Consider the following 56,768-nt stretch of genomic DNA (forward strand, 5'->3'; position numbering starts at 1 on the left):
CTGAATTCTGCATCCGCACTGCCAGAGGAACGATCTTGAGCGCGCAAAAAACCTCCCTTTCCTATCGTGATGCCGGCGTCGACATCGAGGCCGGTGACGCCCTGGTCGACCGGATCAAGCCTTTCGCCAAGCGCACCATGCGCCCCGAAGTGCTCGGCGGTATCGGCGGGTTCGGCGCGCTGTTCGAGCTGTCGAAAAAATATCGCGAGCCGGTTCTGGTGTCGGGCACCGATGGCGTCGGAACCAAACTCAAGCTGGCTTTTCACTGGAACAAGCATGACACCGTCGGCCAGGACCTGGTGGCCATGAGTGTGAACGATATTCTGGTGCAGGGGGCTGAACCACTGTTCTTTCTCGACTACTTCGCCTGCGGCAAGCTCGACGTCGATACCGCTGCCGATGTGGTCAAGGGCATCGCCCGGGGCTGTGAATTGTCGGGTTGCGCGCTGATAGGCGGCGAGACGGCCGAAATGCCCAGCATGTATCCCGACGGCGAATACGATCTGGCCGGTTTTGCCGTCGGCGCGGTCGAGAAGGCAGACATCATCGACGGCTCGAAGATCATGCCCGGCGACGTGGTGCTCGGTCTGGCATCGAGCGGGGCGCATTCCAACGGTTACTCGCTAATCCGCAAGATTATCGAGGTCGCCAAGCCCGACCTCGATGCCGACTTTCACGGTCGTCCCTTCCGCGATGTGGTGATGGAGCCCACGCGCCTGTACGTCAAGCCGCTGCTGGCGTTGATGCAGTCCATGCCGGGCGTGGTCAAGGGTATGGCCCATATTACCGGGGGCGGCATCACCGAGAACGTGCCGCGCATTCTGCGCGACGAACTGGTGGCCCGCATCGATGCCGGGAGCTGGACGCTGCCGCCGCTGTTCCAGTGGCTGCAGGCCGCGGGCAATGTCGACATGCAGGAGATGTATCGCGTGTTCAACTGCGGTATCGGCATGGCCGTGGTGGTCGCCGCCGACCGCGCGGAAGCGGTGACGGCGCAACTGCTTGCAGCCGGCGAGACGGTGCATCGTATTGGTCGTATCGATGCCCGCAAGGCGGGTGAGGCGCAGACCATCGTCGGCTGATCGCCTGACCCGGTCGCGCCCGACAACAGGCCGGAATAGTCTTCCGGCCTTTTTTGTGCCCGCACCGACATCCCCGGAGTTATTTGGCGCTGAGGAACTCGGCCGTGCCGGGAGGTTCTGAGTTCGGGGCGGATCATTCCGGTCCAGGCGATGCGGACGCAATGCAGGTGTGCCGGTCGTTCCCATCTGACAGAATCGCGTTTTCCACTTCGGCTGTCGTCGCCATGTCCATTCGCCGCCCGTTCGTCCTTGTCCTGATCAGCGTCGGCCTGGTGGCGGCGGTTGCGGTCGGCTGGCATCTGGCGCGCGGAGGCAGGGCCGGCGAGGCGGTGGTGGCCGCGGCGGTGCCGGCGCGAACTGCCCCGGTGGTGGTCGAGGCGCAGGTCGTTGCCGTTCAGCCGATGGCGGAAGATGTCACCGCGGTGGGATCACTGGTGTCGAACGAGTCGGTGGTGCTCCGGCCGGAGATTGCGGGACGCATCGCGCGGATCGGTTTTCGTGACGGCGTGGCCGTGCGCGAGGGGGCGGTGCTGATCGAACTCGACGCAGCCGTTCAGCGCGCCGAACTGCAGCAGGCGCAGGCTGCGCTCGACCTTTCCGTGGCCAATCATCGCCGCGCCGAAGACCTGTTTGCGCGCAAGTTCGTCAGCAGGAGCAGTCTCGATACCGCGCAATCCCAGCTCGAGGCTGCGCGTGCCGCGGTTGCTCTGGCCCGGGCGCGTTTCGAACGCACCCGGATTCGTGCGCCATTCGACGGCATTGCCGGGATTCGCAAGGTCAGTGTTGGCGACTACATCAAGGATGGCGAGGCGCTGGTCAATATCGAGGATATCGCCACGCTCAAGGTCGACTTCCGTCTGCCAGAGCTCTATCTGGATCGATTGCGGCCGGGGCAGGTGCTCGAGGTGAGCAGCGATGTACTGCCCGGCAAGCGTTTCGAGGCGACGCTGGATGCGATCGATCCGCTGGTGGACAGCCAGGCACGGGCGGTGCAGCTGCGCGCCCGTTTGCCCAATACCGGCGGCAGTTTGCGTCCGGGCGGCTTCGTCCGTGTGCGCTTGATCCTGCAGGACCGCCCGCAGGTGCTGGTTGTGCCGGAAGAGGCGCTGGTCATGGCGCCGGGTAATGTGCAGTTCGTGTATCGGATCGAGGCCGGCAAGGCCAGACGGGTGGATGTGCAGACCGGCGCGCGTCGTGCCGGCATGGTGGAGCTTGTCGCCGGGCTCTCGGCGGGTGATCGCATCGTCACCGCGGGTCAGCTCAAGTTGCGCGATGGCGCCGCGGTGACGGTGGCCGGCGCTGCGACCGCAAAGTCAGGCAGCTGAGCGGTCGCGCCATGGTGATCTCCGAGATCTGCATCCGCCGCCCGGTGTTTGCCACCGTGCTGTCACTGTTGTTGCTGTTGGTCGGGCTGATGTCGTGGACGCAACTGAGCGTGCGTGAATATCCGAACATCGACGAGCCGGTGGTCACGGTCGATACGACCTATGCCGGGGCGAGTGCCGAGATCGTCGAGTCGCAGGTCACCAAGCCGCTGGAGGATTCGCTGGCCGGCATCGAGGGCGTGGACGTGCTGTCGTCCATCAGCCGCCAGGAGCGCAGCCAGATTACCGTGCGTTTTCGCATCGAACGCAATGCCGACAGCGCGGCCGCGGATGTGCGTGACCGGGTGTCGCGGGTTCGCCGCCGCCTCCCCGACGATGTGGACGAACCCGTGATTTCCAAGGTCGAAGCCGATGCCAGTCCGATCATCTGGGTGGCATTTTCGTCCGATCGCCACTCGGCGCTGGAAATGAGCGACTTTGCCACCCGCATCATCAAGCCCCGGCTGCAGACCCTTCCCGGCGCGGCCGACGCACGCGTATTTGGTGAGCGACGCTACTCGATGCGAATCTGGCTCGACCGCGACCGCCTGGCTGCTCATGGTCTCACCGCACAGGATGTCGAAGATGCCATCCGGCGCCAGAACGTCGAGCTTCCCGCCGGTCGCATCGAGGGCGAGGCGCGCGAATTCGCCGTGGTGGCGCGTACCGACCTCGTCGATCCGCAGCAGTTTGCCGCGATCGTGGTACGCAAGGCGGAGACGGCCGACGCTTACGCGGTACGGATACGCGATATCGGCCGGGTCGAGGTGGCGCCTGCCAACGAGCGTACCCTGGTGCGCTTCATGGGTAAGCCGGCGATATCGCTGGGGCTGATCAAACAGTCAACGGCGAATCCGCTCGACCTGAAGAAAGGGCTGGTGGAGATGCTGCCGCGCCTGCTCGCGGAGTTGCCAGAAGGCATGTCGATGACCATCGCCAATGACACCACGGTGTTCATCGAGCGTTCGATCGCGTCGGTTTTTTCGACGATTCTTGAGGCTGTACTGCTGGTCGCCGTGGTGTGCCTGTTCTTCCTGCGCAACTGGCGGGCGATGCTGATCCCGCTGGTGACTATTCCGGTGTCGCTGGTCGGCGCGTTTGCGTTGATGTACATGCTCGGATTCTCGATCAATACCTTGACCCTGCTCGCACTGGTGCTCGCCATCGGCCTGGTGGTCGACGATGCCATCGTGGTGCTGGAGAATATCTATCGCCATATCGAGGAAGGCATGGCGCCGCTGGCGGCCGCCTTCAAGGGCGCAAAGGAGATCGGTTTCGCGGTGGTGGCAATGACCATCACTCTGGCCGCGGTCTATGCGCCGGTGGCCTTCATGACCGGTCGTACCGGCAAGCTGTTCGGCGAGTTCGCACTGACGCTGGCGGGGGCTGTGCTGGTATCTGGTTTCGTCGCGCTGACGCTGTCGCCGATGATGTGTTCGAAGCTGCTGCGCCATGAACGCAGGCATGGCGCCTTGTACCTGTGGATTGAACGCTTTCTCGAGGCGCTGGGCGCTGCCTACAGGCGCGGGCTGATACGCATGCTGGGCCTGCGCTGGGTGGTCATGCTCGCGTTTGCGCTGGTGGCTGGGCTGGCGGTGTGGCTGCTGGGACAGCTCAAGTCGGAACTGGCGCCGGTGGAGGACCGTGGCCGCGTGGTGAGCATCTTCAACGGACCGGAAGGCGCAACCATGGACTACATGGCGCGCTACGCCTCGCAGGTGGAGGACATCTTTGCCCGTACCGCCGACGTCGATCGCTATCTGGTGATCTCTGGCAGTCCGACGATTTCGCAGGGCATCGCGTTTGCCGGCTTCACCGGCTGGAACGAACGCACGCGCTCCGCCCAGGCAATCGCCAGTGAGCTGGGACCGAAGCTCAAGGCCATTCCGGGCATCAATGCCTTTCCGGTGCTGCCCGCGGCCTTTGGGCAAAGTTCGCGCTCGCGCCCGATCAACGTCGTGGTGGTGAGTTCCGCGTCGTACGAGGAGCTGGGCCGATACACCGACCGCATCGTCGATGAGATGCAGGGCAATCCCGGCTTCGTTTCCCCCGACACCGACCTCAAGCTCACCAAGCCGGAGCTCGGCGTGGAGGTCGATCGCGAACGGGCTGCCGACCTTGGGGTGTCGATCGATGTTGTCGGGCGAACGCTCGAGACCATGCTCGGCGGCCGCCAGGTCACGCGCTACAAGCGCGAAGCAGAGCAATACGACGTCGTGGTGCAGATGGACGCAGGCAGCCGCAGCGATCCGCGCGACATCCGCGATATCTTCGTGCGTGGCAAGGCTGGTGCCATGGTGCCGCTGTCCGGTCTGGTGAGCGTGAGCGCAGGCCTGAGCCCGCGCGAGCTCAACCATTTTGGCCAGCGCCGCGCCGTCGCCATCACTGCGAACCTGGCGCCGGGGTATTCGATGGGCGAGGCGCTGGCCTTCGTCGAGGCGGCGAGCGCCCGTGTGCTCCCGCCCGGCTATGCCATCGACTACGACGGACAGTCGCGCGAGTTCAAAAGCAGTTCGGCCACCCTGGCGGTCACCTTCGTCCTGGCGCTGGCCTTCATTTACCTGGTGCTGGCGGCACAGTTCGAGAGTTTCCGCGATCCGCTGATCATCATGCTGACGGTGCCGCTGTCGATGGCCGGGGCACTGGGCGCGTTGCGGATGACCGGGGGCTCGCTCAATGTCTATAGCCAGATCGGGTTGGTGACCCTGGTCGGCCTGATCACCAAGCATGGCATTCTGATCGTGGAGTTCGCCAATCAGTTGCGCGAACGCGGCGAGCCGCTCGGCGTCGCCATCATCGATGCGTCGGTGCTGCGTCTGCGCCCGATCCTGATGACCACCGGGGCGATGGTGCTCGGCGCCATCCCGCTGGCGCTGGCCACGGGCGCCGGTGCGGAGAGCCGTCAGCAGATCGGCTGGGTGATCGTGGGCGGACTGGTGCTCGGGACCTTGTTCACACTGTTCGTGGTTCCGACGGTCTATACTCTGCTTGCCCGTCGCGAACGTGAGCCGGAAACTTTGTCTTCGCCTTCGGGTCGCATGGTGTCATGAGACGCCTGATTTTGGAGAGCATCATGGATTCCGCGTTAAGGATTTCCGCCGTCGATACGTCAGCCGTGCAGTCTGCGCGACAGGCGGCGCTTCCGGGCGAGGCCCGGACCGTTTCCGATCCGCGTGCAGCGGGTGAGCAGGCGTCGGCGCAAGTGAGCATCAGTGCGGAAGGGCGTGCTGCGGAGCAGGCGGCGATTGCGGCAGCGCAGTCACCCGATGCGGCTGTTGCCGCGGCGCAGGTCGAGGTGGTGGCGCCGCCGGCCAATGCCGAGTCTTCGCGCTCGCTCGAGTCAGCCGTGGCGACGCCCGGGCCGGCGACTGGCGCGTCCCGGTCCGAGCGTGGTGAGGTCGAAGCGACAGAAGGGCGGGCCGAGACCACTGCCGAGGCGAGGTCGCGCAGCGAACCCGATGCGGCGTCTTCTGCCAACCGTCCGGCGGTTGAGTTGTATCTCGACAACGCCTCGCGCTCGAACGCGCAGCCGGCGCCATCTACGGTGCGCGTGTCGGCCTGACGGCTTCCTTCCCGGTCGCAGGATTGAAGCTGCAGCGTTCGTGGTTGCGGTCTTCCGACGCGGCATTTGTGGCGTATTGAGCACGGCGCACCGTGGGGCAAACCTGGTGTTGGCGGTTCTTGCCCGGCGATGGGCGCATGGATGACGTTGCGCTTGATCAGGCACTTCTCAGTCCGAGCCGTCTGACGATCCAGATTGCCAGTAGTGGCAGGCCGAACCCCAACGCCGTCACGCTCAGCAGCAGCATGCCCAGTTCGCTGTAGTCGGCAGCTACCTTGACCGCCCCGCTGGCTGCGTCCCTGACCTCGCGCGTGATGATGAAGATCTCGTTCATGTATTTCGTGCCGAGTTGGGACGCCGACAGCGCGAGATTGGTGAAGGAGGCCATCACGGCAAAGAAGGTCGCCTTGAGGTGTTGCGGCGCCGAGTTCGCGATCCAGGCCAGCATCGGCACCATGGCCACCTGTCCCAGGGGCGATTCCAGAGCGGTATTGGCAATGGCGATGAAGCGGGCATCGATCAGGCCGCCGGTCATGCGGGCGGTCCATTCATGAAGTCCGTGGTACATGCCGATGATCGGCAGCGTAAGGACGGTTCCGGCCAGCGTGAGGAACACCACGATCTGGGCGATCGATTTCTCGGCCATGAAGCGGCGGAATAGAAACAGGCCGGCCAGCGTCAGTGCGCTGGTGATCAGATCGAGCCGCGACAGAAAGGACTGGTCGAAGCCGAGTTCGTCGATCATCCACCAACCGGCGCCGGCACCGGTGCCGGGCATGGCACGGAAGACGAAAATGATGACGGCGGTGCCGAGCAGGGTCCGCGCCGCTTCCGGGGGCAGTTCGCGCAGCAGTCGCGCCATCATCATGGCGATGACCGCGAAAGATCCGACAAAGATGATCTCCTGGCCGAACTCGATGCCGGATAGCCCGACCGCGAGCGTCAGCGCAACGAAGGCCGCGCTTCCACCCAGGATCCACCAGTTGGCGCGGGTCTTTTCCTCCGGGTCGTGGACCAGGCGGTCGATGTCTGCCTGACTGTGGCCCAGGCCCGATAGCCGGCGCGCTTCGGCGCGCTTGAGGAAGCCGGCCAGAATCACGCCACTGACCGACAGCAGGGGGATGATCAGGGCCATCTCGTAGATACGCAGGTAGATTGCCACCTTCTCGGCTTCGGGCAGGGATTCCGCGCCCTGGAACATCACCACGTTGGCGAGCGACACCAGCACGCTGCCACCGATGATTGCGACCCGGCCGAGCATCTGCATCGTCGTGTGCATGAGGCGGATCGTGCCAACGGCGATGGGCTTGCCCACGGCGTCGATGCGCGGCACGGCCTCGACCGTCATCGCATCGGCCACCGCATCCTGCATGACGTAGCCGACCGGCGACAGCAGTACGGAGAGAACGAACCAGGCTTCCACCGGCATGATCGCGCGCATCGCATCCGGCTGGCCGATCAGGCCGCACATGATTAGCAGCCCGGCCGCGATCAGGCTGGCACCGAGATAGACCAGCCCGCTCTTGTAGCGCCACAGTAGATCGACCAGGTGGCCGATCGGCATCTTCAGCGCCCATGGGATGCCTGCCCAGAAGCCCAGAGCGGCGAGAAAGGCCGCCGAAAGGTCGAGGTAATCCTTGATGAAGAAGGTGCCGACGATGCCGGTGAGTCCGGAGACGCCGGCGGCGCAGTACACCATCAGCGGCGGCAGGTAGGACAGCCGCATTTCGCGACCGAGTTCGAGGATGTTGCGATCGATCCAGCGATATACGGCACTCAGCATTCAGGCAGCCTTTCCGGTTTGGGTGGTGTTCAGCGCGCGAACATGCGTTCGATCAGGGGCAGAATCCAAGGCAGGGACACCGCCGTCAGCAGTCCGTTCAGTCCCATTGCGAGCGCGGCAAACGCCCCTGCCTGCTCGCTGACCTGGAACGCGCGCGCGGTACCGATGCCATGCGAGGCGATCCCGATGGCAAAGCCGCGCACCGCATGATCGTCGATTCGCAGCAGGCGATAGACATAGCGCGCACCGACCGCACCGAGGATGCCGGTCATGATCACCAGCACCGCAGTCAGCGACGGCAGGCCACCCAGACGTTCGGCCACCGCCATGGCGATCGGTGTCGTGACGCTCTTGGGGGCGAGCGACATCAGCGATTCGCGACTCGCGCCCAGCACTGCGCCGATGGCGTAGGCCGACAGCGCGGCGGTGAGAGAACCGGCTGCGAGGCTGATCAGCAGTGGTCCCGCCATGGTCTTGAGGCGCGGCCACTGCGCATGGAGCGGAATGGCGAGCGCAACGGTTGCCGGTCCGAGAAGGAAATGGACGAACTGGGCCCCATCGAAATAGGTCGAGTAGGGCGTGCCGGTCAACAACAGCACCCCTGCCAGCATGGCGACGGCAAGCAGTACGGGGTTGGCAAGCGGGTGGAAGCCCACGCGCTTGTATATCTGGAAGGCTGCCTGATAGGCGATGAGGGTGAGGGTGAGTCCGAGCAGCGGGGTGGTCGAGAGGTAGACCCAGATCTCGTTCAGGTTGCTGCCCATCACTAGTGCTCCGCCTGATGGACGCGTTTGCTCAAGGCGCGCAGCACCACGGCAGTGACGGCGATGGTCAGCAAGGTGCTGCCCACCAGGGCAGCCGTCAGCGGCAGCCACTCGTCGGCGAGGCGCGCGCCGTAGAGAATGACCCCGGTACCCGCGGGCACGAAAAGCAGAGACAGATGCTGCAGCAGGGTGCCGGCGGTGCTGCGCAATGGCTCGTCGGGACCGCCGCGCAGCATCAGTGCAACAAACAACAGGGCCATGCCAATCACCGGACCCGGCACGGGTAAGGCAAAGGCGCGGGCGATGACTTCGCCAAGCAGTTGGAAAACCAGCAGGATGGTGAGGGACTGGAGCATGTGGGGTCTCCGTTCGGACAGGGAGCCAGCTTAACCGCAACTGCATTGATGCCGCATGGTATCGAGTGCGGCATCGAGTGCGGCATCGGGCGCGCAGCCTACAGCAAGGCGTGTCCCAGGGTGCGCACGGCGATACCCACCGCGGCACCGAATACAGCCGGCTTCCATACGCTGCTCACGCGCCGGCCGGCCGAGATCAGCACCGCTACGCCGGGCACGTCCAGCGGGCTGATCAGGAAACCGGCGCTGCCGTTGAGGGTGGCGATACTGGCGGTGCCATTCTTGAGCATTTCGTCCATCACCCCCATCATCGCCGTGCCACCGGCAATGAACTTTGTCAGCGTGGGCAGGATCAGTGCCGGATCGATGCCGATCAGCGTGAGACCAGGGGCCAGCAGACGGGTGAGCAGGTCTATCGAACCGGTCAGACGCAGGACCATGACCGCGACCAGTGCCAGGACGAGCATGGGAATGGCGCCGATCGCGATCTTGAAGGCCTCGGCCCCGGCGCGGTTGATGACGTCCAGCACGCCCTTGGTGTCCTCGGCGACGCGATGGTGCAAGGTCTCATCAACCGGTGCTTCGAGGGCCGACAGGCCGCGGCCGAAGCCGTGATAGGTGAAGACGGCAGCGGTCAGACCGCCGAGTATCGACAGCAGAAGGGTCTGGCCGAAGGCCAGGCCCATCGCCGCCATCGGAAAGGTGACGTTGGCCTGTGCCATGGCCATGACCATGGCAAGGGTGGCGGCAAGGTGGCGATCGGACGAACCGCGACTTTCCATCATGGTGAGTGTGGCGACCGGCGCGGCGAAGCTGACGAAGTTGATCTGCAGTGCCGCGAACACGCCCAGCCCGGTCAAGCCCGCCGGGCGCAACAGCGGTGTGACGTAGGCGACCACGCGGTCGATCAGACCTTTAGCCTCGAGCAGCCGCATCAGCGACAGCATGACGACCATGATCGGCAGCAGTACGAACAAGGCGAGTTCCACCGCCGAGCGGCCGGCGCGCAGAATGATGTCGGTGAGCAGGTCCATTGCGCGTGAAGGGTTTGTGCAGTGCGGCGATCGTAGCGTGAAACGGGTGCGATGGGGGACAGCAATGCGGCAAACGCCTGCTGCCGGGTGATGCTGGCGGGCGTAGAATTCGCCCATGAGACCGATCTTCTGCCCCAGCTCAATGCGTCGCCTCGCATGGTTGGCGCTCGTTGCCGCGAGTGCACCGGCATGCGCGGACGCCACTTTTTCCGATTGTCTTGCGCGCATGCGCGCCGAATCCGTTCAGCGCGGGGTGTCACTGGCGAGTTTTGACGCCTATGCCGCGCCGATCGAGCCCGACATGAGTGTGCTGGGCTTTCTGGATGCCCAGCCCGAGTTCGTGACGCCGATCTGGGACTATCTCGCCGCGTTGGTGGACGACGAACGGGTTGCCGATGGTCGCGCCATGCTCGTGCAATGGGATGAGGTGCTGCGCAAGGTCGAGGCCGAATATGGCGTCGACCCGGCGACGGTCGTTGCCGTGTGGGGCGTCGAGAGCAATTTCGGGCGCAATTTCGGCACCCGGCCGCTGCTCACTTCGCTGGCCACGCTGTCCTGCTTTGGCCGTCGGCAAGGTTTTTTCAGCGGGGAGTTCTTCACCGCGCTGAAGATTGTCCAGGAAGGCAGCATTGCGCCCGAACGGCTGAACGGGTCGTGGGCGGGGGCGTTCGGACATACCCAGTTCATGCCCTCGACCTTCATGCGTCTCGCCGTGGATTTCGATGGTGATGGACGCCGTGATTTAGTCGACAGCGTGCCCGATGCCTTGGCGTCGACTGCCAATTTTCTTCGCCGCAGCGGGTGGCGCAGTCAAGAGCGCTGGGGCGTCGAGGTGAGACTGCCAGCCGGCTTCGATGCCGCCCTCGCAGGCAGGCGCAACCGGCATGCCGTCGCGTTCTGGGCCGGGCGCGGGGTGAGTCTGGCTGCGGGCGGTGCGCTGCCGGCAGACATGCCCGACAGCGGCCTGTTGCTGCCGACGGGCAGCGCCGGCCCTGCATTTCTTGTCGGGCGCAATTTCGATGCGCTGTATGCGTATAACGCGGCTGAAAGCTACGCCTTGGCCATTGCCCACCTGTCCGACCGCATGCGGGGCAAGGGCGCCTTCGTGCAGCCATGGCCAACCGACGATCCGGGGCTCTCGCGTCGCGAGCGACGTGAGCTTCAGACGCTCCTGTTGGCGCGCGGACACGATATCGGCGAGGCCGATGGCATGATCGGCAGCAAGACCCGCGAGGCGCTCAAGCGCGAACAGGCAGCGCTGGGCATGGCAGCCGACGGCCGCGCCGGGCAGCGTGTGCTGAAGGCCCTGCGCGAGGCGACGGGTGGCAAACCCTGAGTATCCGCGTCAGCCGCGCCGAAGGTCGCGCAAGGTCTGCGCATTGTCCTGCATCCAGCGCTCGAATTCGTCCGCCGGCATCGGCCGGCCCAGCAGATAGCCCTGGTATTCGGTACACCCTGCCGCGACCAGATGTCGCAGTTGCCCTTCGTTCTCGACGCCTTCGGCGATGACGCCGAGATCGAGGTTGCTGGCCATGGACAGGATGGTGGCGACGATGGCGACGTCGTCACCATCCTGTGGAATTCCCTCGACAAAACTGCGGTCGATCTTGAGGCGGTCGATCGGAAGGCGTTTCAGGTAACTGAGCGAGGAGTAGCCGGTACCGAAGTCGTCGATCGCGAGGGTGACGCCGAGTGTCTTGATCTGTTCCAGTTCGGCAATGCATTCCTCCACCCGCGCCAGAACGTGGCCTTCGGTGATCTCCAGTTCGAGCTGGGCCGGAGACAGGCCGGAGCGCGCAAGCGCGGCACCGACGATGTCATGCAGTTTGCCCCGCGAAACCTGTTGGCCCGACAGATTCACCGCGATACGAAGCGGAAAGCCGGCCCGGGTCCATATCTGGGCTTGTGCGCATGCCGTGTTGAGCACCCATTCGCCGATCTGCGCGATCAGGCCGATCTCTTCCGCGAGCGGAATGAAACGGTCAGGTCCCACCAGCCCGCGCTCGGGATGTTGCCAGCGGACCAGAGCCTCCGCCCCGCACAGGCGCCCGTCGGCACAGGATGCCTGGGGTTGATAGTGCAGGCGCAGTTCCCCGCGCTCGATCGCCCGTCGCAGCCCCCCTTCGAGTTCGAAGCGCTCACGACTGATGCGAGTCTGTTCTGCAGTGTAGAAGCGATAAGTGCTTCGTCCCTGGGCTTTGGCCTCGTACATGGCGGAGTCCGCGCAGCGCAGGAGCGCATCGCTGCTGTCCCCGTCGTTGGGGAAGAGGCTGATGCCGATACTCCCGCCGACGTAGATCTCGTGGCCGTCCAGGGCGATCGGGACTTCGAGTGCGCCGAGCAGCTTGACCGCTACGCGAGCTGCATCCTCCGCTTCGGCGACATCCTCGATGACGACCACGAACTCATCGCCCCCCTGTCGTGCCAGTGTGTCCTGATCCCGCACTGTTGCTTCGAGGCGGCGTGCCACCTCCTGCAGCAGGCGGTCGCCCACGGGATGGCCGAGGCTGTCGTTTACATGCTTGAATCGATCCAGATCGATGAACAGCAGTGCAAGCTTCCGCTCCCCGCGGCGCGCGCGATCGAGCGCGTGTTCGAGCCGGTCGGCGAGCAGGCTGCGGTTGGGCAGTCCGGTCAGGGCGTCATGGTGGGCAAGGTGGCGGATTCTGTCCTCGGCTTGCCGCTTGTCGCTGATATCGGTGAACATGGTGATGTAGTGGCGTGGCGCACCTGCCGCATCGCGTACGGCACTGACGCTATGCCATGCAGGAAAAGTGCCGCCGTCCTTGCGCGTCAGGATGGTCTCGCCATGCCAGGTGCCCGTATCCGCGACCTGCCGCCACAATACGTCGCAATGGTTGCCGTCGAGGTCACTCAGGCAGAGCGCTTCGCACAGTGTCTTGCCGCGTAGCTCGATGAGGCCGAACCCGGTGATCGCGTAACACGCTTCATTGACCTCCAGAATCCGACGCTGGCCATCGAGGATGAGCACCGCCTGCGGGCTGCCCTCGAACACTGAGGCGGCCAGCGCCAGGCTCGCACTGAGTTCGCTCAGCTGTTTTGACTGCTCGAGCACCTTGGCGGCGATGGGACGGATGGCGCGTGATGTCAGCAATGCGCCGACGAGCACGAGCAGCGTGATCATCAGCAACGGACTCGCAATCCGTGACAGGATGGGACTGTCGAAGGTCGAGGCCGGGGTGACGAGTGCAAAGCTCCAGCCCGGCACCTCGGGCAGTGGCGAGAAAGCGATGAGGCTCTTGGTGCCGCCCTCGTGCTCGAGTGGCTCGATGCCGGTCCTTCCGCCGGTGGTGCGGGCGAGAAAGTCCTGTTCGGGGCGTTGCGAGACCCGGGTGACGCCATCCCGGGCGTCGTGACCGATCTCCATCAGCGCGCCCGAAACGCTGTTGTACAGTAGCTGCAGCGTGTCAGGTCGGGCACGCCCGGCGTCCTTCAATACCTGTTCCAGCGCGATCAGCTCGAACGCAAGGATGTCGGTGCCCACGCGCTGCCCATCCCGTGAAAGGATGGGCGCGCTGACGAGCAGCACGCTCGCATCACCAATGATCAGCGGGCCGACGATTGCAGGGGTGGTCGCGGCGGAAACCAGCGGCAGCGAGGAGGGAATGGGCAGACCCAGTTCGAGGATGCGGTGGCCATTGCGGTCGAGGCAGGTCAGCGCGACGATATGGTCGCTTTGCTTGAGCGCATCAAGCAGGCGAGGCGTGAGGTAGTTGACGACCGCTGCGAGGTCGATCTTTCCCCGGTTGTAGGCATCGATCTCGTCGCGTATGCCGCTTCTGCTCGCGATCTGTCCGGCAATGTCGGTAGCTTTGCCAATGTACTGGCTGGCCGAACGTGCCTGCGCGCGGGCATCGTCGATGAAGGCCGAGGTCGCGAGTTCGCGCGCATCGCGATAGATGGGAAAAGCGGTGGCAATGGCAACGAGCAGGCCCGTGATCAGAATGCCCGCCATCGAGAAGGTCTGGATCCGGCGCTGGAGTTGCGCACTGTTTGCCATGGTCACGGCGTGTCTTGGTGTCTTCGTGTCTGCGTGATAGAGGCTGCCATTCTGCGGTCAGCGTCCTCACTACGTGTTGACGCGGGACAAACCCGCCGCCCCTGCAGTCAGGTGCCGGACCGGACGCCAGCCCGGTGGCCGGCAGCGGCGTCAGCGTCCTGCCACTTTCATCTGCTCGATCAGAATCGAGCCGCAATGTTTGGCGCCGCGCGGCAGGGCATCGTTGCCGATCGCCACGATATTGCGGAACATGTCGCGAAGATTGCCGGCGATGGTGATTTCCTCGACGGCATGCTTGATCTTGCCCTTCTCGACCCAGAAGCCGGCAGCGCCACGCGAATAGTCGCCGGTGACGTAATTGACACCGTGGCCGAGCAATTCGGTGACGAGGAGGCCCTTGTCCATTCGGCGGATCAGCGCGTCGAGGTCGTCCTGCCCCGCACTGACACGCAGGTTGTGCGAGCCGCCGGCGTTGCCCGTGGTCTGCATGCCCAGTTTGCGGGCAGAGTAGGTGGACAGGAAGTAGCCTTGCAGCATGCCGTCGGTCACGACATCGCGGTCATGCGTGGCCACACCGTCGTTGTCGAAGTAGCCCGATCCGAAAGCCTTCTTCAGATGAGGACGCTCGGCGATGCTGACCACCGGAGAGAACACCTGCTGGCCCAGACTGTCGAGGAGGAAGCTCGACTTACGGTACAGTGCGCCGCCGCTGACCGCCTGGACGAAATTGCCGATCAGCGCCACGGCAAGTTGCGACTCGAAAATCACCGGCACCTTACAAGTGCGGATCTTCTTTGCGCCGAGGCGTGCCAGGGCCCTTTCGCCGGCCGTGCGGCCGACATCGGCTGCCGACATCAGATCTGCCGCATCGCGCCGCGAGTCGTACCAGAATTCGCGCTGCATGTGCTCGCCTTCGCCGGCAATCACCGAGCATGACAGGCCATGGCGGCTGCTGGCATACCCTCCGATGAAGCCGAGGCTGTTGGCAGAGACGAAGTGCGACTGCTGAATGGAGACGTTGGCGCCTTCTGAATTGCTGATCTTCGGGCTGACCGCAAAGGCGGCCGCCTCGCATTCGCGGGCGAGCTCGAGTGCGCCGTCGACCGTGATGCCCCACGGATGGAAGAGATCGAGATCGGGACAGTCTTTTGCCATCAAGGCCTTGTCGGCGAGGCCGGCGCAGGGGTCGGGCGCGGTGAAGCGGGCGATGGACAGTGCCGCATCCACCGTGGCCTTGAGCGCCGCTTTGGAAAAGTCGGACGTGCTGGCGTGACCGCGCTGTTGCCCAAGGTAGACGGTGATGCCGATGCCCTTGTCGCGGTTGTACTCGATCGTATCCACCTCTCCCTTGCGCACCGCGACGGATTGCCCGAAGCCTTCGGAGACATCGGTCTCGCAGGCCGAGGCACCGCGTTTCTTTGCGTACTTGAGGATATCTGTTGCGATTTCGCGCAGATGGGCTGGGGAGAAAGAGAAGCCGGAAGCGGACATGGGCTGAAGACCGGTAAGCAAAGGCTATAATCTTAACCCGATCCCGCCCGATGCTTGCCTTACGATGGTTTCTCACGCTGATTCACCCCGTTCCAACGGCCCGCACGATGACGACTTCGAGCTTGAGCCGCCAAGCAAGAGCAGCCGCAAGCGCGCGATGCAGGCGCTGCAGGACCTGGGCGCCGAACTCGTTGCCCTGCCGCCGACACGTTTGCGCAAGGTGCCGCTGCCCGAATCCCTGTTCATCGCCATCCGCGACGCGCAGCGCCTGACGCGCAGGGACGAAGCCCTGCGCCGGCAGATGCAGTACATCGGCAAGCTGATGCGCAGTGTCGATCCCGCGCCGATTCAGGCGCAGCTGGAGCTTTTTCGCGGCCTGTCTTCAGCGGAAGTGGCACGTCAGCATCGGCTGGAAAAGCTGCGCAGCGACCTGATCGAGGACGAAAAGGTCATCGAGTACATCGTCGAGACCTGGCCCGAGGTCGATCTGCAGCACTTGCGCACCTTGCGTCGCAATGCGCTCAAGGAGCGCGAACAGAACAAGCCACCAAAGGCCTTTCGCGAGATCTTCAAGGTCTTGCGCGATCTCGATCGTGCCGGCGTGGCAGCGGACGATGACGATGAACCCGACGATAGCGACGACGCGGAGCACCACGCATGAGTGAACACATCAAGATTGGCCTGGTCTCGATCAGCGACCGGGCGTCCGACGGCCGTTACGAGGATCAGGGCATTCCTGCGCTGAAGGACTGGTTGGGCAAGGCGCTGACGTCGCCGTGGTCGGCCGAGACGCGATTGATTCCGGATGAACGTCCGATCATCGAGAGAACCCTGATCGAGCTGGCCGATCGGGCGGGGTGTTCGTTGATCCTCACCACCGGTGGTACCGGCCCTTCCCCGCGCGACGTGACCCCCGAGGCCACGCTGGCCGTGGGCGACAAGGAAATGCCCGGTTACGGCGAGGAAATGCGTCGCATCAGCCTGAATTTCGTACCCACGGCCATTCTGTCGCGGCAGGTTGCCGTGATCCGGGGCAAGACCCTGATCATCAACCTGCCCGGACAGCCGAAGTCGATCAAGGAAACCCTGGAAGGCGTGCGTGCCGCCGATGGCAGCGTGGTGCATGTCGGCATCTTTGCGGCCACGCCCTATTGCATCGATCTCATGGGGGGGCCCTACATTGAAACCGATGCAGCGGTCATCAAGGCCTGGCGGCCGAAACACGCCGTCCGCCCGCAAGCCTGACCACCGCACGCGCACCGATTGAAAATCGCGGCCCCGGCAGCACGATTCATCTGCTGCCGGGGCCGGCGTTCATTTGGGTACGATGCGAATCACGCTGCCCTTGAGCGATGCCGCTCGCGGCGGCGGCGCGGAAAGTTGCCGGCGCCGCTCCTGTTCGCGCCACCAGGCGCGCACGCCAAGCAGCGCGGCGAGAATCACGCCGTAGATCACCGGTTGCAAGATGTCTGCCTTGACCAGCCACCAGTAGTGCAGCACACCGAAGATCGCGATCGCGTACACCGAGCGATGCAGCGCCTGCCAGCGTCGGCCGCCGAGACGCTTGATGGCGGCATTGGTGGAGGTCGCCGCGAGCGGCACCATCAGCACCAGTGCAGTGAAGCCGACTGTGATGTACGGGCGTTTCAGGATGTCCTTGGCAATCGCGGCCCAGTCGAAGAACTGATCGAGCCACAGATAGATGGCGAAGTGCGCCACACCGTAGGCGAAGGCGAACAGGCCGAGCATGCGGCGCAGTCGCACCAGCCAGTGCAGGCCGGTGAGGCGCCGCAGCGGGGTGACGGCCAGCGTGATGAGCAGGAAGCGCAGGGTCCAGCTGCCGGTGGCGTGAGTGATGGTTTCGATCGGGTTGGCGCCGAGCTGATCGGCGCGCCAGCCCAGGACGAGCTGTGCGGCGGGAATCAGGCACAGCAGGAACAGGAAGGCCTTGATTGCGCCGATCTGGTCGGCGCTGACGGTTCGCATGGCAGTGGTCATGTGGCGAGGATACTCAGAACTGCTTGCGCAGGTCCATGCCCTGATAGAGGCTGGCGACCTGGTCTGCATAGCCGTTGAACATCAGCGTCGGACGCTTGCGGAATTCACCGATGCGACGTTCGCTGGACTGGCTCCAGCGCGGATGATCGACTTCCGGGTTCACGTTCGAATAGAACCCGTATTCGTGCGGAGCGGACTTGTTCCAGGCCGTGGCCGGCTGGGTTTCATGCAGGCGGATCGCGACGATGGACTTTGCGCTCTTGAAGCCGTACTTCCAGGGCACCACGATGCGAACTGGCGCGCCATTCTGGTTCGGCAGTACCTCACCATACAGGCCGACCGTCAGCAGGGTCAGCGGATGCATGGCCTCGTCCAGGCGCAGCCCCTCGGTGTAGGGCCAGTCGAGAATCCGGCGTCGGGTCATGATCTCGGGGTCGTAGTGGGTGACGAACTCGACGAACTTCGCGCTGCCGAGCGGATCGACCTGCTTGAGCAGGGTGGCCAGCGGAAATCCCACCCAGGGCACCACCATGGACCACGCTTCGACGCAGCGCAGGCGATAGATGCGTTCCTCGAGGGGGGCGAGCTTGAGCAAGGCGTCGATGTCGAAGGTGCGCGGCTTGCCGACGAGGCCCTCGACCCGGACCGTCCATGGCTGCACCTTCATGATGCCGGCGTTCTGCGCCGGGTCTTCCTTGCCGGTGCCGAATTCGTAGTAGTTGTTGTAGCTGGTCACGGCCTTGTAGGGCGTCTTTTCTTCCTTGATGCTGAACGGTGAGGTTTGCAGCGGCGACAGTTTCATCGGCGCGGCAGCGGCCGGGCTCGGCAGACCACTCCATACGGCAGCGCCGGCAATCACGCCCGCGCCGGCCTTGAGCAGGAAGCGACGGCGGTCTTCGAATAGGGCGCGCGGGGTAATCTCGGAGGCGACGATATCGTCGGGGCGTTTGATGAGCATGATCGGAGTCCGTTAGTGATGGCTGGCGGGATAATGCTGAGTCGCGTATCGGTCGTCCGTTCTTACACACGACGCGGAAACAGGGTGCGACATACGTGCGCTAGGGTTGTGACGTCAGCGGATGCAAAGGGTTCTCAGCGCAGGAGCTGACGATAGACGTCGGTGGCCGCGGGCAGCAGCGCCTGGCGCGACATCCTGCCCGACAGCGCGTAGGCAAGGCCGCCGTCTATCCAGTAGAAGGTCCCGATGTCGTCGTGCTCGGCAAAGCGGAAGGCCGTATCGTCCCTTCGGTCCGGATCCACGCTGACGTACAGGGTGAGGCGCTCACCGGCGTCGTTCTCATACATGAACTGCGCGCTGGGGCCTGCATCGGCACTCAGCAGACGTCCGCCCATCAGCTGATAGCCGTGGCGGTCGAGCGCCGGGATGTGCAATGTGCGGCCGAGGCGCTTGGAGAGCCAGGCTACCAGATGCTGTTCCTGATCGGCGCCGACCTCGACTGCGTGGCGTTGCTCCGGACTGAATACCGCGTGGGCGATGGCTGCATTGCGCACCAGCTGGGTGGGGGCGTCGTCCGGGTGGCGACCGAGCTGGTAGCCGGTGGCGATGCCGAGCAGGCTGCCGAACGCGATCCAGCCCACCGCCGCGGCCATGGCGAGCGAACGGCGGGGACGGCGCACCGCCTCTCGCAGTCGCGCCGGAATGGCTTCTTCGGCGACCGGGTCGTAAGCACTGTGGAGGGCGGCGTTGAGTTCCCGCCAATGGTTCAGCGTCTGCGCCTTGTCGGGATGTGCCGCAAGCCAGGCTTCGACCTCGGCGCGGCGCTCTGCTTCCAGCCGGCCATCGGTCCAGGCGTGGAGGTCGTCTTCGGATATCGGTGGCGAGGCCATGGTCACTTCACCCGCTTGAGATGAGAGGCTTGCATTTCGTCTCCGTCCAGCGCCGCACGGAGACGGGTGCGGGCTCGCGACAGCCGTGACATCACTGTCCCGACCGGTGTGCCGGTGATGGCGGCCACCTCCTGGTAGCTGAGGTCTTCGAGTCCGACCAGCAGCAGTACTTCGCGCTGGTCTGGCGGCAGTGCGTCCAGCGCGCGATCGAGATCGCGTAACGCGAGGCCGTTTGCAAGCGTGTCACGCACGCTGCTCTCGGGAAGCGTGTCTTCGTCCCGGTATTCGATGGGCGAGGGTCTGCGCACGTCATTGACGAACTGGTTGTGCATCATCGTCATCAGCCATCCACGCAGGTTGCCCGGGCGCCACAGGCGCCACTTGCCGAGAGCTCGCTCAAGGGTGTCCTGCACAAGATCGTCGGCGCGGTTGGGGTCGCCCGTCAACGCTCGCGCATAGCGGCGCAGAGGCGGAATCTCCGCCAGCAGGTCGCGTTCGTGCAGGATCATCGCTACGTGTGCCGCTCAGGCGCTCAGGGGCGCGCGAGGTGCCAGACCCCGTTGAATCCGTCACCGCTGCGGTCGCCCGGTTTCGTGTCCTTGATCCACTGGTACAGCGGTTTGCCCTTGTATGCCCATTGTTTGCTGCCATCGTCACGCGTAATGGGTGTCCAGTCGCTCATCGGCTTGGCGTCGGCCGCGGCCGTGAGCGGCGGCCAGTTGGTGGCGCAGGGACCATTGCATACGCTCTTGCCGGCATTGGCAGGGTCCTTGTCGAAGACATAAAGGCTCATGCCGGTGCTGGTGCTGAGAAAACCATCGTGCTCCATCGCCGGCATCTCGCCGCTCGTGCCGGCGCTTGCGCAGCCCGCAAGAAGGGCGAGCAATACGGGCGCGGTGGCGCGCCGGAAGGCGGATTGAAAGCGTGTGTTCATGGTCGTTCTCCTTTGGGTGGGTGTACTGCATGAACAGTGCGCGGGCGCGGATTATTCCCACGGTGTGAAAAGAAATCCGCGGGGATTGACTGCAAGGCCAGAAAAACGGGGACTTGGGCTAGAATTGTGAGCTCACTTCAGCCTGACTGCAGGGTTTTTCACCATGTCCGCCTCAATGAAGATTCACATCGACGACGTCCGCATTTCCGAAATCAAGGAGCTGGTGCCGCCTGCGCACGTGTTGCGCGAGTTTCCGGCCACGCCCAAGGCCGCGGAGGTTGCATATGAGGCGCGCCAGGCCATCCATCGCATTCTCTATGGTGCGGACGACCGCCTGCTGGTGGTGATTGGGCCGTGTTCCATTCACGACCCCCAGGCAGCAATCGAATACGCACACAGGCTCAAGGCCGAGGCCGACCGCCTCAAGGGCGACCTGCTGATCGTGATGCGGGTGTATTTCGAGAAGCCGCGTACCACGGTGGGATGGAAGGGGCTGATCAATGATCCGCACCTGGACAACAGCTACGCAATCAACGAAGGCGTGCGCCTGGCGCGCAAGCTGTTGTGGGAGGTCAATGAGATCGGTCTGCCTGCGGGCACCGAGTTCCTCGACATGATCACGCCGCAGTACATCGCGGATCTGATTGCATGGGGGGCGATCGGTGCGCGCACGACCGAAAGCCAGGTTCACCGTGAACTCGCCTCCGGCCTGTCGTGTCCGGTCGGGTTCAAGAACGGCACCGACGGCAATGTGCGAATCGCGGTGGATGCGATCAAGGCTGCGCAGGCGCCGCACCATTTCCTCAGCGTGACCAAAGCCGGGCACTCGGCCATCGTCAGCACCCGCGGTAACGAGGATTGCCATGCCATTCTGCGTGGCGGCAAGGCGCCCAACTACGACGCCGAAAGCGTGGATGCGGCGTGCAAGGATCTGGCCGCCGGTGGTGTGCCGGGCAAGGTGATGGTGGATTTCTCGCATGCCAACAGCCGCAAGCAGCATCGACTGCAGATCGAGGTGGCGCATGACGTCGCGCGACAGCTGGCCGACGGCGAGGATCGCATCATCGGCGTGATGGTGGAGTCGCACCTCAAGGAAGGGCGGCAGGACCTCAAGCCGGGCGTCGAACTCGAGTACGGCAAGAGCATCACCGATGCCTGCATTGGCTGGGAAGACAGCGTGCTGGTGCTCGACGTGCTTGCCGAGGGCGTGCGCCAGCGCAGGGTGCGGCGCGCAGCCGAACTGGAGTAATCGGCACGGCAGGGGTTGCACCCGAACACGGCCACACGCTGCCGTCTTCGGGTGCTTGCGTCAGTAGAACAGCTTGCCGATATCCACCGAAGAGCGCCGGCCCAGCGCCGCATGGTGGGCGTCCAGCCATGCAGTCGTGCGTGTGCGCCCCTGTTCCCTCAGCATGTCGAGAAAGGCCTGATTCGGAATCAGCCGGGTTTCCGCTGCGAGTTGACTGAGGAGCTCTTCGGCCTCGATCAGGTGGAAATGCGTATTGAGCAGGCGTCGTTCGAGTCGGCCCCGAGGCAAGGGGGCAGTGGCCGAAAATTCGCGGGCGTGGGCAAACATCCGCATTTCGCGCAGAAAGGTCGAATTGAAGGCGAGGTCAAGGGTGCGCGCCTGGATCTCGTCACTGCCGCGTGGTGTGTTGCCATGCAGCAACGGATTCAGTAGCACCAGCAGGATGTCGTTGGCGGCGCAATCGTAGAAGAGGGGAAAGACTGCCGGGTTGGCCGAATAGGCGCCATCCCAGTAGGGATGGCCGTCGATTTCGATTGCGCGCTGCATCAGGGGCAGGCAGGCGGAGGCGGAGACCGCTGCCGCGCTGATTTCATGCGCCGAGAACAGTCTCAGCCTGCCGGTATTGGCGTTGGTGGCGGCGACGAAGAGTTTGACCGGGCAGTCGGCGCGCAAGGCTTCGAAGTCGACTTGACTGGTGAGGATCTCGCGCAGCGGATCGACGTTCAGGGGGTTAAGCTGTTCGGGGGAGAAATTTTGCGCCCATTTGAGCATCAGCTTGATTCCGGCGGACAGACCTGCGCCGGCCGGGTCGCCGTTGCCGAATGGCATGTCCGCAGCGGCACTCGCGCCCACCGCGTGCCAGAATCGGGCGAGCGCCTCGCGGGCGCCGTCGCGGCCGCCGAGACGAAGACCGTGGGCAAGAACAACCGCATTCATCGCCCCTGCGCTGGTGCCGCTGATACCTTCGAAATGCACACGGCCGTCTTCGAGCAAGGCGTCGAGCACGCCCCAGGTGAACGCGCCGTGGGCGCCGCCGCCTTGCAGGGCGAGATTGATGGTGTGCCTGGGAGAGCGGCGAAACAGCATGACGGACTCCTTGTTGCAGCGGCCGGATTGAAGCATGCTCGCGGTTCGGCGTTACGCCGGGCGCTACGCCATCATCGCATTGTCGTGCAGCAATGTGTGTCTCCAATGTCGCGCAAAGTGGCTGGGATGCGTCGTCGTGTAGCGGGGTGACGGGTACAGGCCGGAGGGAAGCGTTCAATTGCAGGTCAGTGATGCGGGCAACCCGCAGCGTGTCGACAGCGGCGCGGCGCACGTGCGCAAGATCATCCATTGCGACTGTGACTGCTTTTACGCTGCGGTGGAAATGCGCGACGACCCCGCGCTGCGGGGGAGGCCGGTCGCCGTTGGTGGGCGTGCCGAGTCGCGCGGCGTCATCGCGACCTGCAATTACGAGGCGCGTGCGTTCGGCGTACATTCGGCCATGTCCACGATGCGGGCGATGAAACTGTGTCCGCAGCTGGTGCTCTTGCCACCGGATTTCGAGCGTTACCGGGCGGCATCGCGCCAGATCCTGGATATCTATCGGGCCTACACGCCGCTGGTGGAGCCGCTTTCTCTCGATGAGGCCTATCTCGACGTTACCGGCGTATCGCTCTGTCAGGGGTCGGCGACGCTGATGGCGCGGGAGATGCGGGCGCGTATTCAGGCAGAAGTCGGGATCACGGCGTCGGCCGGTATCGCCCCGAACAAGTTCATCGCCAAGGTCGCGAGCGACTGGAACAAGCCCGACGGACAGTATGTCGTGCGGCCGCAGGATGTGGACGCCTTCGTCGAGGCGCTGCCGGTGAAGAAGCTGTTCGGCGTGGGCAAGGTCACCGCCGCGCGCTTGAGCCGACTGGGCGTGGAAAACTGCGGCGACTTGCGCGCCTGGTCACTGACCGAGCTGAGCCGCGAATTCGGCGCATTCGGCGCCAGTCTGCACGCCCTTTGCAGGGGCATCGACAACCGGCCGGTGCGTCCCGATCGCATTCGCAAGTCGCTTTCGGTGGAAACAACCTATGTGAAGGATCTGCCCGATCTGGCCGCCTGCCGTGCGGCACTGCCGGCGCTGGTGGACGAGTTTTCGCGCCGCTTCGAACGGGCCCGGGAAACGCGGCCGGTGCACAAGGCCGTGGTGAAGATCAAATTTGCCGATTTCTCGCAAACGACCGTGGAGTGCGTGGCGACCGCGCCCGACCAAACCGTGTGGATGGCGCTGCTGGAAGAGGGGCATGCCAGGCGCGGATTGCCGGTGCGCCTGCTCGGTGTGGGTGTGCGCTTTGGTGAGGAACCGCGTGCAGCATCCCATTCGGGGCAGATCGGGCTGTTCGGCTAGCGCACATGTGATCGACGGCTGCGAAGTCGCAACATCATTGACGCAGGGCAAAGGCGCGCGGCGTCGAACTCAATTCCCGATACAGGCGGCCTGCGGCTTCGAGTGCACCTTCCATGTAGCCGCCGCCATAGGCGGCGCTCTCGGATCCACCGAAATGCAGCTTTTCTGCCCATGTGGGGACCCGCAGCTCGGGGTCGGCGTAGTGCGGGTGTGTGCGCGACGGCGTCCGATCGAGTACGCTGCAACTCAGGCGATCGAGCGACCAGTCGTGATGGAGCAGGCGTCCGTCGCGCGCACTGGTGCCGAACAATTGCCCGAGGTGGCTGGCCGCGAGCAGATCCATTCCGCCACGAAACGCATCGCGTTGCAGCGGAGAGAGCGCGACGAAGGCGCACAGTGTGGCGTCTCCGTGGCCGTCGCAGGCGTCCCAGGTTTCTGCAAGCACGGCGCGGGGATGGTGTGCGGTGGCAGTGCCGGAAAGTCCCTGACGGCGCCAGAATGCCTCTGGATAGCGGGCAACGAACTTGGCCTGTGCGGCCATCCAGGTCGGGCAGTTGCGTAGCGAGGCCTGCAACGGCGATGTGAGGGCGGGTTCGAACGCTATCCGCTCCTCGATCAGCCGCGGAGGCATGGCCAGCACGACGTTGCGTGCGGATAACACGCGTTCGCCGGCCGCTTCGCGCAGGTGGAGTTCGATGTGCGCGCCGCGATCGCGCAGTGCGCTCAGGGTGTGCGACAGATGCAGTCTTTCCGCTGGCAGGCGGGCCGCAAGCGCCTTGACCAGCGACTGCATGCCGCCACGCAGGCGGCGGGCGCCACCATGTACGTCGGTCTGCTCGAAAATGGACGGTTTGCCCTCGGGATCATGCTGCAGAAGGTGTTGGCCTTCCTCCCATTGAGGCATGCTTTCCAGTCCGAGATCGGCAATCAGGCGCGTGATTCTGGGCTGATGTGCTGGCCAGTACCATGTCGGTCCGAGGTCGATGCCCTCCGCCGTGCTGAGGATGCGGCCGCCGAGGCGGTCGCGTGCGTCGAACAGGGCGAAGTCGCGCCCCGCGCTCTGCAGCAGGCTGGCCAATGCAAGGCCATTGAGGCCGCCGCCGATGATTGCCGTGTCGAGCATGATCCACCTCTGGTCGGTGTGCGAAGGAGTCGACCGCGCGATGCAAGCTTCATTCCATGCACTGGAGGTCTGCCACGTTTGCCGATGCAGACGGTCTTGCGGGGGCTGCGGCCGATGTCGCCGGCGGCCTGATGTGTCGTGTTGTCGGCATTCCTTGCCGCGATGTGCGTTTCGCGTCAGTGCGAGACCGGATGGACGAGCCTGAAGGTCAGATTGAGGCGCATGTCGCCGACGCCGGCGTCTGCGGGTACGGCATGTTCCCAATGTTGCTGAAAAGGTGGCCGCATCAGCAGCAGGGTGCCGGGTGCGAGGGCGAGATGGCCGCTTGCACCGGGCTGGCCCGGTTTGGGCCGCCAGTGGAACTGGCGTACTGCGCCGAGGCTGAGCGAGGCAATGAGCGGCGCGGGTCCGAGGTCGTCCTCGTCATCCGCGTGCCAGCCTACGCTGTCCCGGCCGTCGCGATAGAGATTTGCCAGCACCGCATTGAATCGGGCGCCGGTAATCTCTTCGACCCGCTGTCGCAAGCCGTCCAGCACGGGCGTCCACGGGTGGGAGTTGAGCAGGTTTGCCGCGTAGCGATAGTCGATTCCCCGATCGGAAAACCATGCCTGCAGCCGCGGAAGCTGAAAGCGTCGCCCCGCGGCGACGAAGGCACCGTCGTTCCAGAGAATCTCCGTGTACAGGGTGTCGAGCAGTTCGGCCGCCTCGGCGGCCGAAAGCAAGGTGTGGACATCGATCAGGGGGTGGCGCACGGTCTGAGACGGTCCCGCTTGGCAAGCCGTCTCAGGCGTTCTTGCGCTTCTGCCACAGAACGTCGCCGCGACCGCCCGCGCGGTTGAGTACGCGCCCGAGCACGAAGAGGAGATCGGACAGGCGGTTGAGATACTGCCGCGGGCCGTCGTTGACGGCTTCTTCCAGTGCCAGCGCCACCAGCGCGCGTTCGGCCCGGCGGCATACCGTGCGCGCATGGTGTGCCAGCGCGGCGGCGCGGGTGCCGCCCGGCAGGATGAAGTCCTTGAGCGGCTCGAGCGGCTCGTTGAAGCGATCGAGTTCGGACTCGAGATGCTCGACCTGCTTGCCGGTGATCATGCTCATGCCGGGAATGCAGACCTCGCCGCCGAGATCGAACAGGTCGTGCTGCACGTTGGTCATCAACGTGCGCACGTCCTCGGGCAGTTCTTCGCAGAGCAGCAGGCCAACGATCGCGTTGACTTCGTCCACCTCACCGAGCGCATGGATACGCAAGCTGTTCTTCGATACGCGTTTGCCGTCACCCAGGCCGGTGGTGCCGGCATCGCCGGTGCGGGTGTAGATCTTGGAGAGGCGGTGTCCCATGTTGTTCTCGTTGGTGGTGTTGACGTGAACGTCAATTATAGAGGAGAGGCGCACGTTCGCGACGGTGCGGCCGCGGATGGTGTTTAAGCTCATGATAAACTGGCGCGATCGCCCGCTGCGCCGGGTAACGTCCTGTCTGAACGCCAAACTCCATGAAATCTGCCGAAATTCGCGACAAGTTCCTCAAGTTCTTCGAATCGAAGGGCCACCAGATCGTGGCTTCTTCGTCGCTGGTGCCACACGAGGACCCGACCCTGCTGTTTACCAACGCGGGCATGAACCAGTTCAAGGACGTCTTCCTCGGCTTCGACAAGCGTCCCTATTCCCGCGCGACCACGTCGCAGAAGTGCGTGCGGGCGGGCGGCAAGCATAACGACCTCGAGAACGTGGGCTACACCGCACGCCACCACACCTTCTTCGAGATGCTGGGCAACTTCAGCTTTGGCGACTACTTCAAGCGCGACGCGATCACCTACGCCTGGGAGTTGCTGACCGAAGTGTTCAAGCTGCCCAAGGACAAACTGTGGGTGACGGTGTATGCCGAGGACGACGAGGCCTACGACATCTGGACCAGGGAGGTGGGCGTGCCTGCCGAACGCGTGATCCGCATCGGCGACAACAAGGGCGCGCGCTACGCGTCCGACAACTTCTGGATGATGGGCGACACCGGTCCTTGTGGGCCGTGCACGGAGATCTTCTATGATCATGGCGAGCACATCTGGGGTGGCCCGCCGGGATCGCCCGAGGAGGATGGCGACCGCTACATCGAGATCTGGAACAACGTGTTCATGCAGTTCAACCGTGACGAGGCCGGCGTGATGCATCCGCTGCCCAAACCTTCGGTGGACACCGGCATGGGGCTGGAACGGGTGTCGGCCGTACTGCAGGGCGTACATGCCAACTACGAGATCGATCTGTTCCAGGCGCTGATTGCCGCCGCCGCACGTGAAACCAGCGTCGCAGACATGGATTCGCCCTCGCTCAAGGTGCTCGCCGACCATATCCGTGCCTGTGCCTTCCTGATCGCCGACGGCGTGATTCCGGGCAACGAGGGGCGCGGCTACGTTCTGCGCCGCATCATCCGCCGCGCCATCCGTCACGGTTACAAGCTCGGTGCGCGCGCCGCCTTCTTCCACCGCATGGTGCCCGACCTCGTGGCCGAGATGGGCGCGGCCTATCCCGAACTCAAGGCCGGCGAGCGGCGGGTAATGGATGTGCTGAGGCAGGAAGAGGAACGCTTCTTCGCCACCATCGAGAATGGCATGGCCATCGTCGAGGCGGAACTCGATGCGATGGCGAAGGTGGGCAACAAGGTATTCAACGGCGATACCGCATTCAAGCTGCACGACACCTACGGCTTTCCGCTCGACCTCACTGCCGACATCTGCCGTGAACGCGAAGTCACCGTGGATGCCGCCGCTTTCGATGCGGCCATGGCGCGCCAGAAAGAGCAGGCGCGTGCAGCTGGCAAGTTCAAGATGGCGGCCAATCTCGAGTACGAGGGCCCGGCCACCAGCTTCCACGGCTACGAGCAGCTCGAGGCCAGGGCCAATGTGCTGGCGCTGTACAAGGACGGCGTGGCGGTCAACGAACTGGTCGAGGGCGATCTGGGCGTGGTGGTGCTCGATCACACGCCGTTCTATGCCGAGTCCGGCGGCCAGGTGGGCGACCGCGGCGAACTGAAAGGCGCGGCCGGCATCTTCGCGGTCGAGGACACGCTGAAGATTCAGGCCGCGGTGTTCGGTCACCATGGCGTGCTCAAGACCGGCAAGATGGTCGTGGGGCAGGGGGTGGCGGCAAGAGTCGACGCCGTGGCCCGTGCGGCGACCGCCCGCAACCACTCGGTGACCCACCTGATGCACAAGGCGCTGCGTGAGGTACTCGGCAGCCATGTGCAGCAGAAGGGCTCGCAGGTGGACGCGGATAAGACCCGCTTCGACTTTGCGCACTCGGCGCCGATGACCGCCGAGGAGGTACGCGAGGTCGAGGAGATCGTCAATCGTGAGATCCTGGCCAACACCGCAACCGAAGCTGCGGTGATGGGGCTGGAGGATGCGCAGAAGTCGGGCGCGATGATGCTGTTCGGCGAGAAATACGGCGATGAGGTGCGGGTGCTCAGCATCGGTTCGTCGAAGGAATTGTGCGGCGGCACCCATGTCGGGCGCACTGGCGACATCGGTCTGTTCAAGGTCGTGATGGAAGGCGGGGTGGCAGCGGGGGTGCGCCGCGTCGAGGCCATCACCGGCGAGAATGCACTGCGTTACCTGCAGGAGCAGGAGCGCAGGGTGCACGGCATGTCGGCGCTGCTCAAGGTGCAGCCGGACGAGGTTGCGGAGCGCGTGGCCGGTGTGCTCGACAACGTTCGCGTGCTGGAGAAGGAGGTGGCGCGCCTGAAGTCGAAGCTGGCTGCGAGCCAGGGCGATGACCTGATGAATCAGGCTGCGGACGTCAAGGGCGTCAAGGTGCTGGCGGCGGTGCTGGAAGGCGCGGACGTACCGACCCTGCGCGAGGCCATGGACAAGCTCAAGGACAAGCTGAAGTCGGCGGCAATCGTGCTGGCCTCGGTGGTCGACGGCAAGGTGTCGCTGATTGCCGGCGTGACGGCGGACCAGACCTCGAAGGTGAAGGCGGGCGAGCTGGTGAATTTCGTTGCCCAGCAGGTCGGCGGCAAGGGTGGCGGTCGTCCGGACATGGCGCAGGCAGGCGGCACCGATCCTGAAAAGCTGCCAGCGGCGCTGGCGGGGGTGCAGGCTTGGGTGGACGGCAAGCTGTAAGCTGCTGCCAACCCAGGATGAGAAACGGCTGCTCGAGCTCAGGCTTTTGCAGCTGTTTTTTTGTGGCTGATGGGCGACTGAACTCCGTGGTCGGCGGCGGCACCTTGCCGTGCCGGGCAGACGTTCGCGGCCTTCGGCTGAGGCACCGCGGCGGCGTCGGCGCAAACTCGGTCGCTGCGCGCCCTCAGACATGCGCCGCCTTGTTTCCGCCGCAGCACCTCAGCCGACGGCGCTCTCGACAGCCCGTCACGGCAAGGCACCGCCGCCTTTGGGACGGAGGTGTGTCTGAGGATTGAAACGCTCGTGCGTCTGGTGGCTCAGATAGGCGTTCGCCTTTTAACTTCGTATTGGCACCGGCTTTGGCATGTGGGTGGGGTTTTTGTGCAGGCGGCGAGGACTGTCCGAGCCCGCAGGGCGAGTTCCGCAGCCGGCGGAGCAAACACCCCGCCCGCGTGCCAGTACAGCACGATACATGGCGCCATGCGCCCGAAAAGTAGCGCCGGGGTTCATTCCGGCGCTTCTTTTCAGCATTCAAGCCCGTTCAGCGATCAGAACGGCAGCTTGATCCCCGGCCACACGGCTTCGATGGCCTTGCGGAAGTCAGCCTGGATGCGCGCGATGGCCCCCTCGCTGTCGGCTTCGAAGCGCAGCACCACGACCGGCGTGGTGTTGGACGGACGGGCGAGGCCGAAGCCGTCGGTGTACTCGACGCGAACCCCATCCAGTGTGATGACCTCCTGCGCGCCGTCGAACGCCGCACCTTCCTTGAGGCGCTTGACCAGCTCGAAGGGCTCGCCTTCGTTCATCTTGATATTCAGTTCGGGCGTGCTGATGGCGTCCGGCAGGGCTTTCAGGACGGCATTGCCGTCCGGATGGCGTGACAGGATCTCGAGCAGGCGAACGCCCGCGTAGAGGCCATCGTCGAATCCGTACCAGCGCTCTCGGAAGAACATGTGGCCGCTCATCTCGCCCGCGAGCGGTGCGCCGGTCTCCTTGAGCTTGGCCTTGACCAGTGCATGGCCGGTGTTCCACATCGTTGCCTTGCCGCCGCGCGCCTTGATCCAGCCCGCCAGGTTACGCGTGCATTTGACGTCGTAGATGATCTCGCCGCCCGGGACGCGGGTCAGCACGTCTTCGGCAAACAACATCAGCTGGCGGTCGGGATAGATGATCTCGCCATCCTTGGTGACCACGCCGAGGCGGTCTCCGTCGCCGTCGAAGGCGAGGCCGAGCTCGGCGTCGGTTTCCCGCAGCGTGCGGACCACGTCCTGCAGGTTTTCGGGCTTGGACGGGTCCGGATGATGATTGGGGAAGTTGCCATCGACTTCGCAGAACAGTTCGATCACTTCGCAGCCCAGGCGCTTGAACAGTTCGGGGGCGATGCCGCCGGCTACGCCGTTGCCGCAATCGACAACGATCTTCATCGGGCGCGCGAGCTTGACGTCGCTCACGATGCGCTCGAGATAGGCCTCATCCACGCTGGCCGTGGTGAGCTTGCCTGCACCGTGACTCAGGTTGTTGTCGGCGATGCGCTGGCGCAGGGCCTGGATCTGCTCGCCGAAAAGCGTCTGACCACCGAGCACCATCTTGAGGCCGTTGTAGTCCGGCGGGTTGTGGCTGCCGGTGACCGAGACGCAGGAGTTGGTACCGAGCTGGTACGCCGCGAAATAGCTCAGCGGCGTGGGAACGCAGCCGATATCGATGACATCGATGCCCGCGGCACGAATGCCGTCAGCCAGTGCGCCAGCCAGTTCGGGGCCCGACAGGCGACCGTCGCGGCCGATGGCAATCGACTGCTGACCCCGCGCGACGGCTTCTGAGCCAAGGGCGTGACCGATGGCGCGGACCGCATCGGCCGTCAGGGATTTATCGACGATGCCGCGAATATCGTAGGCCTTGAAGATTTCCGGGGCGGGCAGGGCGTGCGCAGTCTGGGTCATGTGGGCTTCCAGTGGATGATGGGTGCAGTGCAGCATAGTATGCCAGAGGATTTTGATGATGCCTGTGCGTGGATGGACGTCGGCGCCTCATTCCTCCGATAGTACTGCATCGAAATGTTGCAGCAGGCGTTGTGGCAACCAGTCGGGCGAGCCGGGCCATGGAGCATCGAGAAAGCCCACATGTCCGCCTTCGGACGGGCATTCGAAACGGATCGAGCGGCTCAGCTCTCGGGCAGTGGGCAATGCCGCGGGCGGGACGAAGGGATCGTTGGCCGCGCACAGCAACAGGGTCGGACAACGGATCGCGGCCAGCCAGGGGCGCGAAGAGGCGCGTTTCCAGTAGTCCGCTGCACCTGCAAATCCATGCACCGGACCGGTATAGGCATCGTCGAAGGCGTACAGGGTCGCGGCTTGCCTGACACGCGTGCCGTCGAAGAGGCCGGGGTAGGCCTGAAGCTTGTGCAGCGCCTTGTCCTTGAGCGTGTTGAGGAAATGCCGCGTGTAAACCCTGTTGAACCCGCGTGCCAAGGCATGGCCGGAAACCGTCAGGTCGAGTGGCGGGCAGATAGCCGCTGCGCCATCTATCAGCGTTGCCGCCTGGCCCTCCTGTTCGCCGAGCCATTTCAGCAGGGCATTGCCGCCGAGCGAGACGCCTGCGGCGAATATCGACGCGGCGCCCGCCTCACGATGCAGGCGCCGCAGCACCCAGTCAATTTCGGCACTGTCGCCTGAATGGTAGGCGCGGGGCAGTCGATTGGGTTCGCCGGAGCAGCCACGAAAGTGCGGGATCACCCCGCGCCATCCGCGTGCCGACAATGCCCGCATCAATGAACGCGCATAGTGAGAGTGACTCGAGCCTTCCAAGCCGTGAAAGAGCAACACCAATGGCGCATCGTGCCGTGCGCCCGGGAGCCAGTCGAGATCGATGAAGTCGCCATCGGGCGTGTCCCAGCGCTCCCTGCGATAGGAGGGCAGCGCGCCTTTGCACGCCACAGGCAGGATGGTCTGCAAATGCGCGCCGCGCAGCCACCAGGGGGCGCGGTAGGTGGAGGTCTGAGGGTCGCTCAATGAACCACGCGAGGCGTGCCCTGAACCTGGATATCCATCAGGTTGGGCGTTGGCGAAGCATGGTGCATGACCATGCGCCATCCGTTGCCGCCGCGTGCATAGACGTTGGTGGCGACGATCGGCGGCCCGGCGGGTTCACTGCCCGCTTCGGCGACTTCCTCCAGGACATTGTGGACCGCCAGAACCAGGGTCTCGCTGACGACGGTATGAGAGGTGCGGACGCTGAGCCGCATGCCGCTGGCGAAGATCTGTCGCCACAATTCGCGCACGGCCGCCAGGCCGACGATGCGCGGGCCGTTGGGGTGAACGCAGACCACCTCGTCGTCCGCCGACCACACGGACATCATCGTCTCGAGGTCGGCGCGTGCGAGCGCGTCGTAAAATGCCGCCTCGGCGTCAGCCGGCGTGGTGAAAACGGTATCGCTCAAGCTGTGTGTTCCTCGAGAGCCCGGCCGGTGCGTGCGTGGTGACGAAGTCGTCGCGCGCGCACCGGCCAGCGCATCAGTGATGCCCCTTGGGCGCTTCACCCGCAAACACGTACTTCGTGCTGCAATAGGGGCAGGTGGCTGTGCCCTCTTTCAGAACGTCGAGAAAGACGCGGGGATGCTGTGCCCACAGCGGGGCATCCGGCTGCGGGCAATGCAGCGGCAGATCATGGGCGGTGACCTCGACCGTTCGAGCCTTGTTGTCAGTCATGGCGTTCTCCTCAGACCTTGGCCAGCCAGTGCTGGTATTCGGGTGCGCGGCCGTTGACCACGTCGAAGAAGCGCGCCTGGATCCTGGTGGTGATCGGGCCGCGCTTGCCCTCGCCGATGGTGCGGTCGTCCAGTTCGCGGATCGGCGTGACCTCGGCCGCCGTGCCAGTGAAGAAGGCTTCGTCGGCGATGTAGATGTCGTCGCGCGTCATGCGCTTGGCTTGCACTTCGAGGCCGAACTCACGTGCGATGGTGATGATCGAGTCGCGGGTGATGCCGGTCAATGCGGAGGCGATTTCGGGTTCGAAGATCTTGCCGTCCTTGATCACGAACAGGTTTTCGCCCGCGCCTTCGGCGACGAAGCCCTGGTTGTCGAGCAGCAGCGCCTCGTCGTACCCGTGCTGGGTGACTTCGAGGTTGGCGAGAATCGAGTTCGGGTAGGTGCCGGCCAGCTTGGCGCGCGGCATTGTCGAGTTGACGTGATGACGCGTGTAGGACGAGGTCTTGACGCGGATGCCGCGCTCCAGGCCCTCCTCGCCGAGGTAGGCGCCCCAGGGCCACGCCGCGATGGCCACATGCACCGTGGCGCCGCGGGTGGAGATGCCCATCTTTTCCGAACCGTAGAACGCCAGCGGGCGCAGGTAGCAGGACTCGAGCTTGTTGGCGCGCACGACCTCCTTCTGCGCTTCCATGAGTTCATCCTTGGAGTAAGGGATGTTCATCATGTAGATCTTGGCGGAGTTGATCAGGCGTTGCGTGTGCTCGGCGAGGCGGAAGATCGCAGTGCCATTGGCGGTGTTGTAGGCACGCACACCCTCGAATACGGCCAGGCCGTAGTGCAGGGAATGGGTCAGCACGTGCGTGGTCGCTTCGCGCCACGGAACGAGCTTGCCGTCTTGCCAGATGAAACCGTCGCGATCAGCCATGGACATATCAGGTTCTCCACCAATGAGAAGTGTTTGAGTGTGCCCGGTGAGCCCGGGCTTAACTTCCGGATTCTAGCGCAAAGGCGGGTAACAGATCTTGGTCACAAGCAATCACGCGCGGGGGTAAAATGGCGCCCTTTGCACCGCGGATGCCTCATGGACCGGAGTTGGAAACCGAATGTTACCGTTGCGGCGGTCGTCGAGCGTGACGGGCGCTTCCTGTTGGTCGAGGAGGAAACGGAGGACGGCCTGCGTTTCAATCAGCCTGCGGGTCATCTCGAGCGCGGAGAGTCGCTGATCCAGGCCGCAGTGCGTGAAACGCGCGAAGAAACCGCACATGAATTCGTCCCCGAATTCATCGTGGGCATTTATCAATGGCCCCGTCCGCAAGGCGATTTGACCTACCTGCGCTTCGCCTTCGGTGGCCGCGTCGGCGATGTCGTGCCCGACCTGAAACTGGACGCGGGTATCGTGCGGGCGGTGTGGATGCTCCCTGACGAGATTCGCGCAACGGCTGCGCGGCATCGCAGCCCCCTGATCGTGCAATGCGTCGACGACTGGCTTGCAGGTCGCCGTCATGCGCTCGATCTTCTGCGGCATTACGATTGATGTCACGTGTGCTTGCGGTGCTGCTGGCGTTGATCAGCAGTTGGGCGTTTGCGCAGGATGCGCAGGTGTCCGTATGTTACAACTACGGCTGTAGCGCGACGGGGACCGTGGTGTTCGAGTCCGGGGTGCTGGCGAAAGCCCGCGCCAGCCTGCTCGAGGCAGGCGATGCCGTGGCCGAGCGCGCCGCACTTGCCGTCGTTGTGGGCGGGCTGTATCTGGAAGCGGGCCGGCAGACACCGATCGCGGCCGACCGTGGCGGGAATTTTCTCGATCAGGAGGTCGAGGGACGAATGGACTGCATCGATCATTCGACCACGACCACCCGTTTCCTGACGATGATGGCAGATCGCGGGATGTTGCGCTTTCATCGGGTGCTGGAGCCGGCCCGGCGGACGCGATTCATTCTGCAGCATTTCAGCGCGGTGATCGAAGAGCGTGCGCCCCCACCGGGCTTGCAGCAAGCCGTGGTCGTGCCCGATCATGTGCCGCTGATGCTGGCTTTGTGCGATTGCGCGGAGGTGCTCGGCGACGTGCTGTTGCCGCCTGCGCTGCCGGCGCCCATGCCCGGGGCACGTTTCGCGGTTGACAGCTGGTTTGTCGACAATGGCGAGGCAGCGGTCGTGCTGCCTCTGGCTGACTGGTTGGATGGAGATGGACCGAATGTCCAGTAGGCAGGATCAAGGTGGAATGAAGGTCGTGGTCGGCATGTCCGGCGGCGTCGATTCGGCGGTGACGGCGCTCCTGCTCAAGCGTCAGGGCTACGAGGTCACCGGCCTGTTCATGAAGAACTGGGAAGATGACGATGATGCCGACTACTGCTCCACGCGGCAGGATCTGGTTGACGTCGCCTCGGTGTGTGATGTCATCGGCATCGATCTCGAAGTGGTCAATTTCAGTGCCGAATACAAGGACAGGGTGTTTGCGGATTTCCTGCGTGAGTATGAGGCCGGACGCACGCCAAACCCCGATATCCTGTGCAACTCCGAGATCAAGTTCCGCTGCTTTCTCGACCATGCGATGGCGCTAGGCGCTGACCGCATTGCCACGGGCCATTACGCCCAGGTGCGCGAATGGGAGAACGATGGGCGGCGTGAATTTCAGCTGCTCAAGGCCGAGGACGGCACCAAGGACCAGAGCTATTTTCTCTATCGGCTCAACCAGGCGCAGCTGTCGAGGACCCTGTTTCCGCTTGGTGCGATGTACAAGCGCGAAGTGCGCAAGATCGCCGAAGCGGCAGGACTGCACGTGGCCACCAAGAAGGACTCGACCGGGATCTGCTTCATCGGTGAGCGGCCCTTCCGCGAGTTTCTGATGCGCTACCTGCCGACTTCGCCGGGCGAAATCCGTTCGCTTGACGATGATTGCGTCATTGGCGAGCACCAGGGCCTGATGTATCACACCATCGGGCAGCGCAAGGGCCTGCACATCGGCGGCATCAAGGGCAATCAGGATGAGGCGGGTGAGCACGAGGCCTGGTATGTGGCGCGCAAGGACGTGAAGGCGAATGTGCTTTATGCGGTGCAGGGGCATGCGCATCCGGCGCTGCTAAAGGAACGCCTGACTGCGATCGACCTGAACTGGATCAGCGGACGCGACCCGCACACCCACTGGGTGTACACCGCCAAGCCGCGCTATCGCACGCCGGACATGCCCTGCGAGATCGATCGTATTGGCAGTGATGGTGCCGAAATCGTCTTCGCCCAGCCGCAATGGGCGCTGACGCCGGGTCAAAGCGTGGTGGTGTATGAGTCCAAGGTGTGTCTGGGTGGCGGCATCATCGCCTGAGGGCGTGCCGACGCGTCAGTTGGTTGACAGCCACTGTGCCGTGCGGGGGCTGTCGAGTCCGGCGAAGCTGCGCGCATAGTGGTCACAACGCTCGAAGTACTCGCGGGTGCTCTTGGGCATCGTGACCCGGGCGCGGCTGATGTAATTGAGCAGATCGCGCCCCTGCAGAATCAGGCGCATGCCGTCGGCGGCGCGCTGCATCGTCGGCATGTCCGGATTCGTCGCAAGATGCGGCGCGAAGGCGGACAGTTTCTCGGACGACACGACGAATTCGGCCCACACGTCGAACAGGTCACCGTCGGTGCGCAGGGTCTCGCACTTGTCCTTGGCCAGGTCGGTGAAGTGCCGGATCAGTTCGTCGATGCCGACAAACAAGGGGTCGCTGGCGAACGTCTTGATCATGACTGCAGCGATCTTGTCGATGTCGCGCAAGGTCTGTGCAATCTTGATGTAACGGCTGTCGTAGAAGGCCTCGACCGGAATCGAAAAGGCGCGGAACGGCTCACCCCAGAGCTCGTCGATGCCTTCCTCGCCGCTGCGGTGGCGCACCATCTTGCCGAGCGTCAGGGCCTCGTGCAGGCACATTCCGCATTCGCGCATCAGGGCATTGTCGGACTCGATCTCGATGCCGAGCTCCTGCATCTCCACCAGCTTGGTAAAGATGTCGGTGGCGCGGTTGAACAGGGCCCCTGCCAGCATGGCGCCCTTGACCCGCCTGCGCTCCGGGTTCTGCTCCTCGTCGTAAGCCTTCCGAGCCTCCTTGAGGCGCTTGCCCGGAATATTGATGCCATGCTCGACGTGGTTGAACAGCCGCCGCGTGAGGGCCTGGATCAGGGTCTTCTTCGCCTGCAAGGTATCTGCGGGCGGGTCGTAAGCCTTGATCCAGTAGCCGTCGTAATACACGCGGCGAACGCCGTCGATGGTGTTGGAGGTTCCGTTCGGGATGGCCGTGTTCATTGCGGGATCTGTTCGAGGTGCGGTAGGACCAGAACCGCGAGCATACGCCTAACGTGCAATGCACAAAAGCGGCTTGAACACTCACCGGGCTGTGCGCAATACGCGCAATTGGCGCTGGCGGCGACGCTTTGACAGGACCTTGACGCGCCAGAACAGGCGCGCGCCCCAATACCCGATCGTTGCACCGCACACGGCCATCAGCAGCATGCCGAGCACCAGCGGCTGGCCGATGCCGGTGAGCCATGCCCAAACGTCACCCAATTGTCCGAACCACGCAGGGGTAGCGGCCTCTTCACTGAGCCGCACAAGATTGCGCGGTATCGGCGCACCGATCAGGCTGGCCCCCAGACGGTAAGCGAAATAATAGATCGGCGCGTAGGTGAACGGATTGCTGACCAGTGTCGATACTGCAGCGATCCACAGGTTGCCGCGCAACAACAGCGAGGCGACGGCTGCCGCGGGGATCTGGGCAACCGGTACCATGAGACCGAAGAATGCGCCGATCGCAACCCCTCGCGCGACAGCGCGGCGATTGACGTGCCACAGCAAGGGGTCGTGGATGCGCGGCCCCAGCCAGCTCAGCAGGCGGCTTTGCTTGATGCTGTCATGGGTGGGCAGGAGACGTTTCAGCATGGTCCGCAGTATGAAGGTTGATCAGCATTTCTCCCTCTCCGGGACGCTGGAGCGGGATCATGGGCTGTCTGGCGGAAAGTATTCCTCAGCCGATGTTATCGCCCGCGACGGGGCGTAGACAATCGAAGCGCACAGGAATTCCGCGCGTCAGCCACCCTTCAGCTTCGGCATCCACGCATATTCAGGCAAAGTCGGCAGGCACGACCGCGCGCAGGACGGTCTGGGTCTCATTGTCGCGGACTCGGTTGGTGAACCACCACAGCGCCCCCTTCTTGATCGTCCACTCTGCTTCGACGCCGGACAACAGCAGCGCCGCGAGGCGTCCGAGACCGGGTTGATGTCCGACGATGAGCGTTGCGCCGCTGGCATCGGGCCACCCCGACGCGGCAAGCATGTCGGAGACGCCTGCGTCAGGACCGAGCCCCGGCACGACCTCGAAGCTGTCGGTAAATGCGCTGGCCGTCTGTCGCGTTCGCACCGTCGGGCTGACAAGAACCTGCAGTCGCTTGGGGCGATGCTGTTCGAGCCATGCGGCCACCTTGCGGGCCTGCTTGAGGCCGCGTTCGGTGAGTTCGCGGTCGTGGTCGGGGGTTCCATCCACGGCTTCCGCGTGGCGCCACAGCAACAAATCCATTCCGTCCTCCGTTGTGTCAAGGGCCGGTAGCTTAGCCGTCCTGTCTTGCGCTGATGTGACAGCGCCCGGCATCGGCGTCACCAGGGCGTCTTGCCCCACAGCAGGGGTTCTACCTCCTGCAGCACGCGTCGACGCAGCCGGGTGTAGCGCGGTCCGTGCCAGCCGATGATGAACGAAGCGGCGGCCTGCAATTCGCCGCGCTTGCCGGCCCATGCCTCGAGCCGGCACCGGGCCACATCCACGTCCTGCAGAAAACCGAGCGTGGCCTGCGCGTCGGTTACGCCCTGCACATAGCGTTGGACCCCACGAGTGGAAAACAGTGCGCCGAAGAATTCGATGCCGTAACGCAGTTGCTTCATCGCGATGCGCAGGGCGTGGAGTTGCGTCGGAATCAGCGTATTGCTGGTTTCGAATCGTCTTCTGGCGCGCTTGCGCAAGCGATTCAGCTGCAAGCGGGCGAATGTCTTGAGATCGACTGCGGCAATCAGGTCGCTGGTGGGGAGCGCGTACAGCGCGGCGTTGAACGCCAGCATCAGCCGCCCCTGGTCGGAATGCGACAGGTTGTGCAGGGCCGTCTTGCGTGCGGCTTCCCGCGCATGCTCGACGATTCCGAGCAGTTCGGAGAGACCGCTCCCGGGCCCGTCGGCCAAGCCGTCGGCGACGACCGGCGCAAGCAGTTCCGCCTGCAGGACGTCGAGGTCGCGCGTCTCGCCGAATCGATTGGCATTGTCTCGCAGGCGCTCATTCCACTCGACGACGAAGGCCGAGGGCAGGGCAGGGGCGAACAGCTTGATCAGCGACCTCAGCCGGCGCAGTGCAACGCGCAGTTGATGGATGAACTCAGGCCCGTCGTGACCCGCTGTCGCGGCCTCGACATTGCCTTGCCACTGTCGCAGACAGCTGTTTGCGTGGAGGCGAAAGGCCTCAATGACCGTGTTGTCGGGCTTGAGGGTGACGGGCTCGGCCTTGACAGGACGAACCGGCGTGTCGAGAAAGAGCTGGTAGCCGCGTTGTGCCTTCGATGCGTCACCGGGCACCAGCGGCAGCGTCGCCGCCAGTTCGCAGGCCAATGCGAGCAGGTCCTGGGGCTTGCCCTGTTCAAGCTCGAGTTCGAGCTCGCAGATGGGGGCGCTGCGTTGCCCGGCCTCGATGCTGCCGGTGTCGATCATCAACAGGATGCTGACCCCCTCACGGGGGGAGCAGCGTCTGGTCTCGCGGCGAAAGCGGGTGGTGAAGACGGGGGTCAGCCTGTCGTGATGCCGGTTGAGCAGTTTGGCCACCTCGGGGATGTCGACGGCCGAGAAGTCGAAGTGGTCGGTGTAGGTCTGCTCCCACTCCGGGCGTCGCGAAAGGCCCCCGGTGGATACCGCTGCGCATTTGACGGTCTGCAACCAGGTGCGGCCCATACGCCGGGTGCGAACGGCGACCTTGCGCGCCTTGAGGGCGAGCTCGGGGGTGTCGAAATAGGTGTTGTCCAGCGTGGCGGCATTGCCCTCGCGCGCCGCACCCGCGATCAGCGGATGTCGTTTCAGGGCGGCAAGCGCGCGGCGTGGAAAGCTCAGCTTGAGTTCGATTTCCTGGCTCATGGGGCGACCCCGCCATCGCTGGCAAGTGCCTGAGAAATTTGTATCAGCACATTCTATCCGGCCCAATTGCGCGGCGTCATGTTCATTTCCATGACACGGCGCGCGTTCAGCCGGGGCCGAAGACGTGCGCCCACAGAGCGAGTACCGGCGTCCGCGCGCGCTCCGCCTCCTCCAGCGGCACCCGCGATGCCAGGTCGTTAAGGCGTTGGCGATGCTGCAAGTGGCGCAAGTGGCGATAGCTGTCGCCGCAGGCGATGGCAAGATCCGCGGGAATCAGGCGCAGCTCGCCGGCGATACGCAGCAGTGCGATGTTGCCAAGGTTGCCGGTGAGCTCGGGGTGCGTATGGGCGTAGCCGAGCACGAGATACTGGATCAGGAACTCGACGTCGACGAGGCCGCCGCTGTCGTGCTTGAGATCGAACTGACTGCTCTTGCCGGCATGCGCATCACGCATCTTGTTGCGCATCTCGAGCACGTCCGCGCGCAGTCGCGCGAGGTCGCGCGGCATGCGCAGCACCTCGCTGCGGATGTGCTCGAAAGCGGCGCCGAGCGCCGGGTCGCCGGCACTGAAGCGGGCGCGGGTGAGGGCCTGGTGTTCCCACACCCAGGCGGATTCCATCTGGTATTTGCGGAAGGACTCGAGCGAGCATGCGATCAGGCCGGAGTCTCCGTTGGGGCGCAGCCGAAGATCGGTCTCGAACAGGATGCCGGCGGCGGTGCGGCTCGACAGCCAGGTGTTGATGCGCTGGGCCAGGCGGGTGTATACCTCGGCCGCCTCGGGCGCGTCATCGTCATAGATGAAGACGATGTCGAGGTCGGAGGCATAGCCCAGTTCCTTGCCGCCCAGCTTGCCGTAGCTGATGACGGCAAAGGTCGGCGTTTCCCGGTGGCGGATCTTGATCTTGCGCCAGCACAGCGGCACGGTGAGGGCGAGCATGGCGTCTGCCAGCGCCGAAAGGTGGTCTGCGAGTTTTTCCACCGTGAGCAGGCCGGCGATGTCCTGCGTCAACAGGCGGAACGACTGAGCGTGATGCTGCTCGCGCATGAGATCCATCTGCCGCTCCATGTCGGGCTCAATGGCGTCGAGCTGCGCGGCAAGTTCGGCCGCAAAGCGGTCCCAGTCCGGCGCGGTCTCGAGGTTGCGATCATCGAGCAGCTCATCGAGCAGGATGGGGTGGCGTCCGAGATACTGCGCGGCCCAGCGCGAGGCGCCGATCAGATCGACAACACGGCGCAGCGCTTGCGGGTATTGCTGCAGCAGGGCCAGGTAGGCGCCACGCTTGCTGATGCCTTCAAGCAGATCGAGGCTGCGCGACAAGGCTACGTCGGCGTCGGGCGTGGCGGCTGCGGCCTCGAGCACGCGCGGCATGAGGGCGTCGAGACGGCCCCGGATCTTGTTCGGCAATTGCTGGTAGCGCGGGCTGCTGCGAATCGTCGCAAGCCTTCGGGCCGCTGCTGCCGGGTCGCGGTAGCCGAGTGTCGCCAGCGCAGGAGTCGAGAGCTCGGTGTCATCGGCGCCGGACCAGATTGCCTCGAGGCTGTGGTCTTCCTGGTTGGGATCGGCGAATACGGCGTCGAAATGGTGGCCGACCACGGCCCGATGGCCGTCGAGAGCCGCCAGCAACGCGGGATAGTCGTCGAAACCCATGGCGCGGGCAACGAGCAGGCGGTCGGCTTCGGACGCGGGAAGGTCGTGGGTCTGAGCGTCGTCGAGATACTGCAGTCTGTGCTCCAGCCGGCGCAGGAAGATGTAGGCCGCCTCGAGCGCCCGCACCGAATCGGCGGCAAGAATGCCGCGCTCGGCGAGTCCGGCAAGGACTTTGAGGGTGGGTCTGGTCTGCAGGTCGATATCGCGGCCGCCACGGATGAGCTGGAATACCTGGGCAATGAACTCGATTTCGCGGATGCCGCCAGGTCCCAGCTTGATGTTCTGGGCGCGGTCGCGGCGAGCGACTTCGCGTCGGATCTGTGCGTGCAGCTCGCGCATGGCGTTGATGGCGCCGAAATCGAGGTACTTGCGGAACACGAACGGGCGAGAGATCCGTTCCAGTTCCTGCCAGCGCTCACCGGCGAGGACGCGTGCCTTTATCCAGGCGTAGCGCTCCCATTCGCGCCCCTGGGTGATGAAGTAGTTCTCCAGCATGTCGAAGCTGGCCACCAGCGGGCCGGAGTCGCCATTGGGGCGCAGACGCATGTCGACGCGGAAGACCTGCCCGTGCTCGGTCACCTCGGCCAGTGCCTGGATCAACTGTTTTCCGAGGCGCTCAAAGAACTCGAAATTGCTGATGACCTTGGTGCCGGCGGTGTCGCCATCTTCCGGATAGACGAAGATGAGGTCGATATCGGACGAGACATTGAGCTCGCGCCCACCCAGCTTGCCCATGCCGATGACGAGCAGCTCCTGTGCCCAGCCCGTGGGCGAAACCGGCTCACCGTAGCGCACGATCAGCGGCTCGCGTAGTACCTCGTGGGTGTGGCGGATGGCCACCTCGGCGAGCAGCGTCATGGTTTCGGTGACTTCGGCGAGATCAGCCCGGCCACTGAGGTCGCGCACGATGAGGTGGCAGATCACCCAGGTGCGCAAGTGTCGCAACGCTGGCCGCAGTTGCGCTTCGTCGCGCCCCTGCCGGGCGATGAACTCGGTCATGGCGTCCGCGTCGAGCGTGCGATCGATGCTCGTCTCAAGGGTCTCGAGCAGCCACGGGCGGCTGTCGAGCATGCGCTGCAGGAAGCGCGACAGGCCCGCCGCCTGGCGAATAACATCTGGCAACACGGTGAAATCGATGGGCATGGGCGTTGCGCTCCGGAACATTGGTAGAATTCGCGGCTTCGCGTCCGCTGGTGGCAGGGCCGGGACCGAGGCTCAAGAGCGTGATTGTAGCCAAGCCATCCAATGCCGTCTGACCTCAGGGGAGCTTCCGGACATCGTGCCGGTCTCATGCACATGAGTAACAAGCTGATTTCCGGCGATTTCGTCCCGGCCGCCGCGGTGCGGCCGGGCGTTCGCCTGTGGCGCGTGCTGGGGATGGTGCTGCTGCTCGGATGGTTCGTGGGCGGCACGGCGTTGCTTGCGGTGCGCTGGCTGGTTGTGCCCCAGATTGGCGCGTATCGCCAGGAGATTGCGGCCGAACTGTCGCGTGTCAGCGGCCTGCCGATAGGCATCGATGCGCTCGAGGCAGACTGGTCGGGTTTGCGCCCCCGGCTGCACATTGCGGGCTTGTCTGTCCGCGATGATGCCGGGCGCACTGCACTCCGGCTGGAACGAGTTGATGCGACGCTGGCCTGGACGTCACTGCTGCGGCTGCGTCCTTATTTTCACCGCTTGGAGATCACGGGACCTGCGATCGAGTTGAGGCGTGAGGCCGATGGGCGCCTGGTCGTCGGCGGCCTGCCGGTGTCCGGTGAAGGTGACGACGCCGGCTTCATTGACTGGCTGCTCGCCCAGCGCCGGGTGGTGATACGCGATGCGCGGCTGTCCTGGAACGATGTGTTGCGCAATGCGCCGACACTGGCGCTGACGCACGTGGAGTTCGTGCTCGAGCGCGGTTTCACCAAGCGGCGCTTTGCCCTTCGAGCCCAGCCGCCGTCCGAGTTGGCGTCGATGCTGGATGTGCGCGGTGAGATTTCGCAGTTTTCGGCATCCGATCCGGCGCAGACCGTCGGGCGTCTCTATGTGGCGCTTGGGCGTGCCGATCTTGGCGCGTGGAAGGCCTGGGTGGATGATCCCATCGCGCTCTCGGGGCAGGGCAGCGTGCGCGCATGGATCGACAGCGGTGGGCGAGATGCGGCGTCGGTGAGCGCGGATGTGGCGCTCGACGGGGCGACGATGCGCCTCGGTGAAGACTTGCCGGTGTTGCATCTGGCGAGGCTGCAGGGGCAGGTATCGGCGCGCCGTTCGGCGCGCGGCTTCGAGCTGGAGACACGCCAGCTCGAATTTGCCACCGACGATGACATGGTGATGGCGCCGACCGACTTTCGCCTCCGGGTCGATCAGGGCGATGCCAGGAAGGAAGGCGGGGCAGTCACTGCCAATATGCTCGATTTTGCCGTGCTGGCGAGAGTGGCCGCCCATTTGCCCCTGGCCGGCGGCGCGCGGGAACGCTTGGCCGGCTTCGCGCCACGTGGGCAGGTGCGTGACCTGAAGCTGGAATGGAAGGGGCCTGCCGATCATCCCGGGGCGTGGACTCTGGGTGCCCGCTTCGACGGCATTGGCTTGAACGCGCATGATTCGCTTCCTGGTGTGGGCGGCCTGTCCGGGGAGATCGAGGGGAATGACAAGGAGGGGCGTTTCCGGCTGGACGGACGTGACACACAGATCGACCTGCCCGAGATCTTTGTCAATTCGCGCCTGCTGTTCTCCACATTCAAGGCCGACGGTGGCTGGAGCCGACGTGACGGTCGCCTGGAGCTCGCACTCGACTCGGCCAGTTTCGATAACCAGGATGCCGCGGGGACCGCGGCCGGGCGCTATTGGGTGGAGCCCGGCAGTGCCGGCGAGATCGACCTTTCCGCGCGACTGACCCGAGCCGACGGCACCTCGGTGTGGCGCTACCTGCCGCGCGTCATCAATCACGAAACGCATGACTGGGTGCGCAATGCGATTCGCCGCGCCACCGTGCCCGATGCCCGATTGCGCCTCAAGGGGCGCCTCGACGCGTTTCCGTTTCGGGAGGGGCAGGGGCAGTTTCTGGTCGCGATCAAGGTGGCCAATGCGCGCCTGGAGTACGCGGCAGACTGGCCGCCGATGGAGGCCATCGATGGCGAGGTGCGCTTCGAGGGGCCGGGGCTGACCATCGAGGCGGCGCGGGGGAAGATCCTCGGTGCCACTCTGAGCAAGGTCGTGGCCCGGGTGCCCGACCTCGACGTGATGCCGAGCGAGACCATGACCCTGACCGGGCAGGCAAGTGGACCTACGGAAGAATTTCTGCGCTTCGTGAGCGCGAGTCCGGTACGCGACCGGATCAACGGCTTTACCGACAACATGCGCGCAGAAGGTAACGGTACGCTCGATCTGAAGCTGGTCATGCCGCTGCGCCACGTCAGGGACACCGTGGTCAGCGGAGAGTACCGTTTCGCGGCGAACCGCTTATGGGTGGTGACGGGGTTGCCGCCATTGGAGGAAGCCGCCGGCAGCCTGCGCTTCACGGCCGATCAGTTGAGCATTCCGGCTGCGCGAGCGCGCCTGTTCGGTGAGCCGTTGCAGTTGAGCGCAGCCACGAGCGGGGACGACCGGGTCGTGTTCAAGGTGCGGGGCGCGGCGAGCGTGTCGGCCGCGCAGGCGTCGATGGGATGGCCGGCTTTGGATCATGTGTCGGGCACGACGGCGTGGTCGACCAATATCGAGATCGGACGCGATGTCACCCGCGTCGCGGTACGTACCGAACTCGACGGGGTGGGCTCGAGCCTGCCCTATCCCTTCAACAAGAGCGCGACTGAACGCATGCCGACGGCGGTGGATCTCACGTTTGCCCCGGACGGAGCGACGACGCTGCGCGCCAGCGTGGGCGACCGACTCAACGCGGAGATCGAGCGTGGCGCCGACGGCATCGTCAGGCGTGGAGGAGTCGGCCTGTTCCAGCCGCTGCAGATGGCCGACAAGGGCCTTCTGGTGAATGCCAGGCTGACGCAGCTCGATGTCGATGCCTGGCGAAGCGCACTGGGGCTGCACGACGAGACCGAAGGTGATGGTGTTGAGCAGGCTTCACATGCGGTGCCGGCTGTTGTGCCGGGGATGGCTGTACTCAATCTCGAGGCCGGCAGTGCGCTCGCATTCGGGCAGCAGTGGCATGACTTGAAGCTCAAGGCGGTGACCGACGGCGGCGGCTGGAAGGCGAGCGTACACAGTGCCGAGGCGCAAGGGGACCTGGATTGGCGCAAGGAGGGCGACGGTGCGCTCGCCGCGCGCTTCAAGCACCTCCGGATCAGCAACAGTGAGGGGCAACAGGGCGGTACCAAGGGCGCAGAAGCCGAGTCTGGGGCACGGGATACGCTGCCGCGCAGCCTTCCGGGGCTGGACCTCAAGGTCGACCGGTTTTCGATTGGCAGCGTGGAACTGGGGCGGCTGGAGATGCTTGCGCGCAATCGTCGCGCGCAGTGGTGGCTCGAGCGCTTCCTGCTGATTCATCCGGATGGCCGCCTGAGCGGAAACGGGCTGTGGCAACCGGGACGCAACCCCAATACGCAGCTGGACTTCGTGCTGGAAACGGCGGATATCGGCAACTTTACCCGTGCGCTCGGGTATCCCGACGTGGTGCGGGGTGGGCGCGCGACGCTAGGTGGGCAGCTGTCCTGGCGCGGCGCGCCGACCCGTATCGACTATCCGAGCCTGAACGGCAAGCTTGATCTCGATGCGGAGAAGGGACAGTTCAACAAACTCGAACCCGGCGTCGGGCGGTTGCTGGGCATTCTCAGTCTGCAGGCGCTGCCGCGACGCATCTCACTCGACTTCCGCGACGTCTTCTCCCAAGGATTCGCCTTTGACCGCATTTCCGGTAGCATCGATGTTGCTGCCGGCGTCATGCACTCGGACAATCTTGAAATTCGCGGTCCAGCGGCGCAGGTCCTGATGCGCGGCACGGCCGACATTGACAAGGAAACCCAGGATCTGCGAGTGACGGTGCAGCCGACCCTGTCTGAATCGATTGCCGTGGGCGCGGCTGCGAGCCTGATCAACCCGGTCGCCGGGGTCGTGACCTATCTTGCGCAGAAGGTGCTCAGCGACCCGGTGGAAAAGCTGTTTGCGTTTGATTACTCGATCACCGGTAACTGGAGCGATCCCGTCGTCAAAAAGCTGGAGTCGCCGGTCAGTGGCGCGGTGCGGGGGTTGCAGAAACTCTCTCCGTCCTTGCCGGGAAAACCATGAGGAAGAAGCATTGAATTCCGTTGCTGAAGCGAAGTCCGCGGACAGCGTGAAAATCGCTGCCATTCAGACGGTGTCGGGTCCCGATGTCGCCGTGAATCTGTCCGCTGCAGATGCGCTGATCGCGGAGGCCGCTGCCGGTGGGGCCAAGCTTGTCGCTCTCCCCGAGTATTTTCCGCTCATGTCACACGATGAAATGGCCAAGGTCAGGGCTCGCGAAAGCGAAGGCGCGGGACCGATTCAGGACTTTCTGAGTACGGCGGCAAAACGGCATGGCGTGTGGCTGGTCGGCGGCACTTTGCCGCTGGTGGCGCATGCCGGCGACAAGGTGCGCAACAGCACGCTGGTATTCGATGATCGCGGCGAACAGCGCGCGCGCTACGACAAGATTCACCTGTTCGGATTTCAGCGCGGTGCCGAGCGCTACGATGAATCGGTTACCATCGAAGCGGGAGACGAGGTCACTACCTTCGAGTCCCCGGTGGGCATGACCGGGCTGTCGGTATGCTATGACTTGCGCTTTCCGGAACTGTTTCGGGCAATGGGGGCGGTCAACCTCATCATCCTGCCGGCAGCCTTCACCTTCACGACCGGGCGAGCGCATTGGGAAGTACTGCTGCGTGCCCGCGCCATCGAGAACCAGTGTTATGTGATGGCGCCCGCGCAGGGGGGAGAACATCCCGGTGGGCGGGTGACCTGGGGGCATACGATGATCATCGATCCCTGGGGCGACGTGCTGGCGATGCGTGAAACCGGGCCGGGCGTCGTAGCCGCCGAAGTCGAACCGGCCCGTATCGCGGCGGTGCGTGAGAGCCTGCCCGCGCTGCGTCATCGTTGCCTCGGGATGCCCGGCAGCGTCGCGTGATCCGACTGGATTGATCGAATTCGCGCTGTCCGGGTCATACCGGTAGCGCACATACTGGATACATCATGAGCAAGAATCCCCTCAAGGTTGCCGACAAGTACCTGCTCTCGCCCTACGGACTGGGCGAGGCCGAACTGGAGAAGGTTTTCCGCAAGCTGATGCGGCACCAGATCGATTTTGCCGATCTCTATTTCCAGTATCAGCGTTCGGAGGCGTGGAGCCTGGAAGAAGGTATCGTCAAGTCGGGCAGTTTCGATATCGAACAGGGCGTTGGCGTGCGTGCCATCAGCGGCGAGAAGACCGCCTTTGCCTATTCCGACGATATCTCGCTCGACGCCCTCGTCGATGCGGCGACCGCGACGCGGGCGATCGCCGCGGCCGGAGAGCGGCGCAAGGCGTTGATTACGCCGAGCAAGATGCGCAATCGCCTCTATCGCGCGGACGATCCGCTCGCATCGCTCGACGATACGGCCAAGGTCCGGCTGCTTGAGCGACTCGAAGGGTTTGCACGTGCCGAGGATCCGCGGGTGACCCAGGTTATGGCACACGTGGCGGGGTCGTGGGAGGTGGTGCTGGTGGCGCGCAACGATGGCCACATGGCGGCTGACGTCCGTCCGCTGGTACGGGTGTCGATCAGCGTGATCATGGAGTCCAACGGTCGCCGCGAGCAGGGCAGTGCCGGCGGTGGTGGCCGCTACGACTACGGCTACTTCTGCGATGATCGTCTGCGTGACTATGCGCGTGCCGCCGTGCATCAGGCGAGCGTGAACATCGATGCTGACCCGGCGCCTGCAGGGACGATGCCGGTGGTGCTGGGGCCGGGCTGGCCGGGCATTCTGTTGCATGAGGCCATTGGTCACGGGTTGGAGGGTGACTTCAACCGCAAGGGCAGTTCGGCTTTTTCCGGACGCATCGGACAGCAGGTCGCCGCGCGCGGCGTGACCGTGGTGGACGACGGCACCATCCCGGATCGTCGCGGTTCCCTGAGCATCGACGATGAGGGTAATCCGACCGAGAGTACTGTACTGATCGAGGATGGCATCCTCACCGGCTACATGCAGGACATTATGAATGCACGACTGATGGGCATGGCGCCAACCGGCAATGGCCGGCGCGAGTCCTACGCCCACCTGCCTTTGCCGCGCATGACCAACACCTACATGCTCAATGGCGACAAGGACCCTGCCGAGATCATCAAGTCGGTCAAGAAGGGCTTGTATGCGGTCAATTTCGGCGGTGGCCAGGTCGACATCACCTCCGGAAAGTTCGTGTTTTCGACGGCCGAGGCATACCTGATCGAGAACGGCAAGGTCACCCGCCCGGTAAAGGGGGCCACGTTGATCGGCAACGGCCCGGACGTGCTGACGCGCGTGAGCATGATCGGCAACGACATGGCGCTCGACCCCGGTGTGGGTACCTGTGGCAAGGATGGCCAGAGCGTGCCGGTCGGCGTTGGCCAGCCCACCCTGCGCATTGATGGTCTGACGGTCGGCGGGACTGCCTGAGCACTGCCGCTACGGCCGACCCTTCACTCGCTCCGGGTGCGAAACCCCTCGGGATCGAGCTGGTGACGCTGCAGAAGGCGATAGAACTCCGTGCGATTGCGTTGCGCCAGGCGGGCCGCATCGGCGACGTTGCCGGCGGTCAGGTGCAGCAAGCGGGTAAGGTAGTCGTGTTCGAAGCGGGCCTTGGCTTCGGCGTAGCTCAGTGGCGCGCTTGACGGTCCTTGCAGCGCACGTTCAACGTGGGCCAGGGTGATGCGGGGGGTGGTGCTCAGGGCGCACAACTGTTCGATCACGTTCTGCAGTTCGCGTACGTTGCCAGGCCAGTCGGCCATGCAAAGTGCGCGCAAGGCCCTGGGCGACAGGCTTCGTGGACGCCTGTTGTCACGACGGGCGATCAGTTGCAGGAAGTGTTCCGCAAGCAGCGGGATATCCTCGCGCCTTTCATCCAGCGACGGCAGGCGCAGGCCGACGACCTTGATGCGATAGTACAGGTCTTCGCGGAAACGTCCTTCCGCACGCGCGGAGGCGAGGTCGCAATGGGTGGCGGACAGGATGCGCACATCGACCGGGCGACTACGGGTGGCACCCACCGCGCGTACCGAGCGCTCCTGGAGAACCCTCAGCAGCTTGGCCTGCAGGGGCAATGGCATGTCGCCGATCTCGTCCAGCAACAGTGTGCCGCCGTTGGCTGCTTCGAACAGGCCAGGATGGGTATGCGTCGCACCACTGAAGGCGCCGCGCACATGACCGAACAGTTCGGACTCCAGCAGATTCTCCGGGATGGCGCTGCAGTTTATGGCGATGAAAGGCGCATGAGCTCGTGGGCTGCTGTGATGGATGAGGCGGGCCAGCAGTTCCTTTCCGCTGCCACTCTCGCCCTGGATCAGTACGCTTGCATCGCTGCCCGCCACCAATCGTGCCTCTGCCAGCAGGCTCTGCATGCATTCACTGCGGCTGATGATGCTCTGCCCCTCGGGCGCCCGGGGAGGGAGGGGTCTATGGTGCGGCATGCGCACTCTCGGGCTGATGCGGTCCGTGAATTGCTGGGTGTGCATGAGCAATAGTTGCCTGGATGGCCTGTGCAAGGAATAAATACACGACGCAATGAGTTTAGGCGGATGCCTTCGGCCTGCCCGGTAAGCAAGTGCAAGATGATGTTTCAATGACGGCCTGTCGTCCCATGACGACAAGTGGAAATGTATTTGTACCAAGCATTTCCGCGGTGCATGCGCGGTGACTGTCGCTTGTAGGCGACGTTTGCCAGCGCGCAGGTGCTGTGCAGACTGCATTGCGGCCGGTCATGGAACGCAGGTCATTGACCGGAAAGACGGTTTCTACGTTGGTACGACACTTGCGACGGGCTCCGCTGACGCCTCATGTCGGGGTGTCATGAAACTTCGGAGATGCCATGTTCAACAAGCCCAATCTGTTCCCAAAGACCGCCGAACCTGTTGCCGGGCGGAGTTCGCGTCCGGTTGGCGCGACGTCGACTTCCGCAGCCGGTGCGCCTTCCGTCACAGGTGGTTCCGCTTCCGCACTACCATCGTCGCCACAGCCCGACACAACGGTTTCAACGCCTCGACAGGCGGTGGCGTCCGATCTCAAGGGGGCCGACGGGGCGGCAGAGGCTACGGAAACGGCTGCGGGCGGCAGTCGTCTGATTGTCGGTCCCGATGTAAAGCTCAAGGGCGCCGAGATCCTCGATTGCGACACGCTTGTCGTCGAGGGGCGTGTCGAGGCAACCATGGACAGTCGCGTGATCCGCATCGCCGAAGCGGGCGCATTCAGCGGCAAGGTCGGTATCGACATTGCGGAGATTCACGGTGTGTTTGAGGGCGAGCTGACTGCACGCCAGCAACTGCGCATTCATTCCACCGGACGGGTGAGCGGAAAGATCCGCTATGGGCGCATTTTGATTGAAGAGGGGGGTGAGGTATCCGGGGATGTGCAACCGCTCGCGACCGCGACCAAGGAGGGCTACAAGCCGCAGGAGCGGGTTTCTGCGCTGGATGTGAAACCCCTGAGCGCAGTCAACGCCTGATCATTCCACCGGTACCTTCCTGACAGCGGGTGCCGGCCACGTATCTCTGGCCGGCGCGCGTCTGCACGCGCATTAGTTGGATTTCAGCGGCCCTTCACCGGCAGCAAGTCGCGTCGGCGTCCATGCCCAGTTGCGCTCCCACGCAGTCCTGACCAGATTGGGATATTCAGGTTTGCCCAGGCTTCCGTTGTACCGACCCAGGGCGCGGTAGAGGTCACCCTTCTCAATGTCCAGGTAGTGGCGCAGGATCGTGCAGCCGTAGCGCAGATTGGTACGCAGATGGAACAGGTTGTCATCTTCGCGCCCGAGCACCTTCAGCCAGAAGGGCATGACCTGCATGAATCCGCGCGCTCCTGAAGAAGAAATAGCGTACTTGCGGAAGTTGCTCTCGACCTGGATCAGCCCAAGTACGAGCTGCGGATCCAGGCCGGCTCGCGTTGCTTCGTAATGGATGGAGGTGAGCAGTTCGGTCCGGTAGGCGGCGTCCGGAATGCGCCCCTTCAGGCGGGCGGACATCTCATCGAGCCAGCGCGTGCGGTCGGATACATCCGAAATCGGCAGCGTTGGTGCAGCGGCATCGCTGACGGCCTCGTGGAGGGCAGCACGTACGCTCGCTGCCAGAGGTTCATACTGCTGCGCACCAGCCAGGGCTGGCGCCGACGGCAGCGCCAGCAGCATGACGGCGAGCAGGCCGGCCGCGAGCCGGGCCGGCCACTGCCCTGACCTCATCCGGGGTGTCGCAAGGGGCGCAATCATCCGCGCAGGCGTCCGACGACATGCGCTACGACGTCGGCAGGCGCGAACTTGAGCTGTTCGCCGATCCGGCGTTCCTGATACTCGACTACGCCTTCCTTGAGCCCGCGATCGCCGACCGTGACCCGGTGCGGAACGCCAATGAGCTCCCAGTCGGCAAACATCACTCCCGGGCGCTCGTCGCGATCGTCGAGGATGACATCGATGCCGGCCTTCCTGAGCGCTTCATACAGTTTGCCGGCTTCGTCGCGGACGAGTTCGGACTTGCCCCAGCCTACGCCGCAGATCACGACTTCGAACGGCGCGATGGCGGCTGGCCAGATGATCCCCTTGTCATCGTGGTTCTGCTCGATGGCGGCGCCGACGATACGGGTCACGCCGATACCGTAACAGCCCATCTCGAAGTGCTTCGGTTTGCCGTCGATGTCCAGGAAGGTGGCGTTCATCGACTTCGAGTACTTGTTGCCGAGATAGAATACGTGGCCGACTTCGATGCCGCGCTGGATGGCCAGAACGCCCTTGCGGTCGGGCGAAGGGTCGCCTTCGATGACGTTTCGCAGGTCGGCGACGAGGTCAGGCTCGGGGAGGTCTCGTGCCCAATTGACACCGGTGTAGTGGAAATCCTCCGCATTGGCGCCACACACGAAATCGGCCATGTTGGCCACCGTGCGATCGGCAACGATGCGCACCGGCTTGCGTAGCCCGATCGGGCCGAGGTAGCCGGGCTTGCAGCCGAAATGCTCGATGATTTCGGCTTCGGTCGCGAAGCGGAAGCCATTCTTCAGACCTTCGATCTTGCCCGCCTTGACCTCGTTGAGATCGTGATCCCCCCGCACCAGCAGCAGCCATACGGTGCTCTTGATGATCTTGCCGTTGTCGTCGGCTTCGTCGGTGGCGAGTACCAGCGACTTGACCGTTGTATGCAACGCAATACCAAGCAGATCGGCTACGTCGGCACAGGTCGCCTTGCCCGGTGTTGGCGTTTTTTCGAGGGCTGAAGTCGGGGTGCCGCGGGTTGCGATCAGCGGCAGCGCTTCGGCAAGTTCGATGTTCGCGGCGTAGTCGGAATCCGGGCAATAGACGATGGCATCCTCGCCGGTGTCCGCGATGACCTGGAATTCGTGTGAGCGGTCGCCGCCAATGGCGCCGGTATCTGCTGCGACTGCACGGTAGGCGAGGCCGATGCGGTCGAAAATCCGGCCGTACGCGGCGTACATTGCGTCGTAGCTGCGGCCCGCGGCTTCAACGTCGCGGTCGAACGAGTAGCCATCCTTCATGACGAACTCGCGCCCCCGCATCACGCCGAAGCGCGGACGGCGCTCGTCGCGGAACTTGGTCTGGATCTGATAGAAATTCTTCGGCAACTGGCGGTAGCTCTTGAGCTCCTGCCGGGCAATGTCGGTGACGACTTCTTCGGAGGTAGGCTGCATCGCGAAGTCGCGATCATGGCGATCCTTGATGCGCAGCATCTCCGGGCCCATCTTGTCCCAGCGGCCGGTCTCCTGCCACAGTTCTGCCGGTTGCACCAGCGGCATGACCAGTTCCATGGCACCCGCGCGATCGAGTTCGTCGCGAATGATCGCCTCCACCTTGCGAATCGAGCGCAGCCCCATCGGCATGTAGTTGTAGATGCCCGCCGCGACCTTGCGGATCATGCCGGCGCGCAGCATCAATTTCTGGCTGACGACTTCCGCGTCCGAGGGGGCTTCCTTGAGAGTGAACAGGTGAAACTGGCTGGCGCGCATGGAGGTTGGGCTGAAAAGTGATGTCGAATTTCGGGATTCTAGCGTATGCCGCCACCGGGATGCGGTCGCATGCACAAGCGGTTTGGGGGAAACCGCACAGCGGGCGTGCTTTCAAAGTCGTCGCAAGTGTGGAAAAATCCGTCACAACCAAGCGAATTTGAAGGTTTGATCATGCTCGATCGTGAAGGCTACCGCCCGAACGTCGGCATCATCCTTGTCAACACGCGCAATGAAGTGTTTTGGGGTAAACGCATCCGTGAACACTCCTGGCAGTTTCCTCAAGGTGGCATCAAGCACGGCGAAACGCCGGAGCAGGCCATGTACCGGGAGCTGTTCGAGGAGGTCGGTTTGCGCCCAGAGCACGTCAGGATTCTCGGCCGCACGCGCGGCTGGTTGCGCTATGACGTTCCCAAGCACTGGATCAAGCGGGAATGGCGCAACACCTATCGCGGACAGAAACAGATCTGGTTTCTGCTGCGACTGGTTGGGCGTGACTCGGATGTATGCCTGCGCGCCAGTAGTCATCCGGAGTTCGACGCATGGCGTTGGAATGATTTCTGGGTCCCGCTCGATGCAGTCATCGAGTTCAAGCGTCAGGTCTATCAACTGGCGCTGACGGAATTGTCCAGATTGTTGTTCCGCGCCCGTGGCGGCGAGTTGCCGGATGCATACCGACTGGAAGAACACCCCCCTGATGAACGGGGGGACCGTGATTCGTCTACCTGATTGATGCTGGGCAGCATTGCCTGGTGTTGGGAGTCTTTGTGTTGAGTCTGCCATTCATGCCCCAAGTGCCGGCCGTGCGGCTGGCACCCGTATTGATGGCCCTTTTGTTCGGCGCTCCTGCATTTGCAGAGGGTTTTCTGAGTGCGCCCCGCGAAGCCTGGGTTGAGGGTGAGGTGAAGCTGCCGGCGGCGCCCTCCGAGTCATCGCTGACGGAGTTCTTCGTGAGTTCGGCGTCGCCGAACCGCTTCCTGATAGACCGCAATACGCTCCGGGTGGATCCGGATGACGTGGTGCGTTATGTGCTTGTCGTGCGTACGCCGGGCGGTGCCGAGAACGTCACTTTCGAGGGCATTCGGTGTGATGCCGGCGCGCGCCGCATCTATGCCAGCGGACGCAAGGGCGGGGAGTGGGCGCCCCTCAAGAACAGTGAATGGGTGCCCATTTCGTACAACACCTATAATCGTCCGCGCGCAGCGCTTGCGATAGAGGTGTTCTGTGATGGCCCCGTGGCGCCGAGAGGTCGGGAGGAGATCTTGCGCAGGCTCGACGGGCTCTACGATCCGGCAGACTTTCGCCAGAAGGACAGATAGTGATCGATCAGGCAATCATCCAGTTCGACAAGGCGCTGCGTACGGTGTTCGCACCTGCGCTGACGGTCAGGCCGGTCCCGGGCAACGACCTGCCCGATGCGCCGCTGGACGACAAGGAAAAGCGGCATGCGGCCGCGTTGATGCGGGTCAATCACTGCGGCGAGATCTGTGCCCAGGCGCTTTACCAGGGGCAGGCGCTGATGTCGAAGGATGCAGGGATTCGTAAGGCGCTCGAAGGTGCTTCGCATGAGGAGACCGAGCATTTGGCCTGGACCGAGCAGCGAATTTCGGAGCTGGGCGGGCGCAAAAGCCTGCTCAATCCGCTGTGGTATGGCAGTTCGCTCGCTGTCGGCATGCTGGCGGGCCGCTTTGGCGATCGCTGGAATCTGGGCTTCCTGGCCGAAACCGAGCGTCAGGTCGAGGCTCACCTGCATGGCCATCTGGAGAAACTGCCCGCGGCGGATCGCAAGTCGCGCGCGATCGTCATGCAGATGAAGGAGGACGAAATCAGCCATGCGAACACGGCTGTCAGGCTTGGTGCGAGCGATCTTCCGGTGCCGGTCAAAAAAGTGATGAGGCTGGTGTCGAAGTTGATGACCGGTACTGCCTATCATATTTGACTGACCGGGTGCGCGGCACCCGTCGTTGGAAGGGATCAATCCACTTTCACAATCGTCCACTCGTGGGTGATGTCGGCGGTCTTGGCCAGCATGATCGAAGCCGAGCAGTATTTCTCCGCCGAAAGGTGGATGGCGCGTTCTACGCTTTCGGGTTTCAGGTTCTTGCCGGTCACGGTGTAGTGGAAGCGTATGCGGGTAAATACCTTCGGGTCTGTATCCGCGCGATCGGCTTCCAGTCGCACTGAGCAGTCTCGAACGTCCTGGCGTCCGCGTTTGAGAATCAGTACGACGTCAAACGCCGTGCAGCCGCCGGCGCCCGCGAGCAGCAGTTCCATCGGTCTCGGTGCGAGATTGCGCCCGCCCGCCTCGGGTGCGCCGTCCATGGTAACGAGGTGACCACTGCCGGTTTCGGCCATGAAGCTCATGCCGTCGATCCACTTGATGGTGCATTCCATGCGCTGTTTTCTCCTGTACGTCAGTTCTGTTTGGCCGCTCTGGTCCGGGCGGGTAGGAACGGGATTTTACCGAAGTCGCTCCTTGGGAGCAGATACTCGTCCAAGTGTTTTGCTGCGATGCAATATCTATGTATCAATTGGTGTCTTTTATGTGTGTGAAAACACCATGTTTTCTGAAGATGAATTCATTAAAAATCTTTAAAAACATATAATTGATGCTTTATAAGCATAATTGATTATGCAATCAAAACATTTTGTGTGCAATGCACAAAAAATCGCTTGCCCGTGGAGGGTGGTTTCCGGATAATTCACCTCAGTCGGATCGGTATTGCACTGCATGAGTGGTCGCCGGTCCAAGCGGTGTCTCCTCCACCCTCCTCCTTTGGTGTGGATTTAACGCAGTCCCTCAGGGGCTGCGTTTTTTTTGCTCGGTCCTGGATCTTGTGCCGGATTTCTTTCATGCTCGCTCATTGACACGGGGGGCTGTATGGGTCTATGATTTCGAGCTTTCCGTTTGGTGGCCGGCACGCTAGGCCTGACAAGATCGAGGTTTCAAATGAAAACGTTTTCTGCCAAGCCGCATGAAGTACAGCGCGACTGGTTCGTTGTCGACGGCACGGACAAGGTGCTTGGCCGTCTTGCTTCCGAAGTGGCCCGCCGCCTGCGTGGCAAGCATAA

49 protein-coding genes and 1 pseudogene (1 of these 50 running past the window's edge) are annotated in these 56,768 nt (G+C 63.9%); 21 read left to right on the forward strand and 29 right to left on the reverse strand.

The genetic code is table 11. The features are described from left to right. The first annotated feature begins 35 nt into the window (after nt 1-35). The 4 genes from purM to J5J83_RS20465 all read left to right on the forward strand — a co-directional run bounded on the left by purM (nt 36) and on the right by J5J83_RS20465 (nt 6,008). Nucleotides 36-1,082 carry a phosphoribosylformylglycinamidine cyclo-ligase gene (gene purM, locus J5J83_RS20450; RefSeq protein WP_212351808.1) on the forward strand — a complete coding sequence of 349 codons (1,047 nt, stop codon included), beginning with the start codon at nt 36-38 and terminating at the stop codon, nt 1,080-1,082. A 224-nt stretch (nt 1,083-1,306) separates the two neighbouring features. Further along, nucleotides 1,307-2,407 (forward strand): efflux RND transporter periplasmic adaptor subunit, encoded by a 1,101-nt coding sequence (locus J5J83_RS20455; protein ID WP_212351809.1) that lies wholly within the window; start codon nt 1,307-1,309, stop codon nt 2,405-2,407. Nucleotides 2,408-2,418: 11 nt separating this feature from the next. Then, nucleotides 2,419-5,496: an efflux RND transporter permease subunit gene (locus J5J83_RS20460; protein WP_212351811.1), complete on the forward strand. Its 3,078-nt coding sequence runs from the start codon at nt 2,419-2,421 to the stop codon at nt 5,494-5,496. Nucleotides 5,497-5,519: 23 nt separating this feature from the next. Then, on the forward strand, nt 5,520-6,008 hold the full coding sequence (locus J5J83_RS20465) for a hypothetical protein (protein ID WP_212351813.1): 489 nt from the start codon (nt 5,520-5,522) through the stop codon (nt 6,006-6,008). Between the two features lie 157 nt (nt 6,009-6,165). Here J5J83_RS20465 and J5J83_RS20470 read toward each other — a convergent pair whose 3' ends face one another. From J5J83_RS20470 to J5J83_RS20485, 4 genes are all read right to left on the reverse strand, one after another. Continuing rightward, nucleotides 6,166-7,791, reverse strand: a complete 1,626-nt coding sequence (locus J5J83_RS20470) for a hypothetical protein (RefSeq protein WP_212351815.1) — start codon at nt 7,789-7,791, stop codon at nt 6,166-6,168. 29 nt (nt 7,792-7,820) lie between these two features. Then, entirely contained in the window at nt 7,821-8,555 is a 735-nt protein-coding gene (locus tag J5J83_RS20475; RefSeq protein ID WP_212351817.1) for an LrgB family protein, read from the reverse strand. Nucleotides 8,556-8,557: 2 nt separating this feature from the next. Then, nucleotides 8,558-8,911, reverse strand: a complete 354-nt coding sequence (locus tag J5J83_RS20480; RefSeq protein ID WP_212351819.1) for a CidA/LrgA family protein — start codon at nt 8,909-8,911, stop codon at nt 8,558-8,560. A 98-nt stretch (nt 8,912-9,009) separates the two neighbouring features. Beyond that, nucleotides 9,010-9,945: a nucleoside recognition family protein gene (locus J5J83_RS20485; RefSeq protein ID WP_212351821.1), complete on the reverse strand. Its 936-nt coding sequence runs from the start codon at nt 9,943-9,945 to the stop codon at nt 9,010-9,012. 142 nt (nt 9,946-10,087) lie between these two features. Here J5J83_RS20485 and J5J83_RS20490 point away from each other — a divergent pair, with 142 nt between their 5' ends. Continuing rightward, on the forward strand, nt 10,088-11,281 hold the full coding sequence (locus J5J83_RS20490; RefSeq protein ID WP_212353493.1) for a lytic murein transglycosylase: 1,194 nt from the start codon (nt 10,088-10,090) through the stop codon (nt 11,279-11,281). A gap of 9 nt (nt 11,282-11,290) precedes the next feature. Here the strand turns inward: J5J83_RS20490 and J5J83_RS20495 are convergent, their stop codons facing one another. Together J5J83_RS20495 and pmbA are read right to left on the reverse strand one after the other, a co-directional pair. Then, nucleotides 11,291-13,966 carry an EAL domain-containing protein gene (locus J5J83_RS20495; RefSeq protein ID WP_212351823.1) on the reverse strand — a complete coding sequence of 892 codons (2,676 nt, stop codon included), beginning with the start codon at nt 13,964-13,966 and terminating at the stop codon, nt 11,291-11,293. A 150-nt stretch (nt 13,967-14,116) separates the two neighbouring features. Beyond that, complete coding sequence (pmbA, locus tag J5J83_RS20500) at nt 14,117-15,457, reverse strand: metalloprotease PmbA (RefSeq protein ID WP_212351826.1); 1,341 nt, start codon at nt 15,455-15,457, stop codon at nt 14,117-14,119. 64 nt (nt 15,458-15,521) lie between these two features. Between pmbA and yjgA the strand changes: the two genes are divergently transcribed. Continuing rightward, a complete protein-coding gene (gene yjgA / locus J5J83_RS20505) occupies nt 15,522-16,118 on the forward strand; it encodes a ribosome biogenesis factor YjgA (protein ID WP_212351827.1) in 597 nt (198 codons plus the stop codon). Next, nucleotides 16,115-16,702, forward strand: coding sequence for a molybdopterin adenylyltransferase (gene mog, locus J5J83_RS20510; protein WP_212351829.1), 588 nt, complete (start codon nt 16,115-16,117; stop codon nt 16,700-16,702). Before yjgA ends, mog begins: the two co-directional genes overlap by 4 nt. 69 nt (nt 16,703-16,771) lie before the next feature. Here mog and J5J83_RS20515 read toward each other — a convergent pair whose 3' ends face one another. The 5 genes from J5J83_RS20515 to J5J83_RS20535 all read right to left on the reverse strand — a co-directional run bounded on the left by J5J83_RS20515 (nt 16,772) and on the right by J5J83_RS20535 (nt 20,237). After that, on the reverse strand, nt 16,772-17,455 hold the full coding sequence (locus J5J83_RS20515) for a protein-methionine-sulfoxide reductase heme-binding subunit MsrQ (protein ID WP_212351831.1): 684 nt from the start codon (nt 17,453-17,455) through the stop codon (nt 16,772-16,774). A gap of 13 nt (nt 17,456-17,468) precedes the next feature. Then, nucleotides 17,469-18,413 carry a protein-methionine-sulfoxide reductase catalytic subunit MsrP gene (gene msrP, locus J5J83_RS20520; RefSeq protein ID WP_212351833.1) on the reverse strand — a complete coding sequence of 315 codons (945 nt, stop codon included), beginning with the start codon at nt 18,411-18,413 and terminating at the stop codon, nt 17,469-17,471. A gap of 134 nt (nt 18,414-18,547) precedes the next feature. Beyond that, nucleotides 18,548-19,303: an anti-sigma factor gene (locus J5J83_RS20525; RefSeq protein ID WP_212351835.1), complete on the reverse strand. Its 756-nt coding sequence runs from the start codon at nt 19,301-19,303 to the stop codon at nt 18,548-18,550. Nucleotides 19,304-19,305: 2 nt separating this feature from the next. Continuing rightward, on the reverse strand, nt 19,306-19,812 hold the full coding sequence (locus J5J83_RS20530; RefSeq protein ID WP_212351837.1) for a sigma-70 family RNA polymerase sigma factor: 507 nt from the start codon (nt 19,810-19,812) through the stop codon (nt 19,306-19,308). A 23-nt stretch (nt 19,813-19,835) separates the two neighbouring features. Further along, nucleotides 19,836-20,237 (reverse strand): hypothetical protein, encoded by a 402-nt coding sequence (locus J5J83_RS20535; RefSeq protein WP_212351839.1) that lies wholly within the window; start codon nt 20,235-20,237, stop codon nt 19,836-19,838. 163 nt (nt 20,238-20,400) lie between these two features. On the opposite strand from J5J83_RS20535, the gene aroG reads away from it, so the two are divergent. Next, complete coding sequence (gene aroG, locus J5J83_RS20540; protein WP_282959140.1) at nt 20,401-21,486, forward strand: 3-deoxy-7-phosphoheptulonate synthase AroG; 1,086 nt, start codon at nt 20,401-20,403, stop codon at nt 21,484-21,486. A 60-nt stretch (nt 21,487-21,546) separates the two neighbouring features. On the opposite strand, the gene J5J83_RS20545 is transcribed toward aroG, so the two are convergent. Next, nucleotides 21,547-22,572, reverse strand: coding sequence for a patatin-like phospholipase family protein (locus J5J83_RS20545; RefSeq protein ID WP_212351843.1), 1,026 nt, complete (start codon nt 22,570-22,572; stop codon nt 21,547-21,549). Between the two features lie 232 nt (nt 22,573-22,804). On the opposite strand from J5J83_RS20545, the gene dinB reads away from it, so the two are divergent. Continuing rightward, nucleotides 22,805-23,866 (forward strand): DNA polymerase IV, encoded by a 1,062-nt coding sequence (dinB, locus tag J5J83_RS20550; RefSeq protein ID WP_212353510.1) that lies wholly within the window; start codon nt 22,805-22,807, stop codon nt 23,864-23,866. A 34-nt stretch (nt 23,867-23,900) separates the two neighbouring features. On the opposite strand, the gene J5J83_RS20555 is transcribed toward dinB, so the two are convergent. The 3 genes from J5J83_RS20555 to J5J83_RS20565 all read right to left on the reverse strand — a co-directional run bounded on the left by J5J83_RS20555 (nt 23,901) and on the right by J5J83_RS20565 (nt 26,324). Beyond that, nucleotides 23,901-24,989 carry an FAD-dependent oxidoreductase gene (locus J5J83_RS20555; protein ID WP_212351845.1) on the reverse strand — a complete coding sequence of 363 codons (1,089 nt, stop codon included), beginning with the start codon at nt 24,987-24,989 and terminating at the stop codon, nt 23,901-23,903. 176 nt (nt 24,990-25,165) lie between these two features. After that, nucleotides 25,166-25,741, reverse strand: a complete 576-nt coding sequence (locus tag J5J83_RS20560; RefSeq protein ID WP_212351847.1) for an alpha-ketoglutarate-dependent dioxygenase AlkB — start codon at nt 25,739-25,741, stop codon at nt 25,166-25,168. A gap of 31 nt (nt 25,742-25,772) precedes the next feature. Beyond that, nucleotides 25,773-26,324, reverse strand: a complete 552-nt coding sequence (locus tag J5J83_RS20565; RefSeq protein ID WP_212353514.1) for a cob(I)yrinic acid a,c-diamide adenosyltransferase — start codon at nt 26,322-26,324, stop codon at nt 25,773-25,775. Between the two features lie 152 nt (nt 26,325-26,476). Between J5J83_RS20565 and alaS the strand changes: the two genes are divergently transcribed. Beyond that, on the forward strand, nt 26,477-29,098 hold the full coding sequence (gene alaS, locus J5J83_RS20570) for an alanine--tRNA ligase (RefSeq protein ID WP_212351849.1): 2,622 nt from the start codon (nt 26,477-26,479) through the stop codon (nt 29,096-29,098). A gap of 548 nt (nt 29,099-29,646) precedes the next feature. On the opposite strand, the gene J5J83_RS20575 is transcribed toward alaS, so the two are convergent. The 5 genes from J5J83_RS20575 to J5J83_RS20595 form a co-directional block, all read right to left on the reverse strand. Further along, nucleotides 29,647-31,038: a phosphomannomutase/phosphoglucomutase gene (locus J5J83_RS20575; protein WP_212351851.1), complete on the reverse strand. Its 1,392-nt coding sequence runs from the start codon at nt 31,036-31,038 to the stop codon at nt 29,647-29,649. 87 nt (nt 31,039-31,125) lie between these two features. Next, on the reverse strand, nt 31,126-32,106 hold the full coding sequence (locus J5J83_RS20580) for a hydrolase (RefSeq protein WP_249115806.1): 981 nt from the start codon (nt 32,104-32,106) through the stop codon (nt 31,126-31,128). Then, nucleotides 32,103-32,534, reverse strand: a complete 432-nt coding sequence (locus J5J83_RS20585) for a nuclear transport factor 2 family protein (protein WP_212351855.1) — start codon at nt 32,532-32,534, stop codon at nt 32,103-32,105. The genes J5J83_RS20580 and J5J83_RS20585 overlap by 4 nt, the downstream gene beginning before the upstream one ends. A 73-nt stretch (nt 32,535-32,607) precedes the next feature. Beyond that, the gene (locus J5J83_RS20590; protein WP_212351858.1) at nt 32,608-32,802 is read right to left on the reverse strand and encodes a zinc-finger domain-containing protein; all 195 of its coding nucleotides are present in this window, start codon (nt 32,800-32,802) and stop codon (nt 32,608-32,610) included. A 10-nt stretch (nt 32,803-32,812) separates the two neighbouring features. Next, the gene (locus J5J83_RS20595) at nt 32,813-33,733 is read right to left on the reverse strand and encodes a branched-chain amino acid transaminase (RefSeq protein WP_212351860.1); all 921 of its coding nucleotides are present in this window, start codon (nt 33,731-33,733) and stop codon (nt 32,813-32,815) included. Nucleotides 33,734-33,883: 150 nt separating this feature from the next. Here J5J83_RS20595 and J5J83_RS20600 point away from each other — a divergent pair, with 150 nt between their 5' ends. The 3 genes from J5J83_RS20600 to mnmA are packed head-to-tail and all read left to right on the forward strand — an operon-like array spanning nt 33,884 to nt 36,121. Next, a complete protein-coding gene (locus J5J83_RS20600) occupies nt 33,884-34,336 on the forward strand; it encodes an NUDIX hydrolase (RefSeq protein ID WP_212351862.1) in 453 nt (150 codons plus the stop codon). After that, the gene (locus tag J5J83_RS20605; protein WP_212351864.1) at nt 34,336-35,007 is read left to right on the forward strand and encodes a hypothetical protein; all 672 of its coding nucleotides are present in this window, start codon (nt 34,336-34,338) and stop codon (nt 35,005-35,007) included. Before J5J83_RS20600 ends, J5J83_RS20605 begins: the two co-directional genes overlap by 1 nt. 16 nt (nt 35,008-35,023) lie before the next feature. Further along, nucleotides 35,024-36,121 carry a tRNA 2-thiouridine(34) synthase MnmA gene (mnmA, locus tag J5J83_RS20610; protein WP_212353519.1) on the forward strand — a complete coding sequence of 366 codons (1,098 nt, stop codon included), beginning with the start codon at nt 35,024-35,026 and terminating at the stop codon, nt 36,119-36,121. A gap of 15 nt (nt 36,122-36,136) precedes the next feature. Here mnmA and J5J83_RS20615 read toward each other — a convergent pair whose 3' ends face one another. From J5J83_RS20615 to glnE, 5 genes are all read right to left on the reverse strand, one after another. Next, nucleotides 36,137-37,078 carry a hypothetical protein gene (locus J5J83_RS20615; protein WP_212351866.1) on the reverse strand — a complete coding sequence of 314 codons (942 nt, stop codon included), beginning with the start codon at nt 37,076-37,078 and terminating at the stop codon, nt 36,137-36,139. An 81-nt stretch (nt 37,079-37,159) separates the two neighbouring features. Next, nucleotides 37,160-37,711: a DUF2062 domain-containing protein gene (locus J5J83_RS20620; protein WP_212351868.1), complete on the reverse strand. Its 552-nt coding sequence runs from the start codon at nt 37,709-37,711 to the stop codon at nt 37,160-37,162. A 181-nt stretch (nt 37,712-37,892) separates the two neighbouring features. After that, nucleotides 37,893-38,345, reverse strand: a complete 453-nt coding sequence (locus J5J83_RS20625) for a histidine phosphatase family protein (RefSeq protein ID WP_212351870.1) — start codon at nt 38,343-38,345, stop codon at nt 37,893-37,895. 77 nt (nt 38,346-38,422) lie between these two features. Beyond that, nucleotides 38,423-39,931 (reverse strand): CYTH and CHAD domain-containing protein, encoded by a 1,509-nt coding sequence (locus tag J5J83_RS20630; RefSeq protein ID WP_212351872.1) that lies wholly within the window; start codon nt 39,929-39,931, stop codon nt 38,423-38,425. Nucleotides 39,932-40,037: 106 nt separating this feature from the next. Beyond that, the gene (gene glnE, locus J5J83_RS20635; RefSeq protein WP_212351874.1) at nt 40,038-42,722 is read right to left on the reverse strand and encodes a bifunctional [glutamate--ammonia ligase]-adenylyl-L-tyrosine phosphorylase/[glutamate--ammonia-ligase] adenylyltransferase; all 2,685 of its coding nucleotides are present in this window, start codon (nt 42,720-42,722) and stop codon (nt 40,038-40,040) included. A 153-nt stretch (nt 42,723-42,875) separates the two neighbouring features. On the opposite strand from glnE, the gene J5J83_RS20640 reads away from it, so the two are divergent. From J5J83_RS20640 to tldD, 3 genes are all read left to right on the forward strand, one after another. Further along, nucleotides 42,876-46,793: a YhdP family protein gene (locus J5J83_RS20640; RefSeq protein ID WP_212351876.1), complete on the forward strand. Its 3,918-nt coding sequence runs from the start codon at nt 42,876-42,878 to the stop codon at nt 46,791-46,793. A gap of 10 nt (nt 46,794-46,803) precedes the next feature. Then, nucleotides 46,804-47,655 carry a carbon-nitrogen hydrolase family protein gene (locus tag J5J83_RS20645; protein WP_212351878.1) on the forward strand — a complete coding sequence of 284 codons (852 nt, stop codon included), beginning with the start codon at nt 46,804-46,806 and terminating at the stop codon, nt 47,653-47,655. 65 nt (nt 47,656-47,720) lie between these two features. Further along, nucleotides 47,721-49,160, forward strand: a complete 1,440-nt coding sequence (tldD, locus tag J5J83_RS20650; protein ID WP_212351879.1) for a metalloprotease TldD — start codon at nt 47,721-47,723, stop codon at nt 49,158-49,160. 23 nt (nt 49,161-49,183) lie between these two features. On the opposite strand, the pseudogene J5J83_RS20655 reads toward tldD, so the two are convergent. Continuing rightward, nucleotides 49,184-50,125: pseudogene (locus tag J5J83_RS20655) on the reverse strand (sigma 54-interacting transcriptional regulator); the annotation flags it as partial. A 443-nt stretch (nt 50,126-50,568) separates the two neighbouring features. On the opposite strand from J5J83_RS20655, the gene J5J83_RS20660 reads away from it, so the two are divergent. Then, the gene (locus J5J83_RS20660) at nt 50,569-51,201 is read left to right on the forward strand and encodes a polymer-forming cytoskeletal protein (RefSeq protein WP_212351881.1); all 633 of its coding nucleotides are present in this window, start codon (nt 50,569-50,571) and stop codon (nt 51,199-51,201) included. A gap of 72 nt (nt 51,202-51,273) precedes the next feature. On the opposite strand, the gene J5J83_RS20665 is transcribed toward J5J83_RS20660, so the two are convergent. Further along, nucleotides 51,274-51,930: a lytic transglycosylase domain-containing protein gene (locus J5J83_RS20665; RefSeq protein WP_212351882.1), complete on the reverse strand. Its 657-nt coding sequence runs from the start codon at nt 51,928-51,930 to the stop codon at nt 51,274-51,276. Nucleotides 51,931-51,953: 23 nt separating this feature from the next. Next, on the reverse strand, nt 51,954-53,699 hold the full coding sequence (locus J5J83_RS20670; RefSeq protein WP_212351883.1) for a proline--tRNA ligase: 1,746 nt from the start codon (nt 53,697-53,699) through the stop codon (nt 51,954-51,956). Between the two features lie 171 nt (nt 53,700-53,870). Between J5J83_RS20670 and J5J83_RS20675 the strand changes: the two genes are divergently transcribed. The 3 genes from J5J83_RS20675 to coq7 are packed head-to-tail and all read left to right on the forward strand — an operon-like array spanning nt 53,871 to nt 55,635. Further along, nucleotides 53,871-54,425: an RNA pyrophosphohydrolase gene (locus tag J5J83_RS20675; RefSeq protein WP_212353522.1), complete on the forward strand. Its 555-nt coding sequence runs from the start codon at nt 53,871-53,873 to the stop codon at nt 54,423-54,425. A 56-nt stretch (nt 54,426-54,481) separates the two neighbouring features. Then, complete coding sequence (locus J5J83_RS20680; RefSeq protein ID WP_212351884.1) at nt 54,482-55,015, forward strand: CNP1-like family protein; 534 nt, start codon at nt 54,482-54,484, stop codon at nt 55,013-55,015. Next, complete coding sequence (coq7, locus tag J5J83_RS20685; RefSeq protein WP_212351886.1) at nt 55,015-55,635, forward strand: 2-polyprenyl-3-methyl-6-methoxy-1,4-benzoquinone monooxygenase; 621 nt, start codon at nt 55,015-55,017, stop codon at nt 55,633-55,635. Before J5J83_RS20680 ends, coq7 begins: the two co-directional genes overlap by 1 nt. 35 nt (nt 55,636-55,670) lie before the next feature. Here the strand turns inward: coq7 and J5J83_RS20690 are convergent, their stop codons facing one another. Then, a complete protein-coding gene (locus J5J83_RS20690) occupies nt 55,671-56,090 on the reverse strand; it encodes an OsmC family protein (protein ID WP_212351888.1) in 420 nt (139 codons plus the stop codon). 556 nt (nt 56,091-56,646) lie between these two features. Here J5J83_RS20690 and rplM point away from each other — a divergent pair. Further along, on the forward strand, nt 56,647-56,768 hold the beginning of the coding sequence (gene rplM, locus J5J83_RS20695; protein ID WP_108949205.1) for a 50S ribosomal protein L13. It continues 307 nt past the right edge of the window; 122 of the gene's 429 nt are visible here — the first part of the coding sequence; its start codon is at nt 56,647-56,649; its stop codon lies off the right edge, out of view.

Origin of the sequence: Azoarcus sp. L1K30 (assembly GCF_018122735.1) — a bacterium.
Classification (GTDB): Bacteria; Pseudomonadota; Gammaproteobacteria; order Burkholderiales; family Rhodocyclaceae; genus Parazoarcus.

What these genes read in the sequence shown, in the direction of transcription:
- J5J83_RS20665 (WP_212351882.1), bottom strand. Translation starts at nt 51,930, where the DNA reads ATGAGGTCAGGGCAGTGGCCGGCCCGGCTCGCGGCCGGCCTGCTCGCC.
- pmbA (WP_212351826.1), bottom strand. Translation starts at nt 15,457, where the DNA reads ATGTCCGCTTCCGGCTTCTCTTTCTCCCCAGCCCATCTGCGCGAAATC.
- aroG (WP_282959140.1), top strand. Translation starts at nt 20,401, where the DNA reads ATGTCCGCCTCAATGAAGATTCACATCGACGACGTCCGCATTTCCGAA.
- mnmA (WP_212353519.1), top strand. Translation starts at nt 35,024, where the DNA reads ATGAAGGTCGTGGTCGGCATGTCCGGCGGCGTCGATTCGGCGGTGACG.
- J5J83_RS20590 (WP_212351858.1), bottom strand. Translation starts at nt 32,802, where the DNA reads ATGACTGACAACAAGGCTCGAACGGTCGAGGTCACCGCCCATGATCTG.
- J5J83_RS20690 (WP_212351888.1), bottom strand. Translation starts at nt 56,090, where the DNA reads ATGGAATGCACCATCAAGTGGATCGACGGCATGAGCTTCATGGCCGAA.
- J5J83_RS20555 (WP_212351845.1), bottom strand. Translation starts at nt 24,989, where the DNA reads ATGCTCGACACGGCAATCATCGGCGGCGGCCTCAATGGCCTTGCATTG.
- J5J83_RS20680 (WP_212351884.1), top strand. Translation starts at nt 54,482, where the DNA reads ATGCCCCAAGTGCCGGCCGTGCGGCTGGCACCCGTATTGATGGCCCTT.
- J5J83_RS20470 (WP_212351815.1), bottom strand. Translation starts at nt 7,791, where the DNA reads ATGCTGAGTGCCGTATATCGCTGGATCGATCGCAACATCCTCGAACTC.
- J5J83_RS20625 (WP_212351870.1), bottom strand. Translation starts at nt 38,345, where the DNA reads ATGGATTTGTTGCTGTGGCGCCACGCGGAAGCCGTGGATGGAACCCCC.
- J5J83_RS20535 (WP_212351839.1), bottom strand. Translation starts at nt 20,237, where the DNA reads ATGAACACACGCTTTCAATCCGCCTTCCGGCGCGCCACCGCGCCCGTA.
- J5J83_RS20640 (WP_212351876.1), top strand. Translation starts at nt 42,876, where the DNA reads ATGAGTAACAAGCTGATTTCCGGCGATTTCGTCCCGGCCGCCGCGGTG.
- J5J83_RS20675 (WP_212353522.1), top strand. Translation starts at nt 53,871, where the DNA reads ATGCTCGATCGTGAAGGCTACCGCCCGAACGTCGGCATCATCCTTGTC.
- J5J83_RS20455 (WP_212351809.1), top strand. Translation starts at nt 1,307, where the DNA reads ATGTCCATTCGCCGCCCGTTCGTCCTTGTCCTGATCAGCGTCGGCCTG.
- J5J83_RS20565 (WP_212353514.1), bottom strand. Translation starts at nt 26,324, where the DNA reads ATGGGACACCGCCTCTCCAAGATCTACACCCGCACCGGCGATGCCGGC.
- J5J83_RS20605 (WP_212351864.1), top strand. Translation starts at nt 34,336, where the DNA reads ATGTCACGTGTGCTTGCGGTGCTGCTGGCGTTGATCAGCAGTTGGGCG.
- J5J83_RS20600 (WP_212351862.1), top strand. Translation starts at nt 33,884, where the DNA reads ATGGACCGGAGTTGGAAACCGAATGTTACCGTTGCGGCGGTCGTCGAG.
- J5J83_RS20475 (WP_212351817.1), bottom strand. Translation starts at nt 8,555, where the DNA reads ATGGGCAGCAACCTGAACGAGATCTGGGTCTACCTCTCGACCACCCCG.
- J5J83_RS20485 (WP_212351821.1), bottom strand. Translation starts at nt 9,945, where the DNA reads ATGGACCTGCTCACCGACATCATTCTGCGCGCCGGCCGCTCGGCGGTG.
- J5J83_RS20495 (WP_212351823.1), bottom strand. Translation starts at nt 13,966, where the DNA reads ATGGCAAACAGTGCGCAACTCCAGCGCCGGATCCAGACCTTCTCGATG.
- tldD (WP_212351879.1), top strand. Translation starts at nt 47,721, where the DNA reads ATGAGCAAGAATCCCCTCAAGGTTGCCGACAAGTACCTGCTCTCGCCC.
- J5J83_RS20490 (WP_212353493.1), top strand. Translation starts at nt 10,088, where the DNA reads ATGCGTCGCCTCGCATGGTTGGCGCTCGTTGCCGCGAGTGCACCGGCA.
- J5J83_RS20615 (WP_212351866.1), bottom strand. Translation starts at nt 37,078, where the DNA reads ATGAACACGGCCATCCCGAACGGAACCTCCAACACCATCGACGGCGTT.
- J5J83_RS20545 (WP_212351843.1), bottom strand. Translation starts at nt 22,572, where the DNA reads ATGCTGTTTCGCCGCTCTCCCAGGCACACCATCAATCTCGCCCTGCAA.
- J5J83_RS20670 (WP_212351883.1), bottom strand. Translation starts at nt 53,699, where the DNA reads ATGCGCGCCAGCCAGTTTCACCTGTTCACTCTCAAGGAAGCCCCCTCG.
- J5J83_RS20660 (WP_212351881.1), top strand. Translation starts at nt 50,569, where the DNA reads ATGTTCAACAAGCCCAATCTGTTCCCAAAGACCGCCGAACCTGTTGCC.
- J5J83_RS20575 (WP_212351851.1), bottom strand. Translation starts at nt 31,038, where the DNA reads ATGACCCAGACTGCGCACGCCCTGCCCGCCCCGGAAATCTTCAAGGCC.
- msrP (WP_212351833.1), bottom strand. Translation starts at nt 18,413, where the DNA reads ATGCTCATCAAACGCCCCGACGATATCGTCGCCTCCGAGATTACCCCG.
- J5J83_RS20525 (WP_212351835.1), bottom strand. Translation starts at nt 19,303, where the DNA reads ATGGCCTCGCCACCGATATCCGAAGACGACCTCCACGCCTGGACCGAT.
- yjgA (WP_212351827.1), top strand. Translation starts at nt 15,522, where the DNA reads ATGGTTTCTCACGCTGATTCACCCCGTTCCAACGGCCCGCACGATGAC.
- J5J83_RS20630 (WP_212351872.1), bottom strand. Translation starts at nt 39,931, where the DNA reads ATGAGCCAGGAAATCGAACTCAAGCTGAGCTTTCCACGCCGCGCGCTT.
- mog (WP_212351829.1), top strand. Translation starts at nt 16,115, where the DNA reads ATGAGTGAACACATCAAGATTGGCCTGGTCTCGATCAGCGACCGGGCG.
- J5J83_RS20465 (WP_212351813.1), top strand. Translation starts at nt 5,520, where the DNA reads ATGGATTCCGCGTTAAGGATTTCCGCCGTCGATACGTCAGCCGTGCAG.
- J5J83_RS20480 (WP_212351819.1), bottom strand. Translation starts at nt 8,911, where the DNA reads ATGCTCCAGTCCCTCACCATCCTGCTGGTTTTCCAACTGCTTGGCGAA.
- alaS (WP_212351849.1), top strand. Translation starts at nt 26,477, where the DNA reads ATGAAATCTGCCGAAATTCGCGACAAGTTCCTCAAGTTCTTCGAATCG.
- J5J83_RS20460 (WP_212351811.1), top strand. Translation starts at nt 2,419, where the DNA reads ATGGTGATCTCCGAGATCTGCATCCGCCGCCCGGTGTTTGCCACCGTG.
- J5J83_RS20530 (WP_212351837.1), bottom strand. Translation starts at nt 19,812, where the DNA reads ATGATCCTGCACGAACGCGACCTGCTGGCGGAGATTCCGCCTCTGCGC.
- J5J83_RS20515 (WP_212351831.1), bottom strand. Translation starts at nt 17,455, where the DNA reads ATGACCACTGCCATGCGAACCGTCAGCGCCGACCAGATCGGCGCAATC.
- glnE (WP_212351874.1), bottom strand. Translation starts at nt 42,722, where the DNA reads ATGCCCATCGATTTCACCGTGTTGCCAGATGTTATTCGCCAGGCGGCG.
- J5J83_RS20595 (WP_212351860.1), bottom strand. Translation starts at nt 33,733, where the DNA reads ATGTCCATGGCTGATCGCGACGGTTTCATCTGGCAAGACGGCAAGCTC.
- J5J83_RS20620 (WP_212351868.1), bottom strand. Translation starts at nt 37,711, where the DNA reads ATGCTGAAACGTCTCCTGCCCACCCATGACAGCATCAAGCAAAGCCGC.